This is a genomic window from Stenotrophomonas sp. SKA14, assembly GCF_000158575.1.
GTDB classification, from domain to species: domain Bacteria; phylum Pseudomonadota; class Gammaproteobacteria; order Xanthomonadales; family Xanthomonadaceae; genus Stenotrophomonas; species Stenotrophomonas forensis.
In genome coordinates, this window is the sequence record NZ_DS999412.1 from 3891616 (window position 1) to 3939519 (window position 47904).

Genomic DNA, 47904 nt, shown 5'->3' on the forward strand with positions numbered 1-47904 from the left:
CGGCCTGTTCGTGCTGCAGGAAAAGCAGTTCGGGCCGTTCAAGCTGGAACTGGGCGGCCGCCACGACCAGGTCAAGCTGGACCCGACCGGTGACTACCGTCGCCGCACCTTCGGTGCCACCAACCTGTCCGCGGCGGGCATCTGGAAGCTCAATGACGCGGTAGACCTGCGCATTGGCGTGGACAGTTCCGAGCGTGCGCCGACCAATGAAGAGCTGTACGCCGCCGGCGCGCACATCGCCACCCGTTCGCTGGAAATCGGTGATGCCAATCTGAAAACCGAGCGCGGCCAGCGCATCGAGCTTGGCATCCACACCCACAGTGAGCGCCTGGACTTCTCCGCATCGGTCTACCAGACCAAGTTCAAGGACTTCATCTACCTGGCCGACACCGGCGTTACCGAAGGGCTGCCGGTCCGTGCCTGGACCCAGCAGGACGCGGTGTTCCGCGGCGCCGAGGCCGAAGCGCTGGTGCACCTGTTCGAAGGCGGTGCCGGTGATTGGGACCTGCGCCTGTTCGGCGATTACGTGAAGGCCAAGCTGGATGGCAGCGGCAGCCGCAATCTGGACATCGCGGTGCCACATGGTGACCACAACCACAACTACACGGTGGAACTGGCCAACACCGGCTACCTGCCGCGCATCGCTCCGGCCCGCGTCGGTGCCGACCTGCGCTGGTCGAAGGATGGCTGGCGCGCCTCGGTCGGTGCGGTGCGTTACAGCCGCCAGAAGGACGTCGCCCAGAACGAGGAACCGAGCAACGGCTACACCCTGGTCGATGCGCATCTTGCCTACCGTTGGGACCGCAACGCCAGCAACAGCTACGAGGTGTTCCTGGATGGCAGCAACCTGACCAACCGCGAAGTGCGCCCGCATACCTCGCTGCTGCGCGACTACTCGCCGCTGCCGGGTCGTGGCGTCGCTTTCGGCATCCGCGCGTTCTTCTGATCGCGCACGGCGGGGTCGGAGCCCATTCCGCAGGAAAGGGCTCTTGACCTCCCTCATCCACGCATGGCGTGGATCTACAGCATCTCCAGCGGGGGCCTTCGGGCCCCCGTTTTCATTTCCGCCAACACCATCACGCAAGCGTCACAAAGATGTGCGTACGACAACAAACGGACAATCCCGTCACTCAATGTCTCGCCAACCGGACATTAATGTCCGAAAATGAACCCATGACCGCCCAACGTGCCGATGCCGCTGCCCGCCGTGCCCTCATCCTCGACGCCGCCGATCATGTCTTCGGCCAACATGGCGTCACCGCTCCACTGGACCTGGTGGTCGAACGCGCCCAGGTGGGCCGCGCCACCCTGTACCGCAACTTCCCCGACCGTACCGCGCTGATCCAGGCGCTGCTGCAGCGTACGGTTGACCGCATCCGGCGCCAGGTCGAACAGCTCGGTGACCGCGACGACGCCCTGTTCGAGGTGTTCGAGGGCATGGCCCAGCGCATCATCGATTCGCCTGCCCTCGCCGATTACTGGCGTGCGGTGGATTCGGAGGTGCCGGCCATGCGCACCGCGCGCGAGACCGTGCGTGACCTGCTGGAAGCACCGATTGCCCGCGCCAAGGCCGCCGGCCTGTGCCGCGCCGACCTGGAGAAGACGGATATTTCACTGATCTCGGGCATGCTGGGTGCGGCCCTGCGCGGCAAGACCCGCGACGAGCGCGCCCAGTTGGCCGGGCGTGCCCTGCAGCTGCTGCGCGGCGGCCTTCAGGGAGCACCCAGCGAGGCCCGTTGATGGTCCAGCCGTATCTGAAGCCGGTTCCGGATTGGGAGGAGCACGAGAAGCCGACCATGCCCGGTTCGGCGTCGATGCCTTGGCATCCGCCCTATCGACGCGTGGCCTACGCGCTTGTATCGCTGCTGGTGGCGATCACCGGCGGCCTCGGCAACGCGCTGGTCACGGCCAACCTGCCGTTCCTGCAGGGCCAGCTGGCGCTGACGCCGACCCAGGGCAGCTGGCTGGTGGCGGCCTACGCGATGGTCAATGTCACCGCCAACCTGCTGGCCTTCAAGTTCCGCCAGCAGTACGGCATCCGCCTGTTCGCCGAGATCGGCCTGGGCCTGTACGCGGCGCTGGCGGTGCTGCATCTGTTCGTCGGCAGTTTCGAGACCACCCTGCTGACCCGTGCCGCCAGTGGCTTCGCCGGCGCCGCATGCTCGACACTGGGCACGCTGTACATGCTGCAGGCGCTGCCGCGCCGCTTCACCGGCAACCTGCTGGTGGTCGGCGTCGGTCTCTCGCAGCTGGCGGTGCCGATTGCCTGGATCGTCTCGCCGGGCCTCGTGGATACCGGCCAGTGGCACCAGCTCTACTCCTTCGAAGCCGGCCTCGCCCTGTGCGCGTTCGCGGCGGTGGTGGTACTGAAGCTGCCGCCCGGCATCCAGATCAAGGCCTTCGAGCCGATGGACTTCCTCACCTTCGCCCTGCTCGCCCCTGCCGTTGCCCTGCTGGTGATCGTGCTGGCACAGGGCTATACGCGCTGGTGGCTGGATACGCCGTGGCTGGGGTGGGCACTGGTCGCCTCGATTGCGTTGTCCACCACCGCCTTCATCATCGAGCACTACCGCCGCAACCCGCTGCTGCAGACGCGCTGGCTGGCCAGCCTGCCGGTGCTGCACTTCATCGTCGGCGCGTTCCTGATCCGCTTCCTGACCACCGAACAGTCCTACGGCGTGGTCAACCTGATGCGCACGCTCGGCATGGGGCCGGACCAGCTGCGGCCGCTGTTCGTGGTGATCCTGGCAGGCGTGATCACCGGCATCGCGGCGGCGGCACTGACGTTCGGGCCGAAGCGGCTGATCGCCCAGCTGCTGATGGCGATCCTGCTGCTGGGCACCGCCGCCTTCTTCGACCAGCACCGCACCAGCCTGGACCGGCCGCACGACTTCTACGTCAGCCAGTTCCTGGCCTCGGTCGGTGCCGGCATGTTCATGGGCCCGCTGATCATGCTCGGCATCTCCGCCGCACTGAAGCAGGGCGTGGACCACATGATCACCTTCCTGGTCACGCTGTCGATCACCCAGACCCTGGGTGGCCTGGCCGGTTCGGCGGTACTCGGCACCTTCCAGCTGCATCGTGAGCAGCTGTATTCCAGCGCGTTGACCAGCCAGCTCGATCCGGCAGATCCGGTGGTCGCGCAGCGCCTGCGCGTGCAGCAGCAGCTGTACAGCGCGCAGATCACCGATCCGGTCCTGCGCAGTGCGCAGGGCAGCGCGCAGCTGGCGCAGACCACACGCCGCGAAGCCAATGTGCGCGGCTTCAATGATGTGTTCACCCTGAGCGGTTGGCTGGCCATCGGCTTCCTGTGCTGGTTGCTGCTGCTGTCGCTGCGTACCGCCGTGCTCAAGCAATGGCGCAAGCGCCACCCCACGTCCCCTGCTGCGGCCACGCCGGCCGCGCCCCGTTGAGTTGATCGCCATGCCCCCCGTCCCGCCCCGCCCCGACGACATCGACGCCGACAATGTCACCCCGCCGCCCCCCACCGATGCGGCGCCTGCGCCCACACCCGCGGCGCCGGCGGCTGCGCCGAAATACCTCAAGCCCAGCGCGCGCAGCGTGGTGGTGATGGTGGTGGTGGCGTTGCTGGGGATCGCACTGATCCTGCGCGCCTGGCACCTGTGGCCCTTCACCAGCAGCGTGATGGTGACCGACAACGCCTATGTGCGCGGGCAGATCACGGTGATGGCACCGCAGGTGAACGGCTACGTGACCGAGGTGCTGGTGAAGGACTTCCAGCATGTGAAGAAGGGCGAACCGCTGTTGCGCATCGATGACCGCATCTATGCGCAACGTGTCGCCCAGGCACAGGCGACGCTGGACAGCGCACGCGCGGCACTGGCCAATTCGGACCAGTCGCAGGCGCAGAACCGTGCGCAGATCGCCTCTGCACACGCCACGCTGTCGGCTGGCCAGGCCGAACTGCAGCGCTCGCGCAACGAAGCCCGGCGCTACGAGGAACTGGCCGCACAGCAGCTGGTGTCGGTCAACGACCGCGACAAGTTCCGCACCAGCCAGGCCTCGGCGCAGGCCAGCGTGCAGCAGGCGCAGGCACAGATCCGCATTGCCGAGGAAACGCTGGTATCGACCCAGGTGGCACGCAAGAGCCTGGAAGCGCAGGTGGAGAGTGCGCAGGCACAGCTGGAACTGGCCCGCATCGACCTGGCCAATACGGTGATCCACGCACCGCGCGACGGCCAGATCAGCGAGGCCAGCGTGCGCGTGGGCCAGTACGTGGCCGCCGGCTCGCAGCTGCTTTTCCTGGTGCCTGACACGCTGTGGGTGGTGGCCAACTACAAGGAAGGCCAGACTTGGGGGATGGCCGTCGGCCAGCCGGCCACGTTCTCGGTGGACGCGTTCCACGGCCAGGTGTTGCGCGGCCGCGTGCAGGAAATCGCACCTGCCACGGGATCGGAGTTCAGCGTGCTGCGCCCGGACAATGCCAGCGGCAACTTCACCAAAGTGGTGCAGCGGCTGCCGGTGCGCATCAGGATCGACGGGGAGCAGAAGCTGGCAGCACAGCTGCGGCCAGGCATGTCGGTGATCGTGCGGGTGGATACCCGCTCCAAGCCGATGGACTAGGGTGCAGGCCGGGTTGCGCCGATATGAAACGGGGTCAGATCCGTTTGCCAATGGCAAAGGGATCTGACCCCGCTCCTATGCCGGCCAGCGGCCGGCACTACCCTTGCGTTATCCCGCGCAGCGGGCGCACAGCCCGTGCACTTCAAGCGTCTGCGCCTGCGGCTGGAAGCCCAGTTCCTTGGCACGCTTTTCCAGCTGGGTGACGATCTCGCGGTCTTCCAGCTCCACCGCGCTGTGGCAGCTGTTGCAGATCAGGAACGGCACCGAGTGCGCCGCGCTGCTGGGGTGATGGCAGGCCACGAAGGCATTCACCGATTCCAGCTTGTGCACGAAGCCGTTGGCCATCAGGAAGTCCAGCGCGCGGTACACGGTGGGCGGGGCATCGGCGCCCACGCCCTTGCCGTTGCGCACCCATTCCAGCAGCTCATAGGCCTTGACCGGCTTGCCGGCCTCGGCGATCAGCTTCAGTACGTTGGCGCGGATCGGGGTCAGGCGCAGCCCGCGTTCGCGCGAGACACGCTCGACCACCGCCACGAAATCCGATGCGTCGTGGACGTGGTGGTGCGGGGCGGTACAGGCAGTGGCGGTCTTGGCGGGCATGCGTGTTCTCCGGTTCGGGCCTGGCAAGGATGCCTCAGGCCGTTGCTACCTTGGTGATGGCCACATCAATGCGTTTCAAGGCCTGTTCGCGGCCGGCCAGGTACACGGTATGGGAAATGTCAGGACTGACCTGGGTGCCGGTGATCGCCACGCGCAGCGGCTGGGCGACCTTGCCCATGCCGATTTCCAGCGCGGCGGCGGTGTCGTGCAGGGCCACGCCGACCGCTTCGGCGGTCCATGCCGGCAGCGCCGCCAGCAGCTCGCGGGCCTTGCCCAGTGCCACCTCGGCACCGGCCTTGAAGTGCTTGGCCACCGCCGCTTCGTCGTACTCGGTCAGCGGCTGGTACCAGACCACGGCCTTCTCGGCCATTTCCTTCAGGGTCTGCACGCGTTCACGCAGCGCGATCACCACGTCCTCCGGGGCAGGGCCGGCGGCCACGTCCAGGCCCAGCTTCTGCAGCTGGTAGACCAGGTGCGGCACGATGGCAGCCACATCCTCGGTCTTCAGGAAGTGCTGGTTGACCCAACCCAGCTTGGCCATGTCCAGGCGCGAGGCCTTGGAATTGCAGTCCTTCACGTCGAACAGGTCGATCAGCTCCTGGCGGCTGAACAGTTCCTGGTCACCGTGCGACCAGCCCAGGCGGGCCAGGTAGCTCAGCAGCGCGTCGGGCAGGTAGCCGGCGTCCTTGTACTGCATCACGTCGGCCGCGCCGGTGCGCTTGGACAGCTTGGCGCCCTGCTCATCCAGGATCATCGGCATATGGCCGAACTTCGGCACCGGCGCGCCGATGCCTTCGTACAGGTTGATCTGGCGCGGGGTGTTGTTGATGTGGTCGTCGCCGCGGATGACCTCGGTGATGCCCATGTCCCAGTCGTCCACCACCACCGCGAAGTTGTAGGTGGGGTAGCCGTCCGGGCGGAAGATGACCATGTCATCCAGCTCGCTGTTGGCGATCTCGATGCGGCCCTTGATCAGGTCGTCGAACACCACCGTGCCTTCCAGCGGGTTCTTGAAGCGGATGACGCGGTTCGGGTCGTCCTTGTACGGCAGGCCCAGCTCGCGCGCGGCGCCGTTGTAGCGCGGCTTTTCCTGCCGGGCCATGGCGGCTTCGCGCATCGCGTCCAGCTCTTCACGGGTTTCGTAGGCGTAGTACGCCTTGCCGTTGGCGATCAGCTGCTCGGCCACTTCCTGGTAACGGGCGACGCGGTCGGTCTGGTAGATCGGGCCCTCGTCGTAATCCAGGCCCAGCCACTCCATCGCCTCCAGGATGGCGTCGATCGCGCCCTGGGTGCTGCGTTCACGGTCGGTGTCCTCGATGCGCAGCACGAACTCGCCGCCACGGTGGCGGGCCTCCAGCCAGCAGTACAACGCAGTGCGGGCACCGCCGATGTGCAGGTAACCGGTGGGGCTGGGGGCGAAGCGGGTGCGGCAGATCATGAGGCGCTCGGGGAACGGGAATCCCCCGATTTTACCACCAGCCCCGGATAGGCAAGGAGAGGCGGACGCGTCCAGCCCCTCCCGCCCGGGTTTTCAGGGCTGCGGTTCAGCCTTGCGCGGGAACGGCTGCTCGCGCATGGCGGCGTTGTAGGCGAACGAGGCGACGATGGCCGCGGCCTGCTTCAGGTCTTCCGGTTCGGCGTGGTCCCAGGTGTCCAGGTGGCTGTGGTGGACATTGCTGAAGTAGTCCAGACGGTCCTGGATGAACTGGAAGCCCGGCAGGCCGATGCGGTCGAAGCTGATGTGGTCGGTGCTGCCGGTGTTGCGGGTGGCCACGGTGGTGGCGCCCACGTCATGGAACGGTGCCAGCCACGCTTCGAAGATCGGCATCGCCGCCAGGTTCTCCTGTGCATAGATGCCACGGAAGCGGCCCGAGCCGTTGTCCATGTTGAAGTAGACCTGGAACTTGCTGTAGTCGCGCGTCTTGCGCAGCGCACCGGTCGGCTCGCGCAGCGAGGCCGGCAGCGCTCTCTGCGCCGGGTCAGTGGGTTCCGGGAACTGGCCGAAGTGCTTGGCCACATAGGCCTGCGAGCCGATCAGGCCCTGCTCCTCGCCACTCCACAACGCTACCCGGATGGTGCGCTTGGGCTTGGCGCCGGTGGCCTTGAGGATGCGCATCGCCTCCATCATCACCGCCACGCCAGCAGCATTGTCGGCCGCGCCGGTGCCGCTGTGCCATGAATCCATGTGCGCGCCGATCATCACCACTTCATCGGGCTTGCTGCTGCCGCGGATCTCGGCCAGCGTGTTGTAGCCCGGCTGGTCGGCCTCATCGGTGAAGCGTGCGGCCACGTCCACGCGCAGGCGCACGGTCTGCTTGGCCTCCAGCGCGCGCGCCAGCGGATTGAAGTGCTCGCTGATCATCGCCAGTTCCGGGATGCCCACCGATTCACCGGCCTTGCGCGAACCACCACCGGCAACACGGATGATGCCGTTGTCCCAGCCGCTGATGCTGATCGCGGCCAGCGCGCCCTCTTCGACGAAGAACGCGTTGACCTTGGCCACCAGCGCCTGCCGCTCCTGGTACTCCTTGACCCGCTTGGCGCGCTCGGCGGTGGCGTCCTTGTCCTTGGGCAGGGTGAATTCCTGCAGGCCTTCCAGCGAGGTGGCGTCGTGCCGATGCGAATCAGCCTCGGTACCGCGCTTGTACTCGCGCGCCTCGCCCAGCAGCAGGATCTTGCCGCGCAGCTTGCCGCGATACTTCTCGATGTCTTCCGGCTTCTTGATCTCGACCTGCACCAGCTCACCTTCGACCGGGCCCTTGGTACCCGGGGTCCAGGCCTTGGGCAGCGCATGCAGCGGCTGCACGCGGTCACCCAGCATTTCCACGCTGGCCGCGGTGAACTCCCAGCCCCGGCCGAAATCATCGAAGGCTTCGTCGTGGACGTTGTCCAGCTTCCATTCGTTGAACTTGCCGCGGGTCCAGGCGTTGGCGCGGCCCATCGCCGGCGAGTTGGTCAGGCGCGGCCCGATGCGCTCGGTGAGGTAGCTGAAGGTGTCCATCACCTGCGAACGGTGGAAGGCCTCCTGGCGGATGCGGCTGACCATGTCCAGGTCCACCGTCTCGCGCTGCTGCGCCCCTGCATTGCCACCCATCGCCAGCGCTACCGCCAGCACGCCCCACTTCAGCCCGCTCCACTTCAACACGCCGCACCCCTGCCCTTCGGCTCGATCATCAACCGGTCGAGTCTAGCCAGCAGGGGCGCGGTGATACCGTCCCATCGGTCATGGGCAGGAGCGTGCGAACCAAGGTTCGCACCCACAGGAGAGTGGTTGGTTCGCACCCACCAAAGGGCTGGGTTCCCGCCCGTAGATCCACGCCATGCGTGGATGAACAGCCCGATCACCCACTCCAGCCCAGCCACAGCTGCGCCCGCGCCGGCAGCAGCAGCAACCAGTGCCGCTGGTCGATGCTGCTGCAGCCGTATACCGCCGCATGTGCCGGCCAGTCCTCCGGCAGGCCGCCGATGCCGATCTCGGCCAGCGCCTCCGCTCCGGCTTTCCATGGCCGGTAGCGTGGCACCCTGCCTGCCAGCGCGCCGCGTCCCTGCCGCGCGCCCTGCAGCCACCCCAGCCCCTTATCCTGCAATCCCTCGCAGGTGACCGCAGCCAGCTGGAAGCGGACCAGGCCGGGGGCGATCCGTGCCCCCGGCAGGGCCGCCAGCACGCCATGTGCCTGCAGCAGTGCATCCACTTCCAGCAGGGCCGGAATGCCCTGCCGTGCCCGTTGCCGCAATCCGTGGCGCCAGCCCATGGCGTCCTCCTTACTTCAGTTCCGCGCCAAGCGCGTACCAGTCGACCCGGCGGGTCACCCACATCGCCAGCGCCAGGATCACGAACAGCAGCAGCGAGCCCATCAGCAGCGCGTTGTTCTCCGACACCAGCAGCCCATACAGCGCGCCGTACAACACGGTCAGCAGCGCGGCAAAGCCGAGGCCACGCTTCCAGTGGCCCAACACGTTGGCCAGGTACACCGCCTGCAGCCCGATGCAGGCCACGGCCGAGACCAGGTAGGCCTTCCAGAACGCGATGTGCTCGGACAGGCTGATCAGCAGCAGGAAGAAGATCGCAAGCGCCAGGCCCACCATCAGGTACTGCAGCGGATGGATGCGCAGCGACTTGATCAGTTCGAACAGGATGAAGCCGACGAAGGTAAGCAGCACGAACAGCACCCCGTACTTCGAAGCACGATCGGCCTGGGTATAGGTATCCACCGGATCGACCAGCGACACGGTCACCGCCTGCGAATCGATCGCACCGTCGCTGCGCAGCTGGCGCTGCGCGTCGGACGCCAGCGAGGACACCGCCCAGCGTGCATCGAAGCCCTGTGCATTGACGCGCCGCTCGTTGGGAAGGAATGCACCACTGAACGACGGATGCGGCCAGGTCGAACGCAGGGCGATGCGGGTGTCATCGCCCACCGGCACCACCGACAGCATGCGGCTGCCGTCCAGGCGAAGTTCCAGTTCGACGGTACTGGCGGCCAGGCTGCCGCCCTGGTCGTTGGCGAACCCGGCCACGGGAGCATGCAGGCCGCGACCGACTTCGCTGGCCGCTTCGACGCCCGGCAGCAGCCGCAGCTGCTTTCCGTCCACGCGCAGGTTGGGCGTACCGACCAGCCCGCGCACATCGGAAACGCCCAGCGCCACATACGGCTGTCCGTAGCTGCGGCCGGCCTTCACCGGGTAGTCGTCGACAGCGAAGGTCGCCTTCAGCTGGCCGTTCCAGCTGTACACCGGCACCTTGAACAGACCGACTTCGCGCTGGCTCGGCAGCATCTCACCGCCCACTTCCAGCGTGGCCGGCATCTGCAGCCAGTGGCCTTCGCTGACCTGCACCTCGGTCTTCTTGTTGCCCTTGGCGTCGACGACTTCGACCTGCTGGCGCTCGACCCACGGCACCACCCGCACCGGCCCGACCAGGCGCTGCGCACCGGCGCGGCTGTCGGCCACGCGCGAGAACGCCTCGTCGCGGTATGCGCTGCGCTCGGTGATGACCCCTCGGATCATCGTCAGTGGAACCAGCAGCAGCAGGATCAGCCCGCCGACAATGGCGAACCGCAGCAGCATCTTCAGGGATTTCATGGTCCATCCTCGTTGGAGAGGGCTGCAGGATGGACCGCTGCGGTGAGCAGGGTTTGTGGCGAATTTGAAGCGGGTGTGAAGTCAGCGGCGCGGACGCTGGCCCGGCACGCTCAACGGCAACCACAGGCTGGCCACGGTGCCGCCGCCATCGCGGACCTCGACGCTGGCACGGCCGTCATGCAGGCGCGCGACCTCCTGCACGAACGGCAGGCCCAGGCCCGAGCTGCGCCGTCCACTGGCCGGGCGCGCCAGCGAATAGAAGCGCTCGAACACCCGATCGCGCGCATAGTCCGGAATGCCCGCACCGCGGTCGGCCACCTGCAGGCGCACGCCCTGCCCGTCCACCTCGGCCTGCAGCGCGATCTTCGCGCCGGACGGCGAAAACGCGATGGCATTGTCGATCAGGTTGTGCAGCGCCTGCCGCAGCAGATAGGCATCGCCCTGCACGGACAGGTCGGGCGCGCTGCCGATGCGCACCTGTACGCCCGCCGCCTGCGCGCGCACCTGCGCCGCAGCCGCCGCCTCGGCCAGCAGCACCGGCAACGCGATCGGGTCGCGGGTCTGCAGCCAGCCATGCTGCTCCACTTCGGCCAGCGCCAGCAGCTTGTCGATGGTCTCGGTCAGCCGTTCCTGCTGGTCGACGATGCTGCGGGCGAAATGCACGCGGTCGGCCTCGGGCAATGGCTCCTGCAGCAGCTCAGCGGCACCGCGGATTGCCGCCAGCGGGCTCTTCATCTCGTGCGTCAGCGACTGCACGTACTGCTCGACGTAGGCCTTGCCCTCCAGCTTGCGGCGCATGGTTTCCAGCGCCTGGCCGAGATCGCCGATCTCGTCGCGGCGACGCCGCGGCGGCGGCACCGGTTCGCCGGCGGTGACCGCGCGTGCATAGCGGCTGAGCTGGCCCAGGCCGGTGGTCAGCCACATCGTCACCAGTACGCCGACCAGCGCCGACAGCCCGATCAGCCAGGCCCCGCGCTCGATGATGGCGCGCTGGCTGGCCGCGATGAACGGATCGATGCTGCGGTTGGGCTGGGCCAGGCTGAGCACGCCGATCAGGGTGCGTCCGTCGGCCGGGTCATATACCGGCGCCGCCACGTGCATCACCGTATCGCCGTCCTCGCCCGGTACTTCCGGGCTGGAACGGGCGCCGTACTCGCCGCGCAGGGTGCGGTAGACATCGTTCCAGCGCGAGTTGTCACGCCCCAGGTCGCGGCCCAGCGAGTCGTAGATGACGATGCCCCGCGCGTCGGTGATGGTCACCCGGTAATCCAGCGAGCGCTTGGGAAAACGCCAGACCATCGCCTTCAGGTCGCGCTGCCGCGCCTTGGCCAGGTTGCGGGTGAAGCCGCCGCTGCGGATGGTGCCGTCCTTGACGTCGGCGGCGGCCATCTCGGCCAGTACGTTGGCCGCATCGACCAGGGTCGACTCCATCGCCTGGCGCACACCCGGCTTCACCTCGTTGACGAACACGCGCATCACGAAGAATGCGGCAATACCGGTAATCAGGAAGAAGCCCAGGAACAGCTTCAGCACCAGGCGCATCGGCTAGACCTCCAGCGCGTAGCCGAGGCCACGGTGGGTGCGGATCGGGTCCTCGCTGGCACCGGCCGCACGCAGCTTGGCGCGCAACGTCTTTACATGCGTGTCCACGGTACGGTCGGCGCTGTCGGCGCTGCTGTCCCAGCCGCGATCCATCAGCTGCGCACGGCTGAGGATGGCACCCGGGCGTTGCAGCAACGCCTCCAGCAGCGCGTATTCGTAACGGGTCAGGTCCAGCGCCTGGCTCCGGAAGCGGATGCGGCGGCCGTCGCGGTCGATGGCGAAGGCGCCGTGCTGCTGCCAGCCCGCGTCGGCGCTGCCCGCTGTCGCCAACGGTGCGGCACGACGCAGGCGCGCACGCACCCGCGCCACAAGCTCGCGCGGCGAGAACGGCTTGGTCATGTAGTCGTCGGCCCCCAGTTCCAGGCCGAGCACGCGGTCCACTTCGTCATTGCGAGCGGTGAGGAAGATCACTGGCAGCTGTGCCGCCGGCCCGGACTGCGCGCGCAGCCGCCGGCACACCTCGAAGCCCCCAAGATCCGGCAGGCCCACGTCCAGCACCAGCAGATCGATGCCGCCGGCCTGCAGCCGCTGCAGGGCCTCGCCGCCGAGCAGGCAGTGGCTGGCGGCATAGCCTTCGCTGCGCAGCGCATAGAGCACGGTTTCGGCGATGGCGGCTTCGTCCTCGACCACCAGAACATGGGCAACAGGGGCTGTCATGGCGCGCAGCATAGCCGCTGCGGCCGCCGCCCCGTACACTGCCGCCCATGAACTATCGCCACGCCTTCCATGCCGGCAACCATGCCGATGTGCTCAAGCACATCGTGCAGCTGGCCCTGATCGACAGCTTCAAGCGCAAGGACAGCCCGTTCTTCGTGCTCGACACCCACGGCGGTGCCGGCCGCTACCTGCTGGCCAGTGAAGAGAGCCGCAAGACCCTGGAGGCCGAGTCCGGAATCATGCGGCTGATGGCCCAGCCCAAGCTGCCGGAGGTGGTCGAGCGCTACCTGAAGGCCGTGCAGGCCGACAACCCGGTGGGCGCGTTGACCAATTACCCGGGCTCGCCGCTGCTGAGCGCACAGGCGATGCGCGCGCAGGACCGCATGGCGGTGTGCGAGCTGCAGGAACCCGAAACCGCCACGCTGAAGGCCCTGTTCGCCCACGACAGCCGCGTCGACGTGCGTCCGGGCGATGGCTACGCGCTGCTGCGCTCGCTGCTGCCGCCGAAGTTCAACGGCAGCAAGATCGGCCGCGGCCTGGTGCTGATCGACCCGCCCTACGAGGCCCAGGACGCCGAGTACCAGAACATCCTGGCCGCCCTGGCCGAGACCCTGGCACGCTGGCCGCAGGCCACCTGCGCGGTCTGGTTCCCGATCAAGCAGCGCCGCACCATCCTGCACTTCCTGCGCAAGGCCAGTGCGCTGCCGGTGAAGTCGGCGATGACGATCGAGTTCCTGGTGCGCCCGGACGACTCGCCGCTGCGCCTCAACGGCAGTGGCATGCTGCTGCTCAACCCGCCCTGGCAGTTCGATCGGGTGGTCGGCCCGGCCCTGCCGGCGCTGCGCCAGCACCTGGGCGAACCCGGTGCCAGCACCCGCCTGGATTGGCTCAAAGCCCCCGAATAACGGCCTTCACGAGGCTGTACCGCCGTGAGCCTTTCGTTCACGGAATGCAGCCCCGGTGATGCCACAATCGATGGACCACCAAGGAATCACCCGGTATGGCCACTCGCAACCGCATGCCGCCCTGGCATGAGATCTTCAAGGCTCCCAGCGGCCACGAGCTGCTGATCCGCCCCATCCGCCCGGAAGATGGCGCGCCGCTGCAAGCAGCGTTCAGCCTGTTCGGGCCGGAAGAAATCCGTGATCGTTTCCTGCAGGCGGTGACCGAGCTGTCGCCGGAAACCACCCAGCGCCTGACCCACCCCAATCCGAAGACCGAGATCACCCTGGTCGCAGCCGAGTCCCTGCCCGCTGGCGAAGCGGTGGTCGGCGCGGTCGCCCGGGCCTCGATCATCCCCGGTACCCGTGAAGCCGAGTACGCGATCCTGATCAGCCGCTTCCTGATCGGCCAGGGCCTGGGCCGGCAGCTGATGCGCAAGCTGGTGAAGTGGGGCCGCGGCAAGTACCTGGACCGCCTGTACGGCGACGTGGCCGCCGAGAACGAGCCGATGAAGCAGCTGGCCGCCTCGCTGGGCTTCAAGCCGGTGCCGCACCCCACCGGCGCCGAAGGCCTGGTGCGGATGGTGCTGGAGCTGGACAACTGAAGGATGCGCCGGGCACTGCCCGGCACCGCATGTTTCGATAGTCGAGCAAGCTCGACTCTACGGATGCACCGGGAGATGCCCTGGCACCGCATTCCGGTAGTGCCGGCCGCTGGCCGGCAGCCTCATGCACCGTTGGGGTATCGGAATGCGGGCCAGCGGCCGGCACTACCCGACGGGGTTTGATCGGGCTTCTGCTAAAATCCGGGGTCCATGTCGCGTACCTCATACCCCGCCCCGCCGCTGCCGCGCGCCGGCCAGCTCCGCGCCTGGTGGCGCGCCCCTGCATCGCCGACCGCCCTGGCCTGGTACCTGGCCCAGGCCGCGCGTGCGCACGACGCCCCGCTGCTGGTGATCGCACGTGACAACCACGGTGCCAACCAGCTCGAAGCCGACCTGCACACCCTGCTCGGCGGCGACCCGGCCTTGCCGGTGGTCGCTTTCCCGGACTGGGAAACCCTGCCCTACGACCGCTTCAGTCCGCATCCGGACATCATCTCGCAGCGCCTGGCCGCCCTGCACCGCCTGCCTGCGCTGAAGCGCGGCCTGGTGATCGTGCCGGTGCAGACCCTGCTGCAGCAGCTGGCGCCACGCAGCTATGTGATCGGCGGAAGCTTCGACCTGAAGGTCGGCCAGCGCCTGGACCTGGAGGCCGAGAAGCGCCGCCTGGAGAGCGCCGGCTACCGCAACGTGCCGCAGGTGATGGACCCGGGTGACTTCGCCGTGCGCGGTGGCCTGCTCGACGTGTTCCCGATGGGTGCCGACGAGCCGCTGCGGGTAGAGCTGCTGGACGAGGACATCGACTCGATCCGCGCCTTCGACCCGGAAAGCCAGCGCTCGCTGGACAAGGTCGAGGCCGTGCACATGCTGCCCGGCCGCGAAGTGCCGATGGACGAGGCCAGCATCGCCCGCGTGCTGGCCACGCTGCGCGAACGCTTCGATGTCGATACCCGGCGCAGCGCGCTGTACCAGGACCTGAAGTCCGGGCTGGCTCCGGCCGGCGTCGAGTACTACCTGCCATTGTTCTTCGAGCGCACCGCGACCCTGTTCGATTACCTGCCCAGCGGCAGCCTGCCGGTGGTCTGTGCCGGTGCCGGCGAAGCCGCCGAGACGTTCTGGGCGCAGACCGGCGAGCGCTACGAACAGCGCCGCCACGATGTGGAGCGCCCGCTGCTGCCACCGTCGGCGCTGTACCTGTCGCCGGAGCTGCTGCGCGAGCGCCTGAACGATGCACCGCGCATCGAGGTGTGGTCGGCCGACCACGCGCGCATCGCCGATGCGCACGCGCTGGGCGACCAGCCGTTGCCGCCACTGCCGGTGGCTGCACGCGAGGCACCGGCCGGTGATGCGCTGAAGTCCTTCCTTGGCCACTACCCGGGCCGGGTGCTGATCGCCGCCGACTCGCCGGGCCGCCGTGAAGCCCTGCTGGAAGTGCTGCAGGCCGCCGAGCTGAAGCCACCGGTGGTGGCTGACCTGCCAAGCTTCCTCGCCGACGATGCGCGCTTCGCGATCGCGGTGGCGCCGCTGGAAGACGGCTTCGCGCTGGACGATCCGCGCATCGCGGTGCTGACCGAGCGCCAGCTGTTCCCGGAGCGCGCTGGCAGCACCCGCCGCACGCGCCGTGCCGGGCGCGAGCCGGAAGCCATCATCCGCGACCTCGGCGAACTGACCGAAGGCGCGCCGATCGTGCACGAAGACCATGGCGTTGGCCGCTACCGTGGCCTGATCGCAATGGACGTCGGCGGCATGCCCGGCGAGTTCCTCGAAATCGAATATGCCAAGGGCGACCGCCTGTATGTGCCGGTCGCCCAGCTGCACCTGATCAGTCGTTATTCCGGTGCATCGGCGGAAACCGCGCCGCTGCACTCGCTTGGTGGCGAGCAGTGGAGCAAGGCCAAGCGCAAGGCCGCCGAAAAGGTGCGCGACGTGGCGGCCGAACTGCTGGAGATCCAGGCCCGCCGCCAGGCGCGTGCCGGCCTGGCGCTGCAGGTGGACCGCGCGATGTACGAGCCGTTCGCCGCAGGTTTCCCGTTCGAGGAAACCCCGGACCAGCTGGCCGCGATCGACGCCACCCTGCGCGACCTGGCCAGCAGCCAGCCGATGGACCGCGTGGTGTGTGGTGACGTCGGCTTCGGCAAGACCGAGGTGGCCGTACGCGCCGCCTTCGCCGCCGCCAGCGCTGGCAAGCAGGTGGCCGTGCTGGTGCCGACCACGCTGCTGGCCGAACAGCATTTCCGCAACTTCCGCGACCGCTTCGCCGACTACCCGATGAAGGTCGAAGTGCTGTCGCGCTTCAAGACCAGCAAGGAAATCAAGGCCGAACTGGAGAAGGTCGCCGCCGGCACCATCGACGTCATCGTCGGCACCCACCGCCTGCTGCAGCCGGACGTGAAGTTCAAGGACCTGGGCATGGTCATCGTCGACGAGGAACAGCGTTTCGGCGTGCGCCAGAAGGAAGCATTGAAGGCGCTGCGCGCCAACGTGCACCTGCTGACCCTGACCGCCACGCCGATCCCGCGCACCTTGAACATGGCCATGGCCGGGCTGCGCGACCTGTCGATCATCGCCACGCCGCCGCCGAACCGGCTGGCGGTGCAGACCTTCATCACGCAGTGGGACAATGCCCTGCTGCGCGAAGCCTTCCAGCGCGAGCTGGCGCGCGGCGGCCAGCTGTACTTCCTGCACAACGACGTGGAGAGCATCGGCCGCATGCAGCGTGAGCTGTCCGAGCTGGTGCCCGAGGCGCGCATCGGCATCGCCCACGGCCAGATGCCCGAGCGTGAGCTGGAAAAGGTGATGCTGGATTTCCAGAAGCAGCGCTTCAACGTGCTGCTGTCGACCACGATCATCGAATCGGGCATCGACATCCCCAACGCCAACACCATCATCATCAACCGCGCCGACCGCTTCGGCCTGGCCCAGCTGCATCAGCTGCGCGGCCGTGTTGGTCGTTCGCACCATCGCGCCTACGCCTATCTGGTGGCGCCCGACCGTCGTTCGATCACCCCGGATGCGGAAAAGCGCCTGGAAGCGATCGCCTCGATGGATGAACTCGGCGCCGGCTTCACCCTGGCCACGCACGATCTGGAAATCCGCGGCGCCGGCGAACTGCTGGGCGAGGACCAGAGTGGACAGATGGCCGAGGTCGGCTTCAGCCTGTACACCGAACTGCTGGAACGCGCGGTGCGCAGCATCAAGCAGGGCAAGCTGCCCGACCTGGATGCCGGCGAGGAAGTGCGCGGCGCCGAAGTCGAGCTGCATGTGCCGGCGCTGATTCCGGAAGACTACCTGCCGGACGTGCACACCCGCCTGACCCTGTACAAGCGCATCTCCAGCGCACGCGACAGCGATGCACTGCGCGAGCTGCAGGTGGAGATGATCGACCGCTTCGGGCTGCTGCCGGATGCCGCCAAGCACCTGTTCGCCATCGCCGAGCTGAAGCTGAAGGCCAACACGCTCGGCATCCGCAAGCTGGACCTCGGCGAGAACGGTGGCCGCATCGTGTTCGAGTCCAAGCCGAACATCGACCCGATGGCGGTGATCCAGCTGATCCAGAAGCAACCGAACCTCTACGCCATGGAAGGGCCCGACAAGCTGCGCATCAAGCACCCGCTGCCGTTGCCGGAAGACCGCTTCAACGCGGCCCGCGCCCTTCTGACCACCCTCGCCCCGGGTTGATCGCCCCCGAATACCCCGCACCGGTCCCCACCCGGTGCGGGTGGATGCCCATGTTTCCTGACGCCGTACCCGCCCCCGACCTGCTGCACGCGCAGGCCTGCCTGATTGATGCCCTCTCGATGTCGCTGCAGATGCGCGACGCCTACACCCGCCACCACTGCGACCGTGTCGGCGTGCTCGCGCAGCGCCTGGCCGCGCACTGCGACCTCGACGCCGAGGCGTGTGAACAGATCGGCCTGGCCGCCCGCTTCCACGACATCGGCAAGATCGGCATTCCCGACGACGTGCTGCTGGCCCCGCGCCGGCACACCGACGAAGAGCGCGCGATCATGCGTGAGCACCCGGTGCGGGGCGAACACATCTTCCTCGCCACCGGCCGTAGCGACGCGGCAGCGGTCGCACGCCTTATCCGCGCCCACCATGAAGCGTTCGATGGCAGCGGTTATCCCGACGGCCTGCGTGGCGAGAGCATTCCGCTGGGCTCACGCATCGTCACCGTTGCTGATGCCTACGATGCGATGACCAGCGTGCGTCCCTATCGTGCCGCGATGGCGCGCGAGGCTGCGCTCGGCATCATCGAGAACCAGTCTGGTGGACTGGTCGATCCTTACGTGTTGCAGCGCTTCCATCGCCTGCTGGCGCAGGAACCCGCGCTGGCCTGATCGGCGGGCGCCGCACCTGTAGAGTCGACCGCTGGTCGACTGCTCTTTCTCCAGATCGCAAAAATCCCGCGCTACGCGCGATAGTCGACCTGCGGTCGACTCTACCAGTCCGCCCCTCGCCACCGGGCCGACAAACAAAAGGCCCGGCGTTCGCCGGGCCTTCTGCATCACACATCACGTGCGATCGATTACCAGATCACCACGCGCTTGTCGTCGGCACGCACCATCGCGTCGCCGGCCTTGCACTGGAACGCGGCAGCGAAGGACGGCATGTTCGACGGCGCGCCGTTGGCACGGAAGTTCGCCGGGGCATGCGGGTCGGTGTTCAAGCGCACGCGCAGCTCACCATCGGTGAAGTTGCGGCGCCACACGGTGGCCCAGTTCATGAAGAAGCGCTGGTCCTGGCTGTGGCCATCGACGTCGACATTCGCCTTCGGGTCTTCCTTCAGCGCCATCTGCAGCGCGTCGTAGGCCACGGTCAGGCCGCCCAGGTCGCCGATGTTCTCGCCCAGGGTCAGCTTGCCCTTCACGAACACGCCCGGCACCGATTCATAGCCGTCGAACTGCGCGACCAGCTGGTCGGTGCGCTGGGTGAAGGCCTTGCGGTCGGCGTCGGTCCACCAGTTGTCGAAGTTGCCGTTGGCGGCGAACTGGCTGCCCGAGTCATCGTAGCCGTGCATCATCTCGTGCCCGATGACCGCACCGATGCCGCCGTAGTTCAGCGCCGGATCGGCCTTGGCGTCGAAGAACGGCGCCTGCAGGATCGCGGCCGGGAACACGATCTCGTTCTTGGTGGCGTTGTAGTAGGCGTTGACCGTCTGCGGGGTCATGCCCCACTCGGTCTTGTCCACCGGCTTGCCGATCTTGTCCAGCATGTAGCGGTAGTTGAACGCGCGCGCGGCCTGCATGTTGCCCAGGTAGCTGTCGCCGTTGGTCTGCAGGCCCGCCCAGTCACGCCACTTGTCCGGGTAACCGATCTTGGGGGTGAAGCTGGCCCACTTCTCCAATGCCTTCTTCTTGGTCTCTTCGCCCATCCACGGCAGCTGCTCCAGGCGCGCCTTCAGTGCTACCGACAGATTCTCCACCAGGTGCTGCATGGCCACCTTCGACTCGGCCGGGAACACGGCGTCGACGTACAGCTGGCCCAGCGCTTCACCCATGCCGCCGTTGACCGACTCCAGTACGCGCTTCCAGCGCGGCTGCATTTCCTTCTGGCCACGCAGGGTGGTGCCATAGAAATCGAAGTTGGCCTTCTCGAACTGGCTGCTCAGGTACGGCGAAGCATCATCGATGGTGTGGAAGCGCAGGTAGGCCTGCCAGGTGCTGGCCGGCACGTCGGCGAGCATCTTGTCCATTTCACCGAAGAAGCCCGGCTGCGCCAGCGAGAACTTCTGCGCGGCCGGCACCTTCAGGGTGTCGAACAGCGCGGTCCAGCTGAAGTTCGGGGTCAGCGTGTCGGCGTCGGCCGCGCTGAGCGGGTTGTAGCGCTTGGCCGGGTCACGCATTTCGATGCGCGACATCGAGGCCTTGGCCAGGCGGGTTTCGAAGGCCATCACGGCCTTGGCCTGCTCGGCGGCCTGTGCAGCATCCACGCCTGACAGGGTCAGCACCTGTGCGATATAGGCCACGTAGGCGTCGCGGATCTTGGCCTGCGCATCGTCGAAGTAGTAGCCCTTCTCCGGCAGGCCGAGGCCGCCCTGGCCGACGTAGGCGATGACGTTGGCCGAATCCTTGTAGTCGGCATTGGCGAACAGCGAGAACAGCACGCCCTTGCCCTCGGCCTGGCTGTCGCGCAGGTACCGGGTGATGGCGGCGGTGTCGTTCAGCGCAGTGATCTTGTCCAGCTGCGGCTGCAGCGGCGCCAGGCCGGCGGCCTCGATCCTGGCTTCGTCGTTGCCGGTCTTCCAGATGTCACCGATCTTGGCTTCCACCGAACCGGCCTTGGCCTGGCTGGCGGCGGCCTGCTGTACCAGCGTGTGCTGCACTTCCAGCGAGCGCTCGCGCAGGATCTCGAAGCTGCCCCAGGTGGTCTGGTCGCCCGGCACCGGGTTGGCCTTCAGCCACTTGCTGTTGACGAAGCCATTGAGGTCGGTACAGGCCGAAATGGACGGGTCCAGATCGGCGCTGTTGAGCGAGATCAGCGGCGTCTTGATCTGCGACAGGTCGAAGGCCGGCTTGGCATCGGTGCCGGCGGTGGCGGCCGGCGCGGATTCATTCTTGCCACAGGCAGCCAGCGAGGCGGCAATGGCGATCGTCAGGCCCAGCGGGACCAGATTGCGGACGTTCATGAGGCTCTCCTGCGGGTAATCCCACAGGGTAGCCGGGGAGGCCCGCGGCAGGGACCGGCCAAAGGTCACAGGGCACCGTCGCTGTAGAGTCGAGCCATGCTCGACTGCTCTGCGCCTCTTGCCGCAGCGGTCATGAACGTGGCACGGAGAGCAGTCGAGCATGGCTCGACTCTACAAAAGCGAAGGCCGGCTTACGCCGGCCTTCTGCTTCTTTATTTCGCCTTGCCCTGGTTGGCTACGGCTTCGGCGGCCTTGCGCGCCGCTTCCGGGTCGCCCAGGTAGCGGAACGATTTCACGGTCAGGTCGTCGTTCAGTTCGAACAGCAGCGGGATGCCGGTCGGAATGTTCAGCTCGAGGATTTCCTCGCGCGAGACGTTGTTGAGGTACTTGTACAGCGCGCGCAGCGAGTTGCCGTGGGCGGTGACCAGCACGGTCTTGCCGTCCTTCAGCTGCGGCGCGATGGCGTCGTGCCAGTACGGCAGCACGCGGTCCAGCGTGGTCGCCAGCGATTCGGTGCCCGGCAGCGCGTTGCGGTCCAGGCTGGCGTAGCGGCGATCATGGATCGGGTGGCCCGGATCTTCCAGCTCCATCGGCGGCGGCGGGATGTCGTACGAACGACGCCACACCTTGACCTGCTCCTCGCCGTGCTTGGCCGCGGTCTCGGCCTTGTCCAGGCCCTGCAGGCCGCCGTAGTGGCGCTCATTGAGGCGCCAGGACTTGTTCACCGGCAGCCAGTCCTGTTCCAGCTCGGCCAGCGCACCCTGCAGGGTGTGGATGGCACGCTTGAGCACGGAGGTGTGGGCGACATCGAACTGCAGGCCTTCCTCGCGCATCAGGCGGCCGGCGGCGGCCGCTTCCCGGCGTCCCTGCTCGGTGAGGTCGACATCGACCCAGCCGGTGAAGCGGTTGTCCAGGTTCCACTGGCTCTGGCCATGGCGCAACAGTACGAGTTTACGGGTCACTGCAGGGTCTCCAACGCGAGGAAAGGCAGGCCGCCATTGTAGCCCCGGCCGTCGCTCACCGGGCCGTGGCGCCACGCATGCGATGCTGTGGCCGATGAATACGATGATCGACCCCGGGCGCTGGGAAGGCAGCGTCAGCGCCGCCCGCGCGCAGCAGCTTCAGCTGGCCGGCCGGGTGGAACGCCAGGACCGGCTGCCCCGCAACGTGCGCTGGCTGGCCGGGCTGGATGTCGGCTTCGAGGATGACGGCGCCATCACCCGCGCCGCTGCGGTATTGCTGGACGCAACGACGCTGCGGCCTGTCGCGCAGGAGATCGCGCGCATTCCCACGGTGATGCCCTACATCCCCGGCCTGCTCAGTTTCCGCGAACTGCCCGCGTTGTTGGCCGCGTTGGCCTTGCTGCCGCGCACACCCGATCTGGTGTTCGTCGATGGCCACGGCATCAGCCATCCGCGCCGGTTGGGCGTCGCCGCGCACCTGGGCGTGGTCACCGACCTGCCGAGCATCGGCGTGGCCAAATCGAAACTGGTGGGCCGCTTCGTCGAACCGGGCGCCGAGGCCGGCGCGCACACGCCGCTGCTGGACGGCGACGAACAGCTCGGTTGGGTACTGCGCAGCAAGGTGCGCTGCAAGCCGTTGTTCGTGGCCGGCGGCCATCGGGTCAGCGCGGATACCGCGCTGGACTGGGTGCAGCGCACGCTGCATGGCTACCGCCTGCCGGAGCCGACCCGGCTGGCGGATCGGCTGGCCTCGCGCCGGGACGAATGACTGCAGCAGGCATCCCCGATGCGGCCTTCGATTTCGATCAACGATGCACGTGGCCGCGATGGCCCTGCGCATCCTCGCCGTGGTCGTGGCCCTCATGGCCCTCGTGCTCGCCGCCCTTGGCCGGCGCAGGTTCGCCACAGGCCTCGCCGCAGTGGTCCGCCTCGATCTGCAGCGTCACATGCTCGATGCCGAAGTCATCGTGCAGGCGGCCACCCAGTTCACGGCGCAGCACATCGGCATCGGTGCCGTCGCGCATCACGATGTGCGCGGTCAGTGCCGGCGTGCTGGAAGCCAGTGCCCACACATGCAGGTCATGCACGTCCAGCACCGCGGCATGGCCGGACAGGCTGTCGCGCACCTTGACCACGTCCATGCCCTTGGGCACGCCTTCCAGCAGCACGTTGATCGCCTCGCGCATCAGCACGTAGGTGCGCGGCAGCACCCACAGGCCGATCAGCACCGCCAGGATCGGGTCGATCGGCTTCCAGCCAGTGACCTGGATCAAGATCGCACCGGCGATCACTGCCACCGAGCCGAGCATGTCCGCCCACACTTCCAGGTAGGCGCCCTTCACGTTGAGGCTCTCGCCACTGCCCGCCTGCAGCAGTCGCATCGAGATCAGGTTGATGAGCAGACCGGCCGAGGCGATCACCAGCATGCCGGTGGAGGCGATCTCCTGCGGCTTGCTGAAGCGCCCGACGGCTTCCCACAGGATGTAGGCGGCGACCACGAACAGCATCGCGCCGTTGATCATCGCGCCCAGTGCTTCCAGGCGTGCATAGCCGTAGGTGCGGCGCGCGTCGGGCGGGCGCCGGCTCAAGCGCACCGCGATCAGCGCGATCATCAGCGCCAGTGCGTCGGTGGCCATGTGCGCCGCGTCGGACAGCAGCGCCAGGCTGTTGGTCCAGAACGCGCCCACCACTTCGACGACGAGGAAGGTGGAGGTCAGGCCGAGCGCCCACCACAGGGGTTTCTCGTGGCGGATCTCGGATGGCAGGTGATCGTGGTCGTGGCCCATGGCAACAGCTCCTTTGCGATGGACGCAGGCTACGCGTGCGTGCGTGGGGAAACTATCACGGTGTTTATAACATTGCAGGCCACGCGGTCCCTCACCGGGCCGGGCCCGGCGCTACCGGAGCCGGCCCGGTGGCGCCAGGCCCGCCCCGGCGATCACAGCGGACCGAAGTCCACGTCCGGTCAGAACCCGAAGCGCAGGCTGGCCCAGTAGGCGCGGCCCGGCTCGTTGTAGGTCGCCGCACCGGCATCGCTGCTGTTGGCCTCGCGGAACAGGCGCTTGTCGGCCAGGTTGTTCACACCGAAGCCGAAGCTGACCGTCTCGGTCACCCTGTAGCGCGCGCTCACGCCCCAGATGTTGTAGGCCCCGCGGTCCTGCAGCGCGAGCGACGGATCGCAGGTGCCGGTGCAGCGCGGATCATTGTTGATGTTGGTGGTGGCCGGCTTCTGCTTGCCATAGAAGGTGCCGGTCAGCAGCAGCGACAGCTTGTCGGTGGCCTGCCAGTCCAGCATGGTGTTGATCGTGTACTTGGGGATCACCGACAGCGGCTGGCGCGTGGTCTTGTTCTCGTTCTCCACCATGTAGGTGAAGTTGTTGCTCCACTTCAGGCGGTTGCCCTGCTCGCCCAGCAGCGGGATCACCAGGTTGCCTTCCAGGCCCTGCACGATCGCCTTCGGCGCGTTCTCCCAGCGGAAGATGCGGCCCCTGCCATCGGCGGTCAGGCCGATCTGGTCGTAGCCGGCCTGGATCTTGTCCTTGTAGTCGTTGTGGAAGTAGGTCAGCGACGCCTGCCAGCCACTCTGCGGCGCCCACTCCACACCCAGTTCCTTGTTCAGGCTGGTTTCCGCCTTCAGGTCCGCATTGCCGCGCATGTAGCAGCCGGCGCCCAGGCTCGGCAACGCATTCGGGCAACCATTGCCGCGGGTGTAGTACAGGTAGTCCGGATTCGACTGGTACAGGTTCGGTGCCTTGAAGGCGCGCGCGATGCCACCCTTCACCACCCAGTCGCTGTTGATGCGGAACTGCGCGTTGAGGCTGGGGCTGGTGTTGTTGCCGAACTGGCTGTGGTGGTCGAAGCGAAGGCCCGGGGTGACGATCCAGCGCTCGCCCAGGTAGATGTTGTCTTCGACGAATACGGCGGTGGTCTGCGCATCGGCCTTGCCGCGCGCACGGTCGGCCGACAGCCCCGGGAAGCCGCCGCCACTGCTGCTGGACTGGCTCATCGAATACGGGTCGGTCAGGCGGCTGTCGAGATATTCAAAGCCCAGCGTCCAGATGTTCTCGGCGCCGCCCAGCGTGGTCGGGAAGCTCACTTCGCCATCCAGCTGGTAGTTGCGCAGGCGCGAGGTCGACCAGTCGGTGCCGTTGAAGCTGCCTTCCGGGCCACCGGCCAGGCCTTCATTGATGCGCGAGTTGTTCACCGCCTCGACCGCAGCCGTAACCCGCGAGGTCACGTCGCCCCAGCGGCCACGATGGGTGATCGCACCGGTGTTGCGATACATGCGGTTGGTTTCGGCCTTGCCGTCGGCCAAGGCGGCCAGATCGATGCCGGTCGAGGTGCCGGTGGTGCTGACCGCGCGGTCGCCGGCGTAGATGTTGCCCTGGCGGCTGGTGCCGGCTTCGAACTCGACCACCTGGTCGGCCGTCACGTCCCAGCGCAGCAGCGCGTTGACGTCGCGGTTCTTGACGCCCTCGCGGCCGGCCGGCGGCACCGCGTTCGGATTGGTCGCGTACTGGCGGTTGAGCGCCAGCGAATCGGCGTCGGTCTTGTTGAGGTTGCCGTACAGGCGGAACGACAGGGTGTCGGTCATCGGCCCACTGAGCTGCAGGCCGATGCGTTCGCTGCCGCCTTCGGCGCTGTGCTCGGGCACCAGGCCGTACAGGTCGACCGCACCGGTCAGGTCGCCGGTCGGGCGCTTGGTGATGATGTTGACCACGCCGCCGGAGGCACCGGAACCGTAGCGGGCTGCCGCCGGTCCGCGCAGCACTTCGATGCGCTCGATCATCTCCGCGGGGACCCAGTTGGTGTCGCCGCGCGTGTTGCGCTCGCCGCTGCGGCCCATGCGCACCGCATCGCGTGCGCCGATGCGCTTGCCGTCAACCAGGATCAGGGTGTTTTCCGGGCCCATGCCGCGCAGGTCGATCTGGCGGTTGTTGCCGTACTGGCCGGAGGCACTGTTGCCGGTCAGGTTGACGCCCGGCATGGTACGCAGCAGCTCGGCGATGTCGTTGGCCGGCGGGCGCTTGGCGATGTCCTCGGCGGTGATGGTCGAGGTGCCCAGCGCCTGCCGCGCGATCTGCGAGGCGGTGACATGCACCGTGTCGATATCGGTTGCGTCGGTTTCGGCCTGGGCGGTCAGGGCACTGCCCGCCAGCAGGGCGGCAACGGCGAGCGCCAGCGGGCGCGGCGAAAGGACAACGGCTCGGGACATGATCTGGACCTTCTGGCAGGGCAACGGGGCCTCTGGCAAAGGGCTTGAGGCAACGACGAGGGGGGAGGCGGAGCGTCGCTGCAGTCGCCTGCGGCCCGTTCCGTGCGCACATTCTCCCATTAATGCGATTGATTCTCAAATGCGTTCACTCATTGCGGCAGCAGGCGCGATGTGCTTTGCGCACCGGTCAGTCCTGCATCGCGCTTAAACTGGCCGGCTAACCCGCCATCAACCGCACGCCACCACGGCCGATACCGGTGGTTTGCCGTACGCAGCCAGAGATCGACGTGGAATCACCCCAATTGGACGATGCCAGCCAGCCGTTGGCCGAGGCGTGGCAGCATTGCCTGCAACAGGCCGGCGCGGCCGCCACCGCGCTGTTGCGCGCCGCTGCCACCAATACCCCACCCGCGCTGGCCCAGCGCTTCTACGAAGTGCTGCTGCAGGATGCACGTGCACGCCGCTTCCTGTCCCACGAGCAGGTCAAGCAGCGCCTGCAACCGGCCATGCAGCGCTGGCTGGTGCAGTTGCTGACCACCGACGCCGCCGGCGTCGCCACCACCGTGGCCTCGCAACGGGTGATCGGCGATGTGCACGCACGGGTCGGCATTCCTGTCGACCTGGTGACCCGTGGTGCGCGCGTGCTCAAGCACGAACTGTTCGTGCGCCTGCGCGACACCGCGCCCGACAGCGCCACTGCCTTCGCCGCCATCGACTGCCTCAGCGCGATCATGGACATCGCCATGGAAGGCATGACCCTGGCCTACACCCACGCGCGGGAACGCTCCACCCGTGCCGATGCGGCCTACCGGTTGTTCTCGCTGGTGCAGAACGTCAGCACCGAACGCGAGCGCCAACGCGCCCTGCTGCTGGATTGGGAGAACGCCCTGCTGTACGCCCTGGCCGGCCACGTGCAGGGCAGTGACAGTGCCAGCCTGGCCACCTCCGAGTTCGGCCTGTGGTTCACCCACAAGGGCATCCCCAGCTTCGGCGAAAGCAGCGAGACCCAGCAGGTCGGGCAGCTGATGGCACGCATCGATGACAACCTGCAGCGCGCGAACAGCGATGCCGCACAACGCTTGGCGGTGCTGCCTGTCATCCGCGAAGACCTGGCCGCCATCCGCACGCTGATGACACTGCTGTTCGAGCGCATCGGCGAACTGGATGCCGGCAGCGACGCCCTGACCAACCTGCTCAACCGCCGTTTCCTGCCGACGGTACTGCGCAGGGAGATCGAGCTGGCCACGCGCAACCACACGCCGTTCTCGCTGCTGCTGCTCGATCTGGATCACTTCAAGGCCATCAACGACGGCCACGGCCATGATGCCGGCGACCGCGCGTTGCAGCACGTGGCCGGCCTGCTCGGCCAGCTCACCCGCGGCAGCGATTATCTGTTCCGCTATGGCGGGGAAGAGTTCGTGGTGGTGCTGGTCGCGGCCAGCGAATCGCAGGCCGAAGTGATTGCCGAAAGCCTGCGCCGGCAGATCGCACAGTCGTCGGTGGCCCTGGCCAATGGGCAGGTGCTGGCACTGACCGCCAGCATCGGCGTGGCCGGCCATGACGGCCACCCGGATTACGAGCGGCTGATGGCGCGTGCCGACGCTGCGATGTACGAGGCCAAGCGCAGCGGCCGCAACCGCGTGGTGGTGGCCAGCGACGCGCTGCGGGAGGCGCCGGGGCGGCGCGCATTGCAGCGGTAGCGTCAACGCCGGGCGGGCGTGTCGCTCCGCAGGGGCACGCCGCGGTATGCGCCACATCCCCACCACAGCAGCGCCAGCACTGCGATGCCCGCCCCCAGCAGGCACACCGCGGCCCAGCCATGCCGGGCCTGCACCCACGGCCCGGCCGCCGCACCGATGCCGCTGCCTACCGCGTAGAACAGCATGTACAGCGCCACCAGGCGCCCATGCTGTTCCGCCGGTGCGCGCAGCAGCAAGGCCTGGTTCGACACGTGCAGTGCCTGCCCGCCGAGGTCGAGCACGACCACGCCCAGCAGCAGCAGCGACACCGACTGTTGAAGCCCCAGCAGCGGCCACCAGGCAAGCAGCATCAACACCAGCGCGCCGAGGCTGACCCGATGGGCGAAGCCACGATCCATCCAGTGCCCCACACGCGCCGCCATCAGCGCGCCGAGCACGCCGGCCAGGCCGAGGGCACCGATGGCGGCGGTCGACCAGTTCAACGGCGGTGCCGACAGTGGCAGCGGCGCCGCTGCCCAGAACACATTGAGGCCGGCAAACAGCAGCAGCGCCAGCGGACCACGCTCGCGCAGCGCTCGATCCCGCCGCAGCATGCCCAGCATCGAGCGCAGCAGCGCAGACCAGCGTGGCGGTATCGCTGGCACCGGAACCGCCGGCAGCCGCCGCCACAGCACGCCTGCCAGGGCTGCCATCACCAGCGCTGAAAGCAGATAGACCGCCCGCCAGCCAGCGCTGGCCGCCACCACGCCCGATAGCACGCGCGCCAGCAGCAGGCCGATGAACACTCCCCCCTGCACCACACCCACGCTGCGACCGCGCTGCTCGGGCGGCGACAACGTGGCGGTATAGGCGATCAACCCCTGGGTCAGCGCCGTGCCCAGCAGCCCGGCCAGCAGCATGCCCGACAGCAGCCACACTGCGCTGCGTGCCGCCGCCAGCCACACCAACGCCACCACCAGTGCCATCAGCTGCAATCGCAGCAGCCGGCGGCGGTCACCGCGGTCAGCCAGCGGAAGCAGTCCGAGCAGGGCCAGCACGCTGCCAGCCTGGGTAGCGGCGAGCACCGCGCCCGCCACCGCGCGATCCAGCGCGAACGCCTGTGCCAGCCGGTCCAGCAGAGGCTGGGCGTAATAGACGTTGGCGACGCTGGCGCCTGCGGCAACGGCCAGCAGGACCAGCAGCGAACGTGGAATGGATTCGGCCTTCATGATGTGGTTGCAAATTAAAACTTGATGCAGGCTAACGGCATTGGTTTTAAACTGCAACCACATTCGGAGATGCCCGCCATGCACGCTGACAGCCCCTGCCCCGTCGCCCGCAGCGCCGATCTGCTCGGTAATCGATGGGCCTTGCTGGTCATCCGCGATGCCTTCGATGGCGTCCGCCGCTTCGGCGACTTCCAGCGCAGCCTCGGCGCGGCGCGCAACATCCTCAGCGATCGCCTGCGCAGGCTGGTCGAGGCCGGCATCCTGCAGCTACAGCCGGCCTCCGATGGATCGGCCTACCAGGAATACGTGCTCACCGCCGCCGGACTGGAGTTGTTCCCGCTGCTGGTCGCGCTGCGCCAATGGGGCGAGCGCCATCGCTTCGAGTCCGGCGAAGCGCATTCGCAGCTGATCGAATCGAGCACACGGCGGCCGCTGCCCTACATGCAGCCGCGTGGGCGCGATGGCCAGCCGCTGCAGGCTGCCGCCACCCGCGTGCGCAAGCTCAAGGACGATGGGCGCGTGGCCTGATCCGCCCATTCGCGCACACCACGGCACGGCCATGCCGGGTAGCATCAGGCCTTTCCGCCGCTGGATGCCGCCGATGTCGCGCTACCGCCCCTTCCTGTCGACCGCCCTGCTGCTGGCCTGCGCCACGGGAACCCTGCAGGCCCGCGAGGTCGCCGCACCGGCCGCCCATGTAGAGGCCGATGGCCCCTATGTGTTCCGCCAGGGCAACCAGCTGCAGGCCAAGTGGATCTGCGCCGACAAGGTCGAGTCGCGCACGCTGGCCAGCAGCGCAATAGGCACCGATATCGCGCCACGCTGCGGGTACGCGCACACCGTGCACGTGGCCGCACCCACTGCGCCCTCGGTCTCCGTGCTGCCGGCGGTGCCACGCATCGTGGCGCTGTCCGACATACACGGCCAGTACGGGCTGCTGGTGCGCTTGCTGCGCGCCAACAAGGTCATCGATGCCCAGGACCGCTGGGCAATGGGCAAGGACACCCTGGTCATCGCCGGTGATGTGTTCGACCGCGGCCCGCAGGTGACCGAAGCGTTCTGGCTGCTGTATGGCCTTCAGCAGCAGGCCGCCGCTGCCGGTGGCGCGGTGCACTTCGTGCTCGGCAACCACGAGACCATGGTGCTGTACGACGACCTGCGCTACGTCAACCCGAAGTACCTGCGCAGCGCGCAGCTGCTCGGCCGCAGCTACCCGCAGCTGTACGGTCCCGATTCGGTGATCGGCCAGTGGCTGCGCACCCGCCCGGTGCTGCTGAAGATCGGTGACACCCTGTTCCTGCATGGCGGCATCTCACCCGAGGCGGTGGCACTGGCGCTGGACCCGGTGCGCACCAATGCGGCCTACCAGGCCTCGCTGGGCCTGCCCAAGGCCGAAGTGAAGGCCGACCCCGCCACCGCGCCGCTGTATGACGGCAAGACCAGCCCGATCTGGTACCGCGGCTATTTCGACGGGCGCCTCGACACCGCGGGCGTGCAGGCGGTGCTGGACCGCCTGCAACTGAAACGCATCGTGGTCGGCCATACCTCGATGCCACATGTCAGCAGCTTCCATGGCGACCGCGTGATCGCGATCGACAGCAGCATCAAGAACGGCGAGAACGGCGAGCTGCTGTTCATCGAAAACGGCGCGCTCAGCCGTGGCCTGCTGGATGGCTCACGGGTGCCGCTGGCACCGGGCGAACCCGGCCTGCAGGACTGAATGGCGGGACAGCGCGGCGGCGGCCCGCCGTGTCGTGCTGCTCCACCTTCACCCGGTTTGCGGCTACCCTCGGCAGCCGAGAGGCCCACCCCGTCCATCCGGCGGGCCTGACCGTTACAGGAGCCCCCGCGGATGCGCGTATTGATTGCTGAAGACGACCCGGACATCGCCTCCGGCCTGTGCGCCTCGTTGCGCCGGCAGGGGCATGTGGTCGACCACGTCGACAATGGCGCGCACGCCGATGCTGCGCTGGGCTCCACCCAGTACGCGCTGCTGGTGCTGGACCTGGGCCTGCCACAGCTGGACGGCCGCGATGTGCTGCAGCGCCTGCGCCAGCGCGGTGATGGCCTGGCAGTACTGGTGGTGACCGCGCGCGACGGACTGGCTGAGCGCGTGCGCGTACTCGACCTCGGTGCCGATGACTATCTGGTCAAGCCGTTCGCGCTGGACGAATTCGAGGCGCGCGTGCGTGCACAGCTGCGCCGGGTCACCAGCAACGGCAACCCGGACCTGCGCATCGGCCGCCTGCGCCTGGACCTGGCCGGTCACCGGGTGTGGATCGATGACCAGTCGCTGGAGCTGACCGCACGTGAGTTCGGCCTGCTGTCGGCTCTGGCGGTACGCGCCGAGCGCATCGTCTCGCGCGCGCAGCTGGTGGAAGCGCTGTGCGACTGGGGCCAGGACCTGACCGACAACGGCCTGGACATCGCCCTGCATCGCCTGCGCCGCAAGCTGCAGCCCGGTGGCATGGGCATCCGCACCGTGCGCGGGCTGGGCTACATGCTGGAAGACGCGCAGGACGACAGCGCCCCGTGATCAGTGGACCGCCCAGCCTGCGCCGGCGCCTGCTCGCCTTCCTGGCGTTGCCGATGCTGGGCCTGCTCATCTTCAATACGATCCTGGCCTATTACGTTGCGCTGGACTATTCCAACCGCATCCACGACCGCAACCTGATCGACGATACGCATTCGTTCGCGCAGATGCTGAGCACCATGCCGGTGACCAGCGACCTGTCACCGCAGGCGCGCTTCCTGATCGAATACGATCCCGACGGCCATCGCTATTTCAACGTCGACAGCAGCCGCAAGGGCACCCTCAGCGGCAACGCCGACTTCAGCCCTTACGCGCCCTCGCAGGACTGTGCGGGCGTGCATCCGGCGCTGTATGACGGCAATCTCAACGGCCAGCAGGTGCGCATGGCCACCGTCTGCACCCAGGCGATGAACGATCCGCAGGACCAGCTGGCGGTGACCGTGGCCGAAAGCATGGCCGACCGCCGCCAGCGCGCGCGCGAGATCCTGATGATCATCATCCCGCTGATGACCATGCTGGCGCTGGGCACCGCCGCGCTGGTCTGGTTCGGCGTGACCTACGGCCTGCGCATCCTGACCCCGCTTCGGACCCGCCTGGCGCAGCGTCGCGGCGAACTGGCGCCGATTTCCGATGCCGACGTGCCGGAGGAAATCCAGCCGCTGATCAGCACCATCGACGATCTGTTCGCACGCCAGACCGAGATGATCACCCTGCAGAACCGCTTCATCGCCGATGCCGCCCACCAGCTGCGTTCGCCACTGGCCGGCATGGCCCTGCACGTGGACCAGGCGCTGGCGCATGGCGACCCGGACACCGTGCGCGAAGCCCTGCAGCACATCCGCCGCCTCAACCAGCGCACCGCGCGGGTCAGCACCCAGCTGCTGGCGCTGAGCCGGGCACAGACCGTGCCGGACACGGTGGAAGCGCTGGACCTGTGTGAACTGGTCCCGCAATGGGTCGGCATGCGCGTGCCGGAGGCGATCCGCGATGGCATCGACCTGGGCTACCGCGGCGGCAACCAGCCGCTGCGCGTGCTCGGCAACGGCGCCATGTTGCAGGAGGCACTGGACAACCTGATCGACAACGCCCTGCGCTATGCCGGCCGTGATGCCACCGTCACGGTCGGCGTGCACGCGCTGGATGACAATGACGTCGAACTGTATGTGGAAGACAACGGCTCCGGCGTGCCCGAGGACGTGATGCCCCGGCTCGGCGAACGTTTCTTCCGTGCCCCCGGCACCACCGCCAGCGGCACCGGGCTGGGGCTGGCCATCGCCCATGAGGCGGTGGAGCACTTCGGCGGGCGCCTGGCCTTCCTCAACCGGCCCGGCGGCGGGCTGAAGGTGGCCATCACGCTGCCGCTGCTGAAGGCCCCCTGACCCGGCCCGGGGCGTTGAAAGGCTGGTGAAAATCGCGCTTGCGATCCTGCCATCCCCACTGCCGTCCCGGAGCCGCCAGGTGACCGAATCGCACGACTTCTTCCTCCCCGGTGGCCCGCAGGGCGTGCTGCTGGTGCATGGCCTGACCGGCACCCCGGCGGAAATGCGCATGCTGGGCAAGGGCCTGAACAACGCCGGGTTCACCGTGCACGGTGTGCAGCTGCCCGGCCATTGCGGCACCGTGGATGACCTGCTGGCGACCACCTGGGAACAGTGGTACCAGGGCGTGGAAGATGCGGCAGCCGAGCTGCGCGGCAAAGTCGACCAGCTGTTCGTGGGGGGGCTTTCGATGGGCGCGGTGCTGTCGCTGGCGCTGGCCGCGCGCCGCCCCGAGTGGGTGTCCGGTGTCGGCGTATACGGCGCCACCTTCCGCTACGACGGCTGGAACATCCCGGCCGTGGCCCGCCTGTCGTTCCTGCTGCCGTGGTTCAAGCGCTTCAACATCGGCCGCGACCGCATGTTCATGGAAGAACCCCCGTACGGCCTGCGTGACGAGCGCCTGCGTGCGCAGGTCAGCGCCGCCATGTTGTCCGGCGACAGCGCCGCCGCCGGCCTTCCGGGCAACCCCTGGCATGCCCTGGCCGAAATGCGTGCACTGAGCCACTGGACCCGCCGCCACCTGCACCAGGTGACCGCACCCTGCCTGGTGATGCACGCCCGTGAGGATGATGTGGCCAGCATGGGCAATGCCGAACTGGTGATGTCGCGGGTCAGCGGTCCGAAGGAACTGGTGGTACTGGAGGACAGTTACCACATGATCACCATCGACCGCGAACGCCGCGACGTCATCCGCCGCAGCGCGCGTTTCTTCACCGAGATCGGTGAACGCAGCGGCGTGCTCAAGGCGGTGGCCTGAGATGGAGGCACTCGCCACCCTGCTGTGGCTGGCCAACGTCGTGCTCGATACCGGTGGCCAGCTCGCCTTCAAGGCTGCGGCCAGCGACCCGCAGGACGGCGAAGGCCTGCAACGCTGGAAACACATGCTCAGCCGCCCCTGGCTGTGGATCGGCATCGCCTGCTACGTGCTTGAGTTCGTCGCCTGGATCGCGTTCCTGTCACTGGTACCGCTGTCCAAGGGCGTGCTGCTGGGCTCGATCAACATCGTGGCGCTGATGATCGCCGGCCGCTTCCTGTTCCGCGAGAAGCTCACGCCGCTGCGGGTCACCGGCATGCTGCTGGTCACTGCGGGCGTGGCGGTGGTGGGGGCCGGCTCATGAGGCGCCTGTATGTGATCGGTTTCCCGCTGCTGATGGCCTTCGACACGCTGGCCCAGCTGTGCTTCAAGTATGCCGGCGATGCCGCGCTGCCGGTCGAGGCCAACAGCGCGTGGCTGCTGCGCGTGCTGTCGCAGCCGTGGGTGTACGGCGCCATCCTCGGCTACATCGGTGCGTTCTTCACCTGGATGAGCCTGCTGCGCCATGCGCCCATCGGCCCTGCATTCGCTGCTTCGCACCTGGAAGTGATCAGCGTGCTGCTGCTGTCGGCCTGGCTGTTGAACGAGCCACTGACCCTGCATCACCTGGTCGGTGCGGTACTGATCGTGGCCGGCATCGTCTGCCTGGGCCGTGCCGAAGCGGACGACCCGCACAGCCCCGCCGAAAGCATCGCATGAGCGCGTTGCGATGAGCCTGTTCGCGCGCGAACTGCCACCGACCGCAGGCCTGCCGATGCAGGCCAGCGACTTCCTTCCCGGTGGTGGCGACCTGCGCGAGATCCTGGCCAACCAGCTCGGCACACCGCCGCTGCAGCTGACCTGCTCCGGTACCCACGCGCTGCTGATCGCGCTGCGCACCCTGCGCAAGCGCGCGCCCAAGCGCGACACCGTGATCCTGCCGGCCTACACCTGCCCGCTGGTGCCGATCGCGGTGCACAGCCTGGGCCTGCGCGTGCAGCTGTGCGATACCCGCCACGGCCACTTCGACTTCGATCCCGGCCAGCTCAAGCGGCTGGCCGATGCGCGCACGCTGGCGATCCTGCCAACCCACCTCGGTGGCCGCATCGCCGACGTTGAGCTGGCCTGCGAGATTGCGCGCGGTGCCGGCGCCTGGGTCATCGAGGATGCCGCGCAGGCACTGGGTGCACGGATCGGCAACAGCAGTGTCGGCCTGCGCGGCGATATCGGTTTCTTCAGCCTGGCCGCCGGCAAGGGACTGAGCCTGCACGAAGGCGGCCTGCTGGTCAGCCGCGATGACGAGCTGCGCGCCGCACTGGCCGCGCATGCCAGCGAACAGGTGCGTTCCAGCCTGCGCTGGGAGCTGCTGCGCAGCGTGCAGCTGCTTGGCCTGGCGGCCTGCTATCGACCATCGCTGCTGTCGCTGGTATACGGCAATCCACTGCGCGGCGCGCTGCAGCGTGGCGACCTGGAAGAAGCGGTCGGTGACGTTTTCCCGCTGCAGATTCCGCAGCACCGGGTCAGCCAGTGGCGGCAGAACATCGGTGCCAATGCCGCACGGCGCCTGCCGGCCTTCCTGCAGGCCGGACGCCTGCGCGCGTTGCAGCTGCGCGTGCAGCTGGCCCAGCTGCCAGCGGTGGAGGTAGTCGATGGCCTGGCCGGTACCGGTGGCACCTGGCCGATGCTGATGCTGCTGCTGCCCAGCCAGCGCGCCCGCGATGCAGCACTGAAAAACCTGTGGCCGCGCGGCCTCGGCGCCAGCCGCATGTTCATCCATGCGCTGCCCGACTACGCCTACCTGCGCGGCATCGTGCCGGCCACCGACGTGCCCAACGCACGCGACTTCGCCGCACGCATGCTGACTCTCGGCAACAGCGCCTGGCAGACCCGTGAAGACACCGCGGAAATCCTGCGGGCGCTGGCGGACGCCCAACCCTGAAAGCAGCTGTTTGCGGGCATCTCGCCCATTCAGCAAGATCATTTCCTGAACGCTTCCCACGCCTGGAAATGAAGGCTTTCAACAGGAAAGGAACGAGAAAGGCGGCCTGCCTACATTGAGCCTGCCCCGGCACCGTGCCGGACGCCTTTCTCATCGACGGATCTGCCCATGCACTGGAGCATCCTGTGTGACTTCGACGGCACCATCAGCCTCGAAGATGTCATCGACTCGCTGCTGGAGAAGTACGGCCAGCCGGGCTGGCAGGAACTGGAAGAACAGTGGAAGTCGGGAAAGATCGGCTCGCGTGAATGCATGCAGGGCCAGGTGCGGCTGCTGAAGCTGGACCCGGCCACGCTTGATGCGCACCTGGACCAGGTGCAGATCGATCCGGGCTTCGCTGCCTTCGTCGCCCGCGCCGAGCAGCTGGGCCTGCCGCTGCGCATCGTCAGCGACGGCCTGGACTATGCGATCCACCGCATCCTCGCCAACCACGGCCTGTCGCGGCTGCCGGTAGTGGCCAACCACCTGCGCTGGTGCGAAGACCACTGGGAACTGGAATCGCCCTACCAGTCCGAAGGGTGCCGCAGCGGCACCTGCAAGTGCACCTGCGCTGCGCAGGCACGTGCCAACGAAGCACCGCGCGTGCTGATGATCGGCGACGGCAGCTCGGACTTCTGCGTGTCGGAGGATGCCGACTTCGTGTTTGCCAAGCGCCGCCTGATCACCCATTGCACCCATGCCGGCATCGAACATGCCGCGATCGATACCTTCCACGATGCCATCGCGCTGTTGCCGCGCTTGCTTGATGGCAGCCTGCTGCAGCCACGTCGCATCGACGCCAGCCCGCAGCCCACTGCACTGCCCCTGCTGCTGGCCACCGCCTGAGCACTCCCTTCCAGCCCCGCTCCCCCGTTGCCCCCTTTCGAACGTCCTTCACGGAACCGAACTGCATGAACATTTTTGACAAGAATGCCGACGCCGCTGCCTCCGATGCGCAGCTGCTGGCCGACGAAGCCCGCTACAGCTCCTTCGGCGACACCGTCCACTACGTCGACCCGCCGAAGATCTTCCAGCGTGGCGAAGGCAGCTACATGTTCGACGGTGCGGGCGTGCCCTACCTCGACCTGCAGATGTGGTACTCGGCCTGCAACTTCGGCTACAGCAACAAGCGCCTGAACGATGCGCTGAAGGACCAGATCGACACCCTGCCGCAGGTCGCCAGCCAGTACCTGCACCCGACCCGCGTGCAGCTGGCCAAGACCATTGCCGTGGACATGCACGAGAAGTTCGGCCTCGACGGCCGCGTGCACTTCAACGTCGGCGGCGCGCAGGCCATCGAAGACTCGCTGAAGATCGTGCGCAACGCACGCGGCGGCAAGAGCCTGATGTTCGCCTTCGAAGGCGGCTACCACGGGCGCACCCTGGGTGCCTCGTCGATCACCTCCAGCTACCGCTACCGCCGCCGCTACGGTCATTTCGGCGAGCGCGCGATGTTCATCCCGTTCCCGTACCCGTTCCGTCGCCCGAAGGGCATGACCCCGGACGAGTATTCCGACCACTGCGTGTGGCAGTTCGAGCGCCTGTTCGAAAGCGAATACAACGGCGTGTGGGATCCCAAGGTCGGCCAGGCCGAGTACGCCGCGTTCTACGTCGAGCCGATCCAGGGCACCGGCGGCTACGTCATCCCGCCGCGCAACTTCTTCACCGGCCTCAAGCGCGTGCTGGACAAGTACGGCATCCTGATGGTGGTCGATGAAATCCAGATGGGCTTCTGGCGCACCGGCAAGCTGTGGTCGATCGAGCACTTCGGCGTGACCCCGGACGTGCTGGTGTTCGGCAAGGCGCTGACCAACGGCCTGAACCCGCTGTCGGGCCTGTGGGCGCGCGAAGAGCTGATCAACCCGACCGTGTTCCCGCCGGGCTCCACCCACTCCACCTTCAACTCCAACCCGCTGGGCACCCGCCTGGGCCTGGAAGTGCTGAAGCTGGGCAAGGAAATGGACTACGAGCGCACCGTGCCGGAAAAGGGCGCGTACTTCCTCGACGGCCTGCGTGGCCTGCAGAAGCGCCACAAGGAAATCGGCGATGTCGACGGCCTGGGCCTGGCCCTGCGCGCCGAGATCTGCCAGGAAGATGGCTACACCCCGAACAAGGAACTGCTGGACCGCATGGTCGACATCGGCCTGGCCGGTGACCTGCTGCACGACGGCAAGCGCATGGGCCTCGTGCTCGACGTGGGTGGCTGGTACAAGAACGTGATCACCTTCGCGCCGTCGCTGGACATCAGCTACGAAGAGATCGACCTGGCGATCACCCTGCTCGACCAGGCGCTGACCAAGGCCAAGGGCTGAGGTCGATGCGCTGCCGGTTCCCGTGCCGATGGAGATGACGTCACGTGCATCCAGCACTGCGCTGGAACCGGCCGCGCTGCTGGAGGGCTTCCTGGCCCACCCGCCGCTCGGTTTCGAGGCAGGCCGCCTGCCCAGTGGCCTGCCGACCTTCCGCGCGCCGCTGGACCTGACCACCACGATGGACGACGCACTGCGCGGCAAGCTGCTCGGCCTGCCGCTGTCGCGCCTGTGGCGGCCGTGGATCACCTGGCAGACCCGCTTCGTCGGTGCCACCAGCACCGAGTACACCCCGCTGCCGGCGCATGTCGCGCCTGAGGCGCTGGCCGAGGACGTGACGCGTCACGCGATCGGCGATACCCGGCTGCTGGTGGTCAAGGACCTGGCGATCGATTCGCCGCTGCTGGACGACGCCGCCAATGCACACAGCGGTGCCTTCCTGCAGGCGCTGCTGGCGCGTGGCTTCGTCGAACTGGAAGGCATGCCGCTGGCCTGGGTGGCGATCGATTTCGATTCGCTCGACGGCTATCTCGGCCGCCTGTCGTCCTCGCGTCGCAAGAACATCCGGCGCAAGCTGCGCTCGCGTGATGACCTGCAGATCGACTGCATCGCCACCGGCGATCCGGCGCTGGCCGACCCGCAGCTGCAGGCCGAACTGTATGCGCTGTACCTCGGCGTGTATGCGCAGAGCGCGGTGCACTTCGACCAGCTCGACCTGTCCTACTTCCAGCACCTGCTGGCCGACAGCCAGGGCCAGGGGCGGATGTTCCTGTACCGCCACCAGGGCCAGCTGATCGGCTGGAACCTGTGCTACGTGCACGCTGGCAAGCTGGTGGACAAGTACATCGGCCTGGCCTACCCGCAGTCGCGCGAGCACAACCTGTACGCGGTCAGCTGGATGCACAACCTCGACTACGCGCTGCAGCACGGCCTGAGCCATTACGTGGCCGGCTGGACCGACTCGCGGATCAAGGCCGAGCTGGGTGCAAGCTTCACTTCCACCCGGCATGCGATCCACGCGCGCTCACCGCTGCTGCGCGCCGCCCTGCGCAGGCTGGCGCCGCATCTGCAGGGCGAACCGGATGGAGGCGGTTGAACGATGCCGTTGCGTTCCCCGCTGATCCTGGACCTGGATGGTGGCGTGCTGCCGCTGCCCCAGGCGCAGACCCTGGCCCTGCCGCAGTGGCACGATCCGCTGCGCTTTGCCTGCAGCAATGCCACGCTGGACCGCTTCGCCGCCGACGTGCTGGCCCCACTGCCGGCCCAGCTCGGCACGGTCATGCTCGGCAGTGGCGACTTCCATCACCTCAGCCTGCCGCTGCTGCAGCGCATGCGCCCGCAACAGCCCTTCCAGCTGGTGGTGCTGGACAACCACCCGGACAACATGCGCTTTCCGTTCGGCATGCATTGCGGCTCCTGGGTGAACGCCGCCAGCAAGCTGCCGCAGATCTCGCACATCCACGTGCTGGGCATCACCTCCAGCGACATCGGCCTTGGCCATGCCTGGGAAAATCACTGGCGTCCGCTGCTGGGCGGCCGCCTGACCTACTGGTGCATGGACGTGGACGTGGGCTGGGGCCACCGCCTGGGCATGGGCCACGCCTTCCGCCGTTTCGAACACCCCGAGGCACTGGTGGCCGCGTTCGCCGCCGAGCAGGCCAAGTCGCCGCAACCGACCTACCTGTCCATCGACAAGGATGTGTTCGCCGAGGACGTGGCCCGCAGCAACTGGGACCAGGGCCGCTTCCAGCTGGAAGACGCACTGGTGGTGATCGAGGCGCTGCGCGCCGGCGGCCTGGTCGGCAGTGACATCACCGGCGAAGTGTCGCTGGCCAATTACCGCAGCCGGTTCAAGCGCTGGTTGTCGTCGCTGGATGGCCAGCCCGACATCCCTGCCGACGATCTTCCCGTATGGCAGGCGCGCCACCAGCAGGTGAACCGCGAACTGCTGGCCGCGATGGCCGCGGTGCCGACGGCCTGCTGACCGCTTGCGGTCGCGCCGGCTCCTGGCCGGCGTGGCGTCGGTAGTGCCGGCCGCTGGCCGGTAATGCTTCGGTAGTGCCGGCCGCTGGCCGGCAACCTCATTGTTCCTCGGCTCAACAGGATGCCGGCCAGCGGCCGGCACTACACTGGACGCCTGCCCCCGGAGCCACCGCCATGACCCAGACCGTCATCCCGCAACTGCGCATGCGCCATGCCGACACCAGCCTGCCGTTCTACGTGCAGGGCCTCGGCTTCGTGGTCGACTGGGAACACCGCTTCGAACCCGGCTTCCCGCTGTTCGCCCAGCTCACCCGCGACGGCCAGACCCTCTTCCTCACCGAACACACCGGTGACTGCGAGGTGGGTGGCGCGGTGTACTTCATCGTCGAGGATGTCGATGCGCTGCACCGTGCCTTCAGCGCCGCAAATGTGCCGATCGAGCAGCCGCCGCATGACACCGAATGGGGCAGCCGCGAGATGCTGCTGCGTGACCCCGACGGCAACCGCCTGCGCTTCGCCACCCACGCAGACTGAACCCCGGCGACTTGAGCTGGATATACGAAACATATACGCTTCGTATATCCACTTCCCCAGGACCTCCGATGGGCATCGTCAACATCGATGACACCCTGCACGACCAGCTGCGCCGTGCCTGCACCGTCTCCAGCCGCTCGATCAACGCCCAGGCCAATTTCTGGATCCGGGTCGGCATGCTGTGCGAGATGAACCCCACGCTGAGCTTCCAGGACATCGTCGCCAGCGAACTGCGCGCGGCCGGCGTGCAGCCACAGGCGCTGGCGCCCGGGCGGGCCTGACATGGCGATGATCAAGCAGCCGCACGAAATCGCGCTGATGGCCGAATCCGGGCGCCTGCTGGCGCAGGTGTTCGCCACGCTCGACCGGCTGCCGCTGCAGGGCCGCAGCACCATGGAAATCAACGATTTCGTCGAGCGCATGATCGTCGATGAACTGCAGGCAAGGCCGGCCAGCAAGGGCCAGTACGGTTTCCCGTATGTGCTCAACACCTCGATCGACAACGTGATCTGCCACGGCGTGCCCAGCACCACCGACGTGCTGCGCAACGGCCAGATCGTCAACCTCGACATCACCCTGGAGAAGAACGGCTACATCGCCGACTCCAGCACCACCTACCTGGTCGGTGAGGTCGACTATGCCGCGCGCCGGCTGGTGCAGACCACCTACCAGGCGATGTGGAAAGGCATCGCCACGGTGCGCCCCGGCGCGCGCCTGGGCGACATCGGCCACGCCATCGCCCGCCACGCGCGCAGCCATGGCTACAGCGTGGTGAAGGAATACTGCGGCCACGGCATCGGCCAGGAGATGCACGAGGAACCGCAGATCCTGCACTACGGTCATCCGGACACCGGCATGACACTGGAAGAAGGCATGGTGTTCACCATCGAGCCAATGCTCAACCAGGGCAAGCCGGCCATCCGCCAGCAACCGGACGAATGGCCGGTGTATACGCGCGACGGCAAGCTGTCGGCGCAGTTCGAACACACCGTGGCGGTCACCGCCAGTGGTGTGCGCGTGCTCACCCTGCGCCCCGGCGAATCGCCGTTGTGTGCGGTGGATGCGGCCTAGAGCGGGCGCAACAGCAACAGCGTGGCAAGGCAGAACATGAAGACCGCCACCCCCGCGTCCAGCACGCGCCACGCAGCCGGCCTGCGGAACACCGGCTGCAGCAGCCGCGCGCCATAGCCCAAGGTGCAGAACCAGGCCACGCTGGCCACGCAGGCTCCGGCGGCGAAGGCCCAGCGCAGATCGCCGGGGTAACGCGTGGACAAGCTGCCGAGCAGCACCACCGTATCCAGATAGACGTGCGGATTGAGCAGCGTGAACGCCAGGCAGGTCAACAGTACCTGGCGCCCGCTGCCACCCTGCGTCTCGGCGGCGGCCAAGGCACTGCCACCGTGCCAGGCCCGCAATCCGGCCTGCAGTCCATACCAGAGCAGGAACGCCGCACCGCCGAAGCGCAGCACCTGCAGCAGCAACGGCCACTGCTGCACCAACGCCCCCATGCCGCCAACGCCGGCCAGGATCAGCGCGATATCAGCGCCGGCACAGGCCAGCACCACCGTTCCGACATGGCGACGTTGCAGCCCCTGGCGCAGGACGAAGGCATTCTGCGCACCGATGGCGATGATCAGGCCGGCACCTGCGAACAGGCCGGCGGTGGTAGCGGCGATCCACATCAGGAAGGCCCAGGCAGCGAAGGGACGCGCAGGGTGCGGCCATTGCCGCGTTAAGACAATCTGATTTTTCTTTACCCTGTGCAGAAAAACTGAAGGGGCGCCTGCATGGATCTGGTACATCCGCAACTGGCCGCGTTTGCCGCGGTGCTGGAGGAAGGCAGCTTCGAGGCTGCGGCACGCCGTCTCTCGATAAGCCCCTCGGCGCTGTCGCAGCGGATCAAGGCACTGGAGGACCGGCTCGGCCAGGTACTGGTGGTCCGCCAGGCGCCGTGCCGACCCACCGCTGCCGGGGAGGCCCTGCTGCGCCGGGTTCGCCCGATGCAGGCACTGGAGGCCGAGGCCTTGGCCGAACTGCTGCCCGAGCGTGGCAGCGACGCTGCGCGCACGCCGATCCCCTTGGCGGTCAACGACGACTCGCTCGATACCTGGTTCGTGCCGGCCATCGCCGAACTGCACCAGCGCCACGGTTACCTGTTCGACCTGCGCATGGACGACCAGGACCACACCCTGCAGCTGCTGCGCGATGGCAGCGTGCTCGGCGCGGTCACCGCCGAAAGCCAGCCGGTGAAGGGTTGCAACGTGCATCCTCTCGGCGCGATGCGCTACCACGCCATCGCCTCGCCCGGCTTCGCCCGCCAGTACTTCAGCGATGGCATGCAGGCCGCCGCATTGGCACGTGCACCGATGCTGGTGTTCAACCGCAAGGATGAACTGCAATGGCGCTTCGTGCGGCGGCTGACCCGCGCGCGCCTGCAGCCGCCGCTACACTACCTGCCCTCCTCCACCGGTTTCGTCGAAGCCGCAGCGTGCGGACTCGGCTGGGGCATGGCTCCGGAAGCCCTGGTCGCGCCCGCCGCGCATGCCGGCCGCGTGGTGGTACTGGAACCCCGCCGCTGGCTGGATGTGCCGCTGTACTGGCAGCATGCCGCCGTGCGCTCAAGCACGCTGCAGCACATCACCCAGGCGCTGCGCAGCGCGGCCAGCGGCACCCTTCGCTGAGGACCACACGATGACCGCAGACCCGGGCTTCACACCGCGCGCACTACCGTTTGCGCACTTCTTTACCATTGGGACGGCATGGGCGTGATCGGCCGACGTACAAGGATGCACCGCACAAAGGCCGCGCTGGCGCTGACGCTGGCAACCTGCCTGCCCATTACTGCGTCGGCGCAGGCCATCACCGATGCACCGGCATTGGACTGGGAACAGGCACGGCAGCGCCTGGAACAGGTCTCCGATGCGCTGGCCGCCGCAGACGCCGCCGTGCGCAACAAGCAGGACCTGCAGGACGCCACCCGCCTGCTGCGCCTGCCGGAGATCACCGGCGAAGTACGCCGCCTGCAGTTCCAGAAGACCCTCACCCTGCCGCTGGGTTCACTGGCACCGGTGGCCGAAGCCTTTGGCATCGACTCGCCGCTGTCGTTCACCGAACGCGACTGGCGCACCCGCCCGGTGGTGACTGCGGTGCTGCCGCTGTACACCGGCGGGGTGATCCCTGCTGCACAGCGCGCCGCCAGCGCCGCCCACGAACAGGCCAGCGCCGAGCGCGAAGCGCAGCGCCAGTCGCTGACCGTGCAGCTGGCGCAGGCCTATTTCGGCCAGCGCCTGGCCGAACAGGCGGTGGATGTACGCCGCGACGTGCGCGATGGCCTCAACCGCCACTTGACCGACGCCGGGAAGCTGGAGCGCGAGGGCTTCGCCACCCGTGCGCAGCGCCTGCAGGCCACCGTGGCCCGCGACAAGGCCGAGCGCGAGTACCAGAAGACGGTGAACGACCTGGCCACCCTGAAGGCCGCACTGTCCACGCTGCTGCGCAGCGGCGGCGAAGTACGGCCGGTATCGCCCCTGTTCGTGCAGCGCGTGCCGCTGGAGCCGGTGGCCAGTTTCGAGCGCACCGCACAGGCACGGCAGCCGCAGATCGCACGGCTGCGGGCGATGGTGGCGCAGGCCGAACAGGGCGTGCGCGTGCAGCAGGCCAAGCTGAAACCGCAGATCTTCGCCTTCGGCCAGTACGACTTCCGCCGTCGTGACGAAATGCTGACCGATCCGGACTGGGCGTTCGGCATCGGCCTGAAGTACACCTTCCTGTCACCGAACTCACGGCCGGCGCAGATCAGCGCCGCGCGTGCGCAGCAGGAGCAGGCCGAAGCGGGCCTGCGCGAAGCCGAGAACCAGGTTGCACTGGGCGTGCGCAAGGCCTGGAACGAACTGGAGACGGCGCGCCAGCAGTTCGTGCTGCTCGACAGCAGCATTGCCCAGGCACAGGAAAACCTGCGCCTGCAGGAGCTGGCGTTCCGCGAAGGCCAGGCGACTTCGCTGGATGTGATTGACGCGCGGCTCGGCCTCGGCGGTGCCCGCATCGAGCGCGCACAGGCCGCCTACCAATACGATGTTGCGCTGGCACAGCTGCTGGAGGTCAGTGGACAGATGGACCGTTTCGAAGAATTCCGGCGGCGTGCGGACGAGGTGATCGACCATGAGTGATGTGCTGCACGACGATGCGACGACGCCCCCGGGCAAGCGCCGGCTGGGACCGATTCTGATAGTAGTGCTGCTGGTGGTGGTGGTGCTCGGCCTGTGGCTGGCCTGGCGCAGCCCGGGCGACCAGATCCAGGGCATGGCCGATGCGGACACGATCAACGTGGCCGCCAAGATCACCGCGCGCGTGGCCGAGCTGAAGGTGCGCGAAGGCGACCGCGTGCAGTCCGGGCAGGTGCTGTTCCTGCTCGACAGCCCCGAGGTGGCCGCCAAGGAACAGCAGGCACACGGCGCCTTGGCCGCGGCGCAGGCGGTGGCCGACAAGGCCGATGAAGGCGCGCGCAGCGAGGACATCCGCGCCGCCGAAGCCAACTGGAAGCGCGCCGAAGCCGGTGCGACGCTGGCCGACGCCACCTACCAGCGCGTGCAGAACCTGTTCAATGAAGGAGTGATGACCCGGCAGAAGCGCGATGAAGCGCATGCCCAGGCCACCAGCTCGCGCGAACTGGCGCGTGCCGCGCGCGCGCAGTACGACATGGCGCTGTCTGGCGCGCGCGAGCAGGACAAGCGCGCCGCGCAGGGCCAGGTGCAGCAGGCACAGGGCGCGGTAGCCGAAGTCAACGCCGCGCGCGCCGAAGTGGAAGGGCGCGCGCCGGTGGCGGGCGAGATCAACAAACGCATGGCCGATCCGGGCGAACTGGTACCGGCCGGCTACCCGGTGTTCACCCTGGTCGACATCGACCGCATGTGGGTGGCGATGAACCTGCGCGAATCGCAGATGCAGGGCCTGAAGGTCGGCAGCAAGCTGCGTGGCAGCGTGCCGGCGCTCGGCCAGGATGGCGAGTTCGAGGTCTATTTCATCAATCCGGCCGGTGACTATGCGACCTGGCGCACCACCCGCCAGTCGTCCGGCTACGACGTCCGCAGCTTCGAGGTGCGGGTGCGCCCGGTACGCCGCATCGAGGGCTTCCGCCCCGGCATGAGCGTGCTGTTCGCATGGCCCCAGCACTGAGCCCTGATGGCGGCGGCTTCGCCGCCTCGTGGCGGCGCGAGCTGCGGTCGCTGCGCGGCAACCGAGCCGACCTGCTGCTGGTCACCCTGCTGCCGCTGCTGATGCTGGTGGTGATGGCGTGGATGTTCACCCCCTCGGTAATGCGCGACATCCCGATCGCGGTGGTCGACCTCGACCACAGCAGTGACAGCCGCCTGCTGCTGCGCATGCTCGATGCCAGCCCCGGTGTGCGCATCGCCAGCCAGCCGGTGGACCTGGAAGACGCACGCTCGCAGCTGCGCAGCCTGGATGTGTTCGCCATCGTGCTGGTGCCGCGCGACGTTACCCGGCAGGCGCTGCGCGGGCGCCAGGGCACGGTGTTCGCCTATTACAACGCCACCTACATGACCACCGGCCAGTCCGCCGCGCGTGATATCGGCGATGCGGTCTCGGCCTGGAACGCACGCCTGCTGCGCGAGCGCATCGGCCTGCAGGTCGGCCCGGGCAAGCTGCGTGCGGCGCCGATCGCGGTGCAGTCGGACATCCTCTACAACCCGGCACGCAGCTACGAGCTGTTCCTGCTGCCGCTGATCTTCCCGGCAGTGCTGTCGCTGGTGCTCGCGCTTGCCGTGGCCGGCAGCCTGGGGCGCGAGATCCGCGATGGCACCCTGCTCCACTGGCTGGGCTGCACGCCATGGGCCGCCATCGCCGGCAAGGTTGCACCGTACATCCTGCTGTTCTCGCTGTACGGCGCACTCGGGCTCGGTTACCTGGCCTGGCTGCGCGGCGACGGTGTAGCGGGCAGCGTGCTCCTGCTGCTGCTCGCACAACCGCTGTTCTACCTGGCCACGGCCGCCTACGCGTTGTTCTTCGTCGGCGTCACCCGCGACATGGGTACCGCGCTGTCCGCAGTCGGCCTCAGCATCGGCACCGCATTGGCGTTCTCCAGCGCCACCTTCCCGGTGCTGGACGGCCCCCTGTTCACCCGCGTCTGGCACCAGCTGTTGCCGCTCAGCGCCTACATCAAGCTGCAGACCCAGCAGCAGTTCATCGGATCGCCGCTGCTGGTCTCGCTGTGGCCACTGGCGACGCTGCTGCTGATGTCCGTGGTGGCCGGTGGCATCGGCGGCCTGCGCCTGATCGCCTTCGCGCGTACACCCGCGGCCGCGCAGCCGGCGGGAGCCGACGCATGAGCACGCTCTGGCGCAGCCTGCGGCAGACCCTGATGGCGGTGCTGTGCGACCGCTATGCGATCGTGGTGATGGTCGGCGCGGTGATCCTGTATTCGTTCTTCTACCCAGCGGCGTACCGTCACCAGGTGGCTGGCAACCTGCCGGTGCTGGTGGTGGACGAAGACCACAGCGCCACCAGCCGCGAACTGCTGCGCAAGCTGGACGCGCTGCGGGTCGCACGCGTGGTCGGGCAACCGGCCGACATCGACAGTGCGCGCCAGCAGCTGGAAGCCGGCCATGCCGAAGGCATCGTGCTGATTCCGGCCAACCTGGAACGCGACATCCTGCGCGGCCACCCGGCCAAGCTGGTACTGCTCGGCAACGGTGCCTACCTCGGCCGCGCCAGCTGGGTGCTGGGCAGCGTGGCCGATGCACTGGGTGCGTTCGGGCGTGAGGCGGCGGTCGGCCAGGCCGCCTTCATGGGCGCGCCGCAGGCACCACCGGTCACGCTGGTGCAGCGCCCGCTGTACAACACCCAGGAAGGCTACGGCAGCGCCATCGTCCCCGGCGTGGCCGAACTGATCGTGCACCAGACCCTGCTGATGGGCATCGGCGTACTGCTGGGCGGCCGTCGTCTCGCGCTCGGCCGGCGCCTGCGCTTCGACCTGCCGACCTTGGCCGGCATGGCACTGGGCTTCAGCCTGATCGGCCTGTTCGGCCTGTTCTACTACGCCGGTTTCACTGCCTGGGTGCAGGACTATCCACGCGGCGGCAATCCGCTGGGCCAGCTGCTGGGCGGCTCCCTGTTCATCGCCGCCACGGTGGCGTTCGGCCTGTTCATCGGCAGCTTCTTCCGCACCCGTGAACGCGCGTTCCAGTACATCATCGCCACTTCGATCCCACTGTTCTTCCTGGCCAACCTGTCCTGGCCGGCGGTGATGACGCCACGCCCGCTGGTGTGGCTGGCGCAGCTGCTGCCAACCACCTCGGGCATCAACCTGATGGTGCGCCTGAACCAGATGGACGCGAGCCTGGCCGAAGTCAGCCACGAACTGATCACCCTCGGCCTTCTGCTGCTGCTCTACGGCAGCCTCGCCGCCTGGCGCCTCCTCGCCAAAAAGGGGACGGAGG

At 67.8% G+C, this 47904-nt stretch carries 43 protein-coding genes (1 of these 43 only partly in view); 30 read left to right on the forward strand and 13 right to left on the reverse strand.

Features of this window, described 5'->3' with window-relative positions:
* The 4 genes from SSKA14_RS17590 to SSKA14_RS17605 all read left to right on the forward strand — a co-directional run.
* On the forward strand, window positions 1-946 hold the end of the coding sequence (locus SSKA14_RS17590) for a TonB-dependent receptor (protein WP_008265090.1). 1259 nt of this gene lie to the left of the window's left edge; only the last 946 of its 2205 coding nucleotides appear in the window; its start codon lies off the left edge, out of view; its stop codon occupies window positions 944-946.
* Between the two features lie 227 nt (window positions 947-1173).
* Window positions 1174-1740, forward strand: a complete 567-nt coding sequence (locus tag SSKA14_RS17595) for a TetR/AcrR family transcriptional regulator (protein WP_008268339.1) — start codon at window positions 1174-1176, stop codon at window positions 1738-1740.
* Window positions 1740-3413: an MFS transporter gene (locus tag SSKA14_RS17600; protein ID WP_008265010.1), complete on the forward strand. Its 1674-nt coding sequence runs from the start codon at window positions 1740-1742 to the stop codon at window positions 3411-3413. The genes SSKA14_RS17595 and SSKA14_RS17600 overlap by 1 nt, the downstream gene beginning before the upstream one ends.
* Window positions 3414-3423: 10 nt before the next feature.
* The gene (locus SSKA14_RS17605; protein ID WP_008265955.1) at window positions 3424-4584 is read left to right on the forward strand and encodes an HlyD family secretion protein; all 1161 of its coding nucleotides are present in this window, start codon (window positions 3424-3426) and stop codon (window positions 4582-4584) included.
* Between the two features lie 108 nt (window positions 4585-4692).
* Here the strand turns inward: SSKA14_RS17605 and SSKA14_RS17610 are convergent, their stop codons facing one another.
* The 7 genes from SSKA14_RS17610 to creB all read right to left on the reverse strand — a co-directional run bounded on the left by SSKA14_RS17610 (window position 4693) and on the right by creB (window position 12537).
* Entirely contained in the window at window positions 4693-5184 is a 492-nt protein-coding gene (locus SSKA14_RS17610) for a Fur family transcriptional regulator (RefSeq protein ID WP_004150412.1), read from the reverse strand.
* A 34-nt stretch (window positions 5185-5218) separates the two neighbouring features.
* Window positions 5219-6622 (reverse strand): glutamate--tRNA ligase, encoded by a 1404-nt coding sequence (gltX, locus tag SSKA14_RS17615; RefSeq protein WP_008264554.1) that lies wholly within the window; start codon window positions 6620-6622, stop codon window positions 5219-5221.
* A 93-nt stretch (window positions 6623-6715) separates the two neighbouring features.
* Complete coding sequence (locus tag SSKA14_RS17620; RefSeq protein WP_050413423.1) at window positions 6716-8278, reverse strand: M20/M25/M40 family metallo-hydrolase; 1563 nt, start codon at window positions 8276-8278, stop codon at window positions 6716-6718.
* A 247-nt stretch (window positions 8279-8525) separates the two neighbouring features.
* Window positions 8526-8936 carry a hypothetical protein gene (locus tag SSKA14_RS17625; protein WP_008265505.1) on the reverse strand — a complete coding sequence of 137 codons (411 nt, stop codon included), beginning with the start codon at window positions 8934-8936 and terminating at the stop codon, window positions 8526-8528.
* Window positions 8937-8946: 10 nt separating this feature from the next.
* On the reverse strand, window positions 8947-10266 hold the full coding sequence (gene creD, locus SSKA14_RS17630) for a cell envelope integrity protein CreD (protein WP_008266314.1): 1320 nt from the start codon (window positions 10264-10266) through the stop codon (window positions 8947-8949).
* 81 nt (window positions 10267-10347) lie between these two features.
* Complete coding sequence (gene creC / locus SSKA14_RS17635) at window positions 10348-11808, reverse strand: two-component system sensor histidine kinase CreC (RefSeq protein ID WP_008267367.1); 1461 nt, start codon at window positions 11806-11808, stop codon at window positions 10348-10350.
* A 3-nt stretch (window positions 11809-11811) separates the two neighbouring features.
* On the reverse strand, window positions 11812-12537 hold the full coding sequence (gene creB / locus SSKA14_RS17640) for a two-component system response regulator CreB (protein ID WP_008267456.1): 726 nt from the start codon (window positions 12535-12537) through the stop codon (window positions 11812-11814).
* Window positions 12538-12572: 35 nt separating this feature from the next.
* On the opposite strand from creB, the gene rlmJ reads away from it, so the two are divergent.
* The 4 genes from rlmJ (at window position 12573) to SSKA14_RS17660 (ending at window position 18408) form a co-directional block, all read left to right on the forward strand.
* A complete protein-coding gene (gene rlmJ, locus SSKA14_RS17645) occupies window positions 12573-13430 on the forward strand; it encodes a 23S rRNA (adenine(2030)-N(6))-methyltransferase RlmJ (RefSeq protein ID WP_006425982.1) in 858 nt (285 codons plus the stop codon).
* Between the two features lie 95 nt (window positions 13431-13525).
* A complete protein-coding gene (locus tag SSKA14_RS17650) occupies window positions 13526-14071 on the forward strand; it encodes a GNAT family N-acetyltransferase (protein ID WP_004150340.1) in 546 nt (181 codons plus the stop codon).
* Window positions 14072-14281: 210 nt separating this feature from the next.
* Window positions 14282-17746, forward strand: a complete 3465-nt coding sequence (mfd, locus tag SSKA14_RS17655) for a transcription-repair coupling factor (protein ID WP_008265899.1) — start codon at window positions 14282-14284, stop codon at window positions 17744-17746.
* Window positions 17747-17790: 44 nt separating this feature from the next.
* On the forward strand, window positions 17791-18408 hold the full coding sequence (locus SSKA14_RS17660) for an HD domain-containing phosphohydrolase (RefSeq protein ID WP_040008323.1): 618 nt from the start codon (window positions 17791-17793) through the stop codon (window positions 18406-18408).
* Between the two features lie 188 nt (window positions 18409-18596).
* Here the strand turns inward: SSKA14_RS17660 and SSKA14_RS17665 are convergent, their stop codons facing one another.
* Both SSKA14_RS17665 and gpmA read right to left on the reverse strand, forming a co-directional pair.
* Window positions 18597-20696 carry a M13 family metallopeptidase gene (locus SSKA14_RS17665; protein ID WP_008267411.1) on the reverse strand — a complete coding sequence of 700 codons (2100 nt, stop codon included), beginning with the start codon at window positions 20694-20696 and terminating at the stop codon, window positions 18597-18599.
* Window positions 20697-20908: 212 nt separating this feature from the next.
* Window positions 20909-21658, reverse strand: coding sequence for a 2,3-diphosphoglycerate-dependent phosphoglycerate mutase (gene gpmA, locus SSKA14_RS17670; RefSeq protein WP_040008326.1), 750 nt, complete (start codon window positions 21656-21658; stop codon window positions 20909-20911).
* Window positions 21659-21752: 94 nt separating this feature from the next.
* Between gpmA and nfi the strand changes: the two genes are divergently transcribed.
* Entirely contained in the window at window positions 21753-22427 is a 675-nt protein-coding gene (nfi, locus tag SSKA14_RS17675; RefSeq protein ID WP_040009782.1) for a deoxyribonuclease V, read from the forward strand.
* Window positions 22428-22464: 37 nt separating this feature from the next.
* Here nfi and SSKA14_RS17680 read toward each other — a convergent pair whose 3' ends face one another.
* Both SSKA14_RS17680 and SSKA14_RS17685 read right to left on the reverse strand, forming a co-directional pair.
* Window positions 22465-23445: a cation diffusion facilitator family transporter gene (locus SSKA14_RS17680; RefSeq protein WP_008267216.1), complete on the reverse strand. Its 981-nt coding sequence runs from the start codon at window positions 23443-23445 to the stop codon at window positions 22465-22467.
* 179 nt (window positions 23446-23624) lie between these two features.
* Entirely contained in the window at window positions 23625-25874 is a 2250-nt protein-coding gene (locus SSKA14_RS17685; protein ID WP_008267193.1) for a TonB-dependent siderophore receptor, read from the reverse strand.
* A gap of 287 nt (window positions 25875-26161) precedes the next feature.
* Here SSKA14_RS17685 and SSKA14_RS17690 point away from each other — a divergent pair, with 287 nt between their 5' ends.
* Window positions 26162-27574 carry a GGDEF domain-containing protein gene (locus SSKA14_RS17690; RefSeq protein ID WP_040008327.1) on the forward strand — a complete coding sequence of 471 codons (1413 nt, stop codon included), beginning with the start codon at window positions 26162-26164 and terminating at the stop codon, window positions 27572-27574.
* Between the two features lie 2 nt (window positions 27575-27576).
* Here SSKA14_RS17690 and SSKA14_RS17695 read toward each other — a convergent pair whose 3' ends face one another.
* Window positions 27577-28782: an MFS transporter gene (locus SSKA14_RS17695; protein ID WP_040008330.1), complete on the reverse strand. Its 1206-nt coding sequence runs from the start codon at window positions 28780-28782 to the stop codon at window positions 27577-27579.
* A gap of 78 nt (window positions 28783-28860) precedes the next feature.
* On the opposite strand from SSKA14_RS17695, the gene SSKA14_RS17700 reads away from it, so the two are divergent.
* The 15 genes from SSKA14_RS17700 to map all read left to right on the forward strand — a co-directional run bounded on the left by SSKA14_RS17700 (window position 28861) and on the right by map (window position 41521).
* The gene (locus SSKA14_RS17700) at window positions 28861-29310 is read left to right on the forward strand and encodes a helix-turn-helix domain-containing protein (protein ID WP_008265499.1); all 450 of its coding nucleotides are present in this window, start codon (window positions 28861-28863) and stop codon (window positions 29308-29310) included.
* A 73-nt stretch (window positions 29311-29383) separates the two neighbouring features.
* Entirely contained in the window at window positions 29384-30502 is a 1119-nt protein-coding gene (locus SSKA14_RS17705; RefSeq protein WP_040008333.1) for a metallophosphoesterase, read from the forward strand.
* A 132-nt stretch (window positions 30503-30634) separates the two neighbouring features.
* The gene (locus tag SSKA14_RS17710; RefSeq protein ID WP_008265770.1) at window positions 30635-31318 is read left to right on the forward strand and encodes a response regulator; all 684 of its coding nucleotides are present in this window, start codon (window positions 30635-30637) and stop codon (window positions 31316-31318) included.
* Window positions 31315-32694 (forward strand): ATP-binding protein, encoded by a 1380-nt coding sequence (locus tag SSKA14_RS17715; RefSeq protein ID WP_008264671.1) that lies wholly within the window; start codon window positions 31315-31317, stop codon window positions 32692-32694. Before SSKA14_RS17710 ends, SSKA14_RS17715 begins: the two co-directional genes overlap by 4 nt.
* A 79-nt stretch (window positions 32695-32773) precedes the next feature.
* Complete coding sequence (locus tag SSKA14_RS17720) at window positions 32774-33610, forward strand: alpha/beta fold hydrolase (protein WP_008266311.1); 837 nt, start codon at window positions 32774-32776, stop codon at window positions 33608-33610.
* Window position 33611: 1 nt separating this feature from the next.
* The gene (locus SSKA14_RS17725) at window positions 33612-33971 is read left to right on the forward strand and encodes an EamA family transporter (RefSeq protein WP_008267947.1); all 360 of its coding nucleotides are present in this window, start codon (window positions 33612-33614) and stop codon (window positions 33969-33971) included.
* Entirely contained in the window at window positions 33968-34366 is a 399-nt protein-coding gene (locus tag SSKA14_RS17730; protein ID WP_008266067.1) for a DMT family transporter, read from the forward strand. The genes SSKA14_RS17725 and SSKA14_RS17730 overlap by 4 nt, the downstream gene beginning before the upstream one ends.
* A gap of 10 nt (window positions 34367-34376) precedes the next feature.
* Window positions 34377-35585 carry a DegT/DnrJ/EryC1/StrS family aminotransferase gene (locus tag SSKA14_RS17735; RefSeq protein ID WP_008265268.1) on the forward strand — a complete coding sequence of 403 codons (1209 nt, stop codon included), beginning with the start codon at window positions 34377-34379 and terminating at the stop codon, window positions 35583-35585.
* 168 nt (window positions 35586-35753) lie between these two features.
* Entirely contained in the window at window positions 35754-36470 is a 717-nt protein-coding gene (locus SSKA14_RS17740; protein ID WP_008266852.1) for an MtnX-like HAD-IB family phosphatase, read from the forward strand.
* A gap of 65 nt (window positions 36471-36535) precedes the next feature.
* Window positions 36536-37936 (forward strand): aminotransferase class III-fold pyridoxal phosphate-dependent enzyme, encoded by a 1401-nt coding sequence (locus tag SSKA14_RS17745; RefSeq protein ID WP_008268657.1) that lies wholly within the window; start codon window positions 36536-36538, stop codon window positions 37934-37936.
* Window positions 37937-37964: 28 nt separating this feature from the next.
* The gene (locus SSKA14_RS17750; RefSeq protein ID WP_008267658.1) at window positions 37965-39029 is read left to right on the forward strand and encodes a GNAT family N-acetyltransferase; all 1065 of its coding nucleotides are present in this window, start codon (window positions 37965-37967) and stop codon (window positions 39027-39029) included.
* 3 nt (window positions 39030-39032) lie between these two features.
* A complete protein-coding gene (locus SSKA14_RS17755) occupies window positions 39033-39917 on the forward strand; it encodes an arginase family protein (RefSeq protein ID WP_008267467.1) in 885 nt (294 codons plus the stop codon).
* A 173-nt stretch (window positions 39918-40090) separates the two neighbouring features.
* Window positions 40091-40450 carry a VOC family protein gene (locus tag SSKA14_RS17760; protein WP_008267335.1) on the forward strand — a complete coding sequence of 120 codons (360 nt, stop codon included), beginning with the start codon at window positions 40091-40093 and terminating at the stop codon, window positions 40448-40450.
* Between the two features lie 68 nt (window positions 40451-40518).
* The gene (locus tag SSKA14_RS17765; protein ID WP_006425741.1) at window positions 40519-40731 is read left to right on the forward strand and encodes a ParD-like family protein; all 213 of its coding nucleotides are present in this window, start codon (window positions 40519-40521) and stop codon (window positions 40729-40731) included.
* Window positions 40732-40738: 7 nt separating this feature from the next.
* Window positions 40739-41521, forward strand: coding sequence for a type I methionyl aminopeptidase (map, locus tag SSKA14_RS17770; RefSeq protein WP_040009784.1), 783 nt, complete (start codon window positions 40739-40741; stop codon window positions 41519-41521).
* Here map and SSKA14_RS17775 read toward each other — a convergent pair.
* Window positions 41518-42132 (reverse strand): LysE/ArgO family amino acid transporter, encoded by a 615-nt coding sequence (locus tag SSKA14_RS17775; protein ID WP_008267534.1) that lies wholly within the window; start codon window positions 42130-42132, stop codon window positions 41518-41520. The two genes, map and SSKA14_RS17775, sit on opposite strands and share 4 nt — an antisense overlap.
* Before the next feature lie 105 nt (window positions 42133-42237).
* Between SSKA14_RS17775 and SSKA14_RS17780 the strand changes: the two genes are divergently transcribed.
* The 5 genes from SSKA14_RS17780 to SSKA14_RS17800 all read left to right on the forward strand — a co-directional run.
* Window positions 42238-43131: a LysR family transcriptional regulator ArgP gene (locus SSKA14_RS17780; RefSeq protein ID WP_008266648.1), complete on the forward strand. Its 894-nt coding sequence runs from the start codon at window positions 42238-42240 to the stop codon at window positions 43129-43131.
* 78 nt (window positions 43132-43209) lie between these two features.
* Window positions 43210-44616, forward strand: coding sequence for a TolC family protein (locus SSKA14_RS17785; protein WP_008266341.1), 1407 nt, complete (start codon window positions 43210-43212; stop codon window positions 44614-44616).
* A complete protein-coding gene (locus SSKA14_RS17790; protein WP_040008341.1) occupies window positions 44609-45622 on the forward strand; it encodes an efflux RND transporter periplasmic adaptor subunit in 1014 nt (337 codons plus the stop codon). The genes SSKA14_RS17785 and SSKA14_RS17790 overlap by 8 nt, the downstream gene beginning before the upstream one ends.
* Window positions 45607-46794, forward strand: coding sequence for an ABC transporter permease (locus SSKA14_RS17795; RefSeq protein ID WP_008267949.1), 1188 nt, complete (start codon window positions 45607-45609; stop codon window positions 46792-46794). The genes SSKA14_RS17790 and SSKA14_RS17795 overlap by 16 nt, the downstream gene beginning before the upstream one ends.
* Window positions 46791-47904, forward strand: a 1114-nt coding sequence (locus SSKA14_RS17800) for an ABC transporter permease (RefSeq protein ID WP_040008346.1), incomplete at its 3' end; no start/stop codon positions are given. The genes SSKA14_RS17795 and SSKA14_RS17800, both read left to right, overlap by 4 nt.

What these genes read in the sequence shown, in the direction of transcription:
- SSKA14_RS17595 (WP_008268339.1), top strand. Translation starts at nt 1,174, where the DNA reads ATGACCGCCCAACGTGCCGATGCCGCTGCCCGCCGTGCCCTCATCCTC.
- SSKA14_RS17600 (WP_008265010.1), top strand. Translation starts at nt 1,740, where the DNA reads ATGGTCCAGCCGTATCTGAAGCCGGTTCCGGATTGGGAGGAGCACGAG.
- SSKA14_RS17605 (WP_008265955.1), top strand. Translation starts at nt 3,424, where the DNA reads ATGCCCCCCGTCCCGCCCCGCCCCGACGACATCGACGCCGACAATGTC.
- SSKA14_RS17610 (WP_004150412.1), bottom strand. Translation starts at nt 5,184, where the DNA reads ATGCCCGCCAAGACCGCCACTGCCTGTACCGCCCCGCACCACCACGTC.
- gltX (WP_008264554.1), bottom strand. Translation starts at nt 6,622, where the DNA reads ATGATCTGCCGCACCCGCTTCGCCCCCAGCCCCACCGGTTACCTGCAC.
- SSKA14_RS17620 (WP_050413423.1), bottom strand. Translation starts at nt 8,278, where the DNA reads ATGGGTGGCAATGCAGGGGCGCAGCAGCGCGAGACGGTGGACCTGGAC.
- SSKA14_RS17625 (WP_008265505.1), bottom strand. Translation starts at nt 8,936, where the DNA reads ATGGGCTGGCGCCACGGATTGCGGCAACGGGCACGGCAGGGCATTCCG.
- creD (WP_008266314.1), bottom strand. Translation starts at nt 10,266, where the DNA reads ATGAAATCCCTGAAGATGCTGCTGCGGTTCGCCATTGTCGGCGGGCTG.
- creC (WP_008267367.1), bottom strand. Translation starts at nt 11,808, where the DNA reads ATGCGCCTGGTGCTGAAGCTGTTCCTGGGCTTCTTCCTGATTACCGGT.
- creB (WP_008267456.1), bottom strand. Translation starts at nt 12,537, where the DNA reads ATGCTGCGCGCCATGACAGCCCCTGTTGCCCATGTTCTGGTGGTCGAG.
- rlmJ (WP_006425982.1), top strand. Translation starts at nt 12,573, where the DNA reads ATGAACTATCGCCACGCCTTCCATGCCGGCAACCATGCCGATGTGCTC.
- SSKA14_RS17650 (WP_004150340.1), top strand. Translation starts at nt 13,526, where the DNA reads ATGGCCACTCGCAACCGCATGCCGCCCTGGCATGAGATCTTCAAGGCT.
- mfd (WP_008265899.1), top strand. Translation starts at nt 14,282, where the DNA reads ATGTCGCGTACCTCATACCCCGCCCCGCCGCTGCCGCGCGCCGGCCAG.
- SSKA14_RS17660 (WP_040008323.1), top strand. Translation starts at nt 17,791, where the DNA reads ATGCCCATGTTTCCTGACGCCGTACCCGCCCCCGACCTGCTGCACGCG.
- SSKA14_RS17665 (WP_008267411.1), bottom strand. Translation starts at nt 20,696, where the DNA reads ATGAACGTCCGCAATCTGGTCCCGCTGGGCCTGACGATCGCCATTGCC.
- nfi (WP_040009782.1), top strand. Translation starts at nt 21,753, where the DNA reads ATGAATACGATGATCGACCCCGGGCGCTGGGAAGGCAGCGTCAGCGCC.
- SSKA14_RS17680 (WP_008267216.1), bottom strand. Translation starts at nt 23,445, where the DNA reads ATGGGCCACGACCACGATCACCTGCCATCCGAGATCCGCCACGAGAAA.
- SSKA14_RS17685 (WP_008267193.1), bottom strand. Translation starts at nt 25,874, where the DNA reads ATGTCCCGAGCCGTTGTCCTTTCGCCGCGCCCGCTGGCGCTCGCCGTT.
- SSKA14_RS17695 (WP_040008330.1), bottom strand. Translation starts at nt 28,782, where the DNA reads ATGAAGGCCGAATCCATTCCACGTTCGCTGCTGGTCCTGCTGGCCGTT.
- SSKA14_RS17700 (WP_008265499.1), top strand. Translation starts at nt 28,861, where the DNA reads ATGCACGCTGACAGCCCCTGCCCCGTCGCCCGCAGCGCCGATCTGCTC.
- SSKA14_RS17705 (WP_040008333.1), top strand. Translation starts at nt 29,384, where the DNA reads ATGTCGCGCTACCGCCCCTTCCTGTCGACCGCCCTGCTGCTGGCCTGC.
- SSKA14_RS17710 (WP_008265770.1), top strand. Translation starts at nt 30,635, where the DNA reads ATGCGCGTATTGATTGCTGAAGACGACCCGGACATCGCCTCCGGCCTG.
- SSKA14_RS17725 (WP_008267947.1), top strand. Translation starts at nt 33,612, where the DNA reads ATGGAGGCACTCGCCACCCTGCTGTGGCTGGCCAACGTCGTGCTCGAT.
- SSKA14_RS17730 (WP_008266067.1), top strand. Translation starts at nt 33,968, where the DNA reads ATGAGGCGCCTGTATGTGATCGGTTTCCCGCTGCTGATGGCCTTCGAC.
- SSKA14_RS17735 (WP_008265268.1), top strand. Translation starts at nt 34,377, where the DNA reads ATGAGCCTGTTCGCGCGCGAACTGCCACCGACCGCAGGCCTGCCGATG.
- SSKA14_RS17740 (WP_008266852.1), top strand. Translation starts at nt 35,754, where the DNA reads ATGCACTGGAGCATCCTGTGTGACTTCGACGGCACCATCAGCCTCGAA.
- SSKA14_RS17745 (WP_008268657.1), top strand. Translation starts at nt 36,536, where the DNA reads ATGAACATTTTTGACAAGAATGCCGACGCCGCTGCCTCCGATGCGCAG.
- SSKA14_RS17750 (WP_008267658.1), top strand. Translation starts at nt 37,965, where the DNA reads ATGGAGATGACGTCACGTGCATCCAGCACTGCGCTGGAACCGGCCGCG.
- SSKA14_RS17755 (WP_008267467.1), top strand. Translation starts at nt 39,033, where the DNA reads ATGCCGTTGCGTTCCCCGCTGATCCTGGACCTGGATGGTGGCGTGCTG.
- SSKA14_RS17760 (WP_008267335.1), top strand. Translation starts at nt 40,091, where the DNA reads ATGACCCAGACCGTCATCCCGCAACTGCGCATGCGCCATGCCGACACC.
- SSKA14_RS17765 (WP_006425741.1), top strand. Translation starts at nt 40,519, where the DNA reads ATGGGCATCGTCAACATCGATGACACCCTGCACGACCAGCTGCGCCGT.
- map (WP_040009784.1), top strand. Translation starts at nt 40,739, where the DNA reads ATGATCAAGCAGCCGCACGAAATCGCGCTGATGGCCGAATCCGGGCGC.
- SSKA14_RS17775 (WP_008267534.1), bottom strand. Translation starts at nt 42,132, where the DNA reads ATGTGGATCGCCGCTACCACCGCCGGCCTGTTCGCAGGTGCCGGCCTG.
- SSKA14_RS17780 (WP_008266648.1), top strand. Translation starts at nt 42,238, where the DNA reads ATGGATCTGGTACATCCGCAACTGGCCGCGTTTGCCGCGGTGCTGGAG.
- SSKA14_RS17785 (WP_008266341.1), top strand. Translation starts at nt 43,210, where the DNA reads ATGGGCGTGATCGGCCGACGTACAAGGATGCACCGCACAAAGGCCGCG.
- SSKA14_RS17790 (WP_040008341.1), top strand. Translation starts at nt 44,609, where the DNA reads ATGAGTGATGTGCTGCACGACGATGCGACGACGCCCCCGGGCAAGCGC.
- SSKA14_RS17795 (WP_008267949.1), top strand. Translation starts at nt 45,607, where the DNA reads ATGGCCCCAGCACTGAGCCCTGATGGCGGCGGCTTCGCCGCCTCGTGG.